Source organism: Pseudomonas sp. TE3-3-F2023 (assembly GCF_036784815.1).
Lineage (GTDB): Bacteria > Pseudomonadota > Gammaproteobacteria > Pseudomonadales > Pseudomonadaceae > Aquipseudomonas > Aquipseudomonas pudica.
In genome coordinates, this window is the sequence record NZ_CP145113.1 from 1,448,678 (window position 1) to 1,506,173 (window position 57,496).

46 protein-coding genes are annotated in these 57,496 nt (G+C 64.7%); 17 read left to right on the top strand and 29 right to left on the bottom strand.

Annotation, left to right across the window (positions count from 1 at the left end; genetic code table 11):
* Positions 1-157 precede the first annotated feature (157 nt).
* Positions 158-1,678 (bottom strand): aldehyde dehydrogenase family protein, encoded by a 1,521-nt coding sequence (locus V3314_RS06580; protein ID WP_046615983.1) that lies wholly within the window; start codon positions 1,676-1,678, stop codon positions 158-160.
* Positions 1,679-1,933: 255 nt separating this feature from the next.
* On the opposite strand from V3314_RS06580, the gene V3314_RS06585 reads away from it, so the two are divergent.
* The 4 genes from V3314_RS06585 to V3314_RS06600 all read left to right on the top strand — a co-directional run bounded on the left by V3314_RS06585 (position 1,934) and on the right by V3314_RS06600 (position 6,248).
* Positions 1,934-3,922, top strand: a complete 1,989-nt coding sequence (locus V3314_RS06585; RefSeq protein WP_196188170.1) for a sigma-54-dependent Fis family transcriptional regulator — start codon at positions 1,934-1,936, stop codon at positions 3,920-3,922.
* A 66-nt stretch (positions 3,923-3,988) separates the two neighbouring features.
* Positions 3,989-5,338 carry a UDP-N-acetylmuramate:L-alanyl-gamma-D-glutamyl-meso-diaminopimelate ligase gene (gene mpl / locus V3314_RS06590; protein ID WP_046615985.1) on the top strand — a complete coding sequence of 450 codons (1,350 nt, stop codon included), beginning with the start codon at positions 3,989-3,991 and terminating at the stop codon, positions 5,336-5,338.
* Entirely contained in the window at positions 5,335-5,964 is a 630-nt protein-coding gene (gene ubiX, locus V3314_RS06595; protein WP_013970698.1) for a flavin prenyltransferase UbiX, read from the top strand. The genes mpl and ubiX overlap by 4 nt, the downstream gene beginning before the upstream one ends.
* On the top strand, positions 5,961-6,248 hold the full coding sequence (locus V3314_RS06600; protein WP_046615986.1) for a YceK/YidQ family lipoprotein: 288 nt from the start codon (positions 5,961-5,963) through the stop codon (positions 6,246-6,248). The genes ubiX and V3314_RS06600 overlap by 4 nt, the downstream gene beginning before the upstream one ends.
* A 108-nt stretch (positions 6,249-6,356) precedes the next feature.
* On the opposite strand, the gene V3314_RS06605 is transcribed toward V3314_RS06600, so the two are convergent.
* The 7 genes from V3314_RS06605 to V3314_RS06635 form a co-directional block, all read right to left on the bottom strand.
* A complete protein-coding gene (locus V3314_RS06605) occupies positions 6,357-7,001 on the bottom strand; it encodes an oxidoreductase (RefSeq protein WP_046615987.1) in 645 nt (214 codons plus the stop codon).
* Between the two features lie 27 nt (positions 7,002-7,028).
* Complete coding sequence (locus V3314_RS06610; RefSeq protein ID WP_046616000.1) at positions 7,029-8,762, bottom strand: C13 family peptidase; 1,734 nt, start codon at positions 8,760-8,762, stop codon at positions 7,029-7,031.
* Between the two features lie 229 nt (positions 8,763-8,991).
* On the bottom strand, positions 8,992-10,056 hold the full coding sequence (locus tag V3314_RS06615) for a 2,3-butanediol dehydrogenase (protein ID WP_230384949.1): 1,065 nt from the start codon (positions 10,054-10,056) through the stop codon (positions 8,992-8,994).
* 52 nt (positions 10,057-10,108) lie between these two features.
* Entirely contained in the window at positions 10,109-11,215 is a 1,107-nt protein-coding gene (locus V3314_RS06620) for an acetoin dehydrogenase dihydrolipoyllysine-residue acetyltransferase subunit (RefSeq protein ID WP_338460043.1), read from the bottom strand.
* Positions 11,212-12,234 (bottom strand): alpha-ketoacid dehydrogenase subunit beta, encoded by a 1,023-nt coding sequence (locus V3314_RS06625; RefSeq protein ID WP_013970705.1) that lies wholly within the window; start codon positions 12,232-12,234, stop codon positions 11,212-11,214. The genes V3314_RS06620 and V3314_RS06625 overlap by 4 nt, the downstream gene beginning before the upstream one ends.
* Before the next feature lie 33 nt (positions 12,235-12,267).
* Positions 12,268-13,245, bottom strand: a complete 978-nt coding sequence (locus V3314_RS06630; protein ID WP_046616001.1) for a thiamine pyrophosphate-dependent dehydrogenase E1 component subunit alpha — start codon at positions 13,243-13,245, stop codon at positions 12,268-12,270.
* 22 nt (positions 13,246-13,267) lie between these two features.
* A complete protein-coding gene (locus V3314_RS06635) occupies positions 13,268-14,323 on the bottom strand; it encodes an NAD(+)/NADH kinase (protein ID WP_338460044.1) in 1,056 nt (351 codons plus the stop codon).
* 283 nt (positions 14,324-14,606) lie between these two features.
* Between V3314_RS06635 and V3314_RS06640 the strand changes: the two genes are divergently transcribed.
* The gene (locus V3314_RS06640; protein WP_196188174.1) at positions 14,607-16,460 is read left to right on the top strand and encodes a sigma-54-dependent Fis family transcriptional regulator; all 1,854 of its coding nucleotides are present in this window, start codon (positions 14,607-14,609) and stop codon (positions 16,458-16,460) included.
* Between the two features lie 193 nt (positions 16,461-16,653).
* Here the strand turns inward: V3314_RS06640 and accC are convergent, their stop codons facing one another.
* The 6 genes from accC to V3314_RS06670 form a co-directional block, all read right to left on the bottom strand.
* Positions 16,654-18,009 (bottom strand): acetyl-CoA carboxylase biotin carboxylase subunit, encoded by a 1,356-nt coding sequence (accC, locus tag V3314_RS06645; RefSeq protein WP_046615992.1) that lies wholly within the window; start codon positions 18,007-18,009, stop codon positions 16,654-16,656.
* A 17-nt stretch (positions 18,010-18,026) separates the two neighbouring features.
* The gene (gene accB, locus V3314_RS06650) at positions 18,027-18,488 is read right to left on the bottom strand and encodes an acetyl-CoA carboxylase biotin carboxyl carrier protein (protein ID WP_015268813.1); all 462 of its coding nucleotides are present in this window, start codon (positions 18,486-18,488) and stop codon (positions 18,027-18,029) included.
* Positions 18,489-18,588: 100 nt separating this feature from the next.
* Complete coding sequence (gene aroQ, locus V3314_RS06655; protein ID WP_003255330.1) at positions 18,589-19,044, bottom strand: type II 3-dehydroquinate dehydratase; 456 nt, start codon at positions 19,042-19,044, stop codon at positions 18,589-18,591.
* Positions 19,045-19,223: 179 nt separating this feature from the next.
* Positions 19,224-20,996: a protein-disulfide reductase DsbD gene (locus tag V3314_RS06660; protein WP_338460045.1), complete on the bottom strand. Its 1,773-nt coding sequence runs from the start codon at positions 20,994-20,996 to the stop codon at positions 19,224-19,226.
* A 219-nt stretch (positions 20,997-21,215) separates the two neighbouring features.
* Positions 21,216-23,177, bottom strand: a complete 1,962-nt coding sequence (locus V3314_RS06665; protein ID WP_338460046.1) for a methyl-accepting chemotaxis protein — start codon at positions 23,175-23,177, stop codon at positions 21,216-21,218.
* A 247-nt stretch (positions 23,178-23,424) separates the two neighbouring features.
* Positions 23,425-24,783 (bottom strand): diguanylate cyclase, encoded by a 1,359-nt coding sequence (locus V3314_RS06670; protein ID WP_046615995.1) that lies wholly within the window; start codon positions 24,781-24,783, stop codon positions 23,425-23,427.
* A 248-nt stretch (positions 24,784-25,031) separates the two neighbouring features.
* On the opposite strand from V3314_RS06670, the gene V3314_RS06675 reads away from it, so the two are divergent.
* The 5 genes from V3314_RS06675 to V3314_RS06695 all read left to right on the top strand — a co-directional run bounded on the left by V3314_RS06675 (position 25,032) and on the right by V3314_RS06695 (position 30,040).
* Positions 25,032-26,099, top strand: coding sequence for a DUF2333 family protein (locus V3314_RS06675; protein ID WP_046615996.1), 1,068 nt, complete (start codon positions 25,032-25,034; stop codon positions 26,097-26,099).
* Positions 26,100-26,101: 2 nt separating this feature from the next.
* The gene (locus V3314_RS06680) at positions 26,102-26,638 is read left to right on the top strand and encodes an NUDIX hydrolase (RefSeq protein ID WP_046615997.1); all 537 of its coding nucleotides are present in this window, start codon (positions 26,102-26,104) and stop codon (positions 26,636-26,638) included.
* 298 nt (positions 26,639-26,936) lie between these two features.
* Positions 26,937-27,308 (top strand): translation initiation factor Sui1, encoded by a 372-nt coding sequence (locus V3314_RS06685; RefSeq protein ID WP_046616836.1) that lies wholly within the window; start codon positions 26,937-26,939, stop codon positions 27,306-27,308.
* Positions 27,309-27,460: 152 nt separating this feature from the next.
* A complete protein-coding gene (speA, locus tag V3314_RS06690) occupies positions 27,461-29,374 on the top strand; it encodes an arginine decarboxylase (RefSeq protein WP_046616837.1) in 1,914 nt (637 codons plus the stop codon).
* 210 nt (positions 29,375-29,584) lie between these two features.
* A complete protein-coding gene (locus V3314_RS06695; protein ID WP_338460047.1) occupies positions 29,585-30,040 on the top strand; it encodes a transposase in 456 nt (151 codons plus the stop codon).
* Positions 30,041-30,172: 132 nt separating this feature from the next.
* On the opposite strand, the gene V3314_RS06700 is transcribed toward V3314_RS06695, so the two are convergent.
* A complete protein-coding gene (locus V3314_RS06700) occupies positions 30,173-31,510 on the bottom strand; it encodes an MATE family efflux transporter (RefSeq protein WP_338460048.1) in 1,338 nt (445 codons plus the stop codon).
* Between the two features lie 181 nt (positions 31,511-31,691).
* Here V3314_RS06700 and V3314_RS06705 point away from each other — a divergent pair, with 181 nt between their 5' ends.
* Positions 31,692-36,593: an alpha-2-macroglobulin gene (locus V3314_RS06705; RefSeq protein ID WP_338460049.1), complete on the top strand. Its 4,902-nt coding sequence runs from the start codon at positions 31,692-31,694 to the stop codon at positions 36,591-36,593.
* A gap of 164 nt (positions 36,594-36,757) precedes the next feature.
* On the opposite strand, the gene V3314_RS06710 is transcribed toward V3314_RS06705, so the two are convergent.
* Positions 36,758-37,051 (bottom strand): hypothetical protein, encoded by a 294-nt coding sequence (locus tag V3314_RS06710; RefSeq protein ID WP_046616840.1) that lies wholly within the window; start codon positions 37,049-37,051, stop codon positions 36,758-36,760.
* Between the two features lie 77 nt (positions 37,052-37,128).
* Between V3314_RS06710 and pbpC the strand changes: the two genes are divergently transcribed.
* Positions 37,129-39,483: a peptidoglycan glycosyltransferase PbpC gene (gene pbpC, locus V3314_RS06715; RefSeq protein WP_108481548.1), complete on the top strand. Its 2,355-nt coding sequence runs from the start codon at positions 37,129-37,131 to the stop codon at positions 39,481-39,483.
* A 92-nt stretch (positions 39,484-39,575) separates the two neighbouring features.
* Complete coding sequence (locus tag V3314_RS06720; protein WP_196182788.1) at positions 39,576-41,240, top strand: ShlB/FhaC/HecB family hemolysin secretion/activation protein; 1,665 nt, start codon at positions 39,576-39,578, stop codon at positions 41,238-41,240.
* 143 nt (positions 41,241-41,383) lie between these two features.
* Here the strand turns inward: V3314_RS06720 and V3314_RS06725 are convergent, their stop codons facing one another.
* The 8 genes from V3314_RS06725 to V3314_RS06760 all read right to left on the bottom strand — a co-directional run bounded on the left by V3314_RS06725 (position 41,384) and on the right by V3314_RS06760 (position 47,744).
* Entirely contained in the window at positions 41,384-42,160 is a 777-nt protein-coding gene (locus V3314_RS06725; RefSeq protein ID WP_196188178.1) for a response regulator transcription factor, read from the bottom strand.
* 120 nt (positions 42,161-42,280) lie between these two features.
* A complete protein-coding gene (locus V3314_RS06730; RefSeq protein WP_046616844.1) occupies positions 42,281-42,751 on the bottom strand; it encodes an A24 family peptidase in 471 nt (156 codons plus the stop codon).
* Positions 42,752-43,046: 295 nt separating this feature from the next.
* Complete coding sequence (locus V3314_RS06735) at positions 43,047-43,616, bottom strand: DUF4136 domain-containing protein (RefSeq protein ID WP_046616845.1); 570 nt, start codon at positions 43,614-43,616, stop codon at positions 43,047-43,049.
* Between the two features lie 19 nt (positions 43,617-43,635).
* Complete coding sequence (locus V3314_RS06740) at positions 43,636-44,274, bottom strand: DUF4136 domain-containing protein (protein ID WP_338460050.1); 639 nt, start codon at positions 44,272-44,274, stop codon at positions 43,636-43,638.
* 21 nt (positions 44,275-44,295) lie between these two features.
* A complete protein-coding gene (locus V3314_RS06745) occupies positions 44,296-45,045 on the bottom strand; it encodes a methyltransferase domain-containing protein (protein WP_085601449.1) in 750 nt (249 codons plus the stop codon).
* Entirely contained in the window at positions 45,042-45,347 is a 306-nt protein-coding gene (locus V3314_RS06750) for a MazG-like family protein (protein WP_013970728.1), read from the bottom strand. The genes V3314_RS06745 and V3314_RS06750 overlap by 4 nt, the downstream gene beginning before the upstream one ends.
* A 190-nt stretch (positions 45,348-45,537) precedes the next feature.
* Positions 45,538-46,389 (bottom strand): MaoC/PaaZ C-terminal domain-containing protein, encoded by an 852-nt coding sequence (locus tag V3314_RS06755; protein WP_085601464.1) that lies wholly within the window; start codon positions 46,387-46,389, stop codon positions 45,538-45,540.
* A 2-nt stretch (positions 46,390-46,391) separates the two neighbouring features.
* Entirely contained in the window at positions 46,392-47,744 is a 1,353-nt protein-coding gene (locus V3314_RS06760; RefSeq protein WP_046616848.1) for a 3-oxoacyl-ACP reductase, read from the bottom strand.
* 118 nt (positions 47,745-47,862) lie between these two features.
* On the opposite strand from V3314_RS06760, the gene V3314_RS06765 reads away from it, so the two are divergent.
* Complete coding sequence (locus V3314_RS06765) at positions 47,863-49,140, top strand: acetyl-CoA C-acetyltransferase (protein ID WP_338460051.1); 1,278 nt, start codon at positions 47,863-47,865, stop codon at positions 49,138-49,140.
* 39 nt (positions 49,141-49,179) lie between these two features.
* Positions 49,180-49,959, top strand: coding sequence for a helix-turn-helix transcriptional regulator (locus tag V3314_RS06770; RefSeq protein WP_046616850.1), 780 nt, complete (start codon positions 49,180-49,182; stop codon positions 49,957-49,959).
* 138 nt (positions 49,960-50,097) lie between these two features.
* Here V3314_RS06770 and V3314_RS06775 read toward each other — a convergent pair whose 3' ends face one another.
* The 4 genes from V3314_RS06775 to V3314_RS06790 form a co-directional block, all read right to left on the bottom strand.
* Positions 50,098-52,041: a methyl-accepting chemotaxis protein gene (locus V3314_RS06775; protein ID WP_046616851.1), complete on the bottom strand. Its 1,944-nt coding sequence runs from the start codon at positions 52,039-52,041 to the stop codon at positions 50,098-50,100.
* Between the two features lie 169 nt (positions 52,042-52,210).
* A complete protein-coding gene (cueR, locus tag V3314_RS06780; protein WP_046616852.1) occupies positions 52,211-52,621 on the bottom strand; it encodes a Cu(I)-responsive transcriptional regulator in 411 nt (136 codons plus the stop codon).
* Positions 52,618-55,017: a heavy metal translocating P-type ATPase gene (locus V3314_RS06785; protein ID WP_338460052.1), complete on the bottom strand. Its 2,400-nt coding sequence runs from the start codon at positions 55,015-55,017 to the stop codon at positions 52,618-52,620. Before V3314_RS06785 ends, cueR begins: the two co-directional genes overlap by 4 nt.
* A gap of 52 nt (positions 55,018-55,069) precedes the next feature.
* A complete protein-coding gene (locus V3314_RS06790) occupies positions 55,070-55,456 on the bottom strand; it encodes a hypothetical protein (RefSeq protein ID WP_046616857.1) in 387 nt (128 codons plus the stop codon).
* Between the two features lie 144 nt (positions 55,457-55,600).
* Here V3314_RS06790 and V3314_RS06795 point away from each other — a divergent pair, with 144 nt between their 5' ends.
* Positions 55,601-55,798: a cation transporter gene (locus V3314_RS06795; RefSeq protein WP_046616858.1), complete on the top strand. Its 198-nt coding sequence runs from the start codon at positions 55,601-55,603 to the stop codon at positions 55,796-55,798.
* Between the two features lie 194 nt (positions 55,799-55,992).
* The gene (locus V3314_RS06800; protein ID WP_085601454.1) at positions 55,993-57,174 is read left to right on the top strand and encodes a multidrug effflux MFS transporter; all 1,182 of its coding nucleotides are present in this window, start codon (positions 55,993-55,995) and stop codon (positions 57,172-57,174) included.
* Here V3314_RS06800 and V3314_RS06805 read toward each other — a convergent pair.
* Positions 57,125-57,322 (bottom strand): hypothetical protein, encoded by a 198-nt coding sequence (locus V3314_RS06805; RefSeq protein WP_085601455.1) that lies wholly within the window; start codon positions 57,320-57,322, stop codon positions 57,125-57,127. The genes V3314_RS06800 and V3314_RS06805 overlap by 50 nt on opposite strands.
* Positions 57,323-57,496: the final 174 nt, after the last annotated feature.

The following is a 57,496-nucleotide window of genomic DNA, read 5'->3' on the forward strand; positions in this document are numbered from 1 at the left end:
GGGCCGATGGTGATGGGTACTGCAGGAAGCGAGCCAGTGGCTTTGGGGCCGCTTTGCGGCCCATCGCGACACAAGGCCGCTCCTACAAGGGGACGCGGTTCCTGTAGGAGCGGCCTTGTGTCGCGATGGGCTGCGCAGCAGCCCCAAATGCGCCGGTTTAGAAGAAGCCCAACGGATTGATGTCGTAGCTCACCAGCAGGTTCTTGGTCTGCTGATAGTGGTCGAGCATCATCTTGTGGGTCTCACGCCCGACCCCCGACTTCTTGTAGCCACCGAACGCGGCATGCGCCGGGTAAAGGTGGTAGCAGTTGGTCCACACGCGCCCGGCCTTGATCCCACGGCCCATGCGGTAGGCACGGTTGATATCGCGGGTCCACACGCCGGCACCCAGGCCGAACTCGGTGTCGTTGGCGATTGCCAGCGCTTCGGCTTCGTCCTTGAAGGTGGTGACGCTGACCACCGGGCCGAAGATCTCCTCCTGGAACACGCGCATCTTGTTGTTGCCCTTGAGCAGGGTCGGCTGGATGTAGTAACCGGTGGCCAGCGAGCCTTCCAGTTTCTCGACCTTGCCGCCGGTCAGCAACTCGGCGCCTTCCTTCTGGGCGATGTCGAGGTACGACAGGATCTTCTCGAACTGCTGTTGCGAGGCCTGGGCGCCGACCATGGTGTCGGTGTCCAGCGGGTCGCCGCGCTTGATCTGCAGCACCTTCTTCATCACCACTTCCATGAACTGCGGGTAGATCGATTCCTGTACCAGTGCCCGTGACGGGCAGGTGCATACCTCGCCCTGGTTGAAGAACGCCAGCACCATGCCTTCGGCCGCCTTCTCGATGAAGCTTGGCTCGGCTTGCATGATGTCTTCGAAATATACGTTCGGCGATTTGCCGCCCAGTTCGACGGTGGACGGGATGATGTTCTCGGCCGCGCACTTCATGATGTGCGAGCCCACCGGAGTCGAGCCGGTGAAGGCGATCTTGGCGATGCGCTTGCTGGTGGCCAATGCTTCACCGGCTTCGCGGCCATAGCCTTGCACCACGTTGAGCACGCCTTTTGGCAGCAGGTCACCGATCACTTCCAGCAGCACGGTGATGCCCAGCGGGGTCTGCTCGGCCGGCTTGAGCACCACGCAGTTGCCGGCGGCCAGGGCTGGGGCGAGCTTCCAGGCTGCCATCAGGATCGGGAAATTCCACGGGATGATCTGCCCGACCACGCCTAGCGGCTCGTGGATGTGATAGGCCACTGTGCCTTCGTTGATTTCCGCGGCGCCGCCTTCCTGGGCGCGGATGCAGCCAGCGAAATAGCGGAAGTGGTCGACCGCCAGCGGAATGTCGGCATTGAGGGTTTCGCGGATCGGCTTGCCGTTATCCCAGGTTTCGGTAATGGCCAGCAGTTCGAGGTTCTGCTCGATACGGTCGGCGATCTTGAGCAGGACATTGGAGCGGTCCTGAACTGAGGTGCGACCCCAGGCGTCGGCCGCAGCGTGGGCGGCATCCAGGGCTTTCTCGATGTCTTCGGCAGTGGACCGGGGGAATTCAGCGATCAGCTTGCCATTCACCGGGGAGGTATTTTCGAAGTACTGCCCCTTTACCGGAGGAACGAACTCACCACCGATGTAGTTGCCGTAGCGGCTCTTGAAGGAAACCTTCGCGCCTTCGGTACCGGGATGTGCGTAACGCATGGTGTGTCTCCTGGCTATTGTGTTTGTTAGGGAGTTGGAAAGCGTAGAGCAAAGGTTGGGCCAGCGTTTCGAGCACCAGGCAAATCAATGACTTTGCTCGGTTCTTTGGGCCTGATTCACGGTAGCTGTACCAGCGCCGGTACGCGCGGGGGTGACACTTTGTGCCATTTGCGACACGTAACCGGAGGGTGCATTGCAAAGCCTTCCCGGGTGGAGGATGCTGGCGGGACTCTCTATCTGCGGAGAACTACAACAATGCAGAGCAATCATTTCAGTCGCCATGCCCAGCAAGTCCATACCGTCGCCCATGGTGGGGCCGGGGAGGGCGGCAGTGACCCGTCCATCGCCCGCTCCTGGCTGCGCTGCCTGGAGGACTACCACCTCGACCCGTCGGTGCTCGAGGCCCCGGTGGTGCTCGAGCACGGGCGCCTGCTGGAAAGCCGCGAGCGCCTGCGCCAGGTGCTGCAGATTGCCGACCATGAAATGAACAGCCTGCACCAGCAGCTTTCCGGGGCCGGCCATGCGGTGCTGCTGACCGATGCCCGTGGGGTGATCCTCAATTGCGTCAGCGCGCCGACCGAGCGGCGCAGCTTCGAGCGCGCCGGCTTGTGGCTGGGCGCTGACTGGAGCGAGGCGCGCGAGGGCACCAACGGCATCGGCACCTGCCTGGTCGAGCGCCAGGCGCTGACCATTCACCAGAACGAGCACTTCCGTGGTCGCCACACGGGGCTGACATGCTCGGCCAGCCCGGTGTTCGACCCGCATGGCGAGTTGCTGGCAGTGCTGGATGTATCTTCGGCGCGGCCCGACGTTTCCCGGCAGAGCCAGTTCCACACCATGGCCCTGGTCAACCTGTCGGCGAAGATGATCGAAAGCTGCTACTTCCTGCGTCATTTCGAACAGCAATGGCTGCTGCGTTTTCACCTGCAGGCCGAGTCGGTCGGCCTGTTCAGCGAAGGCCTGCTGGCGTTCGACGGTGACGGGCGGATCTGCGCCGCCAACCAGAGCGCGTTGAACCTGCTGGGCACGGTGCGTGGTGGTGTGCTGGGCAAGCCGCTGGAACGCTTTTTCGCTTGCAGCCACGACGAACTGTTCAGCCGCGCCACGCCCGGCGGCAGCACGGCCTGGCCGCTGCATACCCTGGACGGGCGCCAGGTGTTCGCCAGCCTGCGTGGCCAGGCGCGTGCACCGGTGTGGTCGGTGCCAGCCGCCCAGCCGCGACCCACGCGGGAAGCGGAGCCGCTTATCTGCCTGCTCGACCCGGCCTTGCAGAACGACTTCCGCCGCAGTGTGCGGGTGTTCGAGCGCGATGTGCCGCTGTTGCTGCGCGGCGAGACCGGCTGCGGCAAGGAGGCCTTCGCCCAGGCCGTGCACCAGGCCAGCGAGCGGCGCGGCAAGCCGTTCGTTGCCGTCAACTGTGCCTCTATTCCGGAGAGCCTGATCGAGAGCGAACTGTTCGGCTACCGCGGCGGCAGCTTTACCGGTGCGCGCAAGGAAGGCATGCGCGGCAAGCTGCTGCAGGCCGACGGCGGCACCTTGCTGCTGGACGAGATTGGCGACATGCCGCTGGCCCTGCAAACCCGCCTGCTGCGTGTGCTGGAGGAGCGCCAGGTGGTGCCGATCGGTGGCGAACCGCAGGCGGTCGACGTGCGCATCGTCAGCGCTACCCACCGTGACCTGCTGGAGCGGGTGGAGCAGGGCAGTTTCCGCGAGGACCTGTATTACCGGCTCAATGGCCTGGAAGTGGCATTGCCTGCGGTGCGCGAGCGCAGTGACAAGGCGCAGTTGCTGGACTTTCTGCTGCGTCAGGAGGCACGTGGAGAACCGATCGATATCGAGCCCAGGGCGCGACAGGCACTGCTCGACTTTGCCTGGCCGGGCAACGTGCGGCAGATGCGCAATGTGCTGCGTACCTTGGTGGCGCTTTGCGAAGACTCCCGCATCGTGTTCCCGGATCTCCCCGCCATTCTCCGCAACAGCACCGTCCCTGTAGGAGCGGCCTTGTGTCGCGAAAGGGTCGCAGAGCGGCCCCAGGGTCTCAGCAGCGCCGACCAATCTGCAGGGGCTGCGTCGCAGCCCGATCGCGACACAAGGCCGCTCCTACAGGATGCGGAGCGGCAAGCATTGTTGGAGACGTTAGAGGCAAAACACTGGCACCTCACCCGTGTCGCCGAGCACTTGGGCATCAGCCGCAATACCTTGTATCGAAAACTGCGCAAACACGGCATCACCCGGGCCGGCTGAGCGAAACATCTGGTGCGATTTGTCGCGCCCTGGGCTACCCTGCCTCGATGTTTTGCGAGGTCGACCATGCATATTCACATTCTCGGTATTTGCGGCACTTTCATGGGCTCGCTGGCGGTGCTGGCCAAGGAACTTGGCCACCGCGTCACCGGCTCGGACGCCAACGTCTATCCCCCGATGAGCACCCAGCTCGAAGCCCAGGGCATCGAACTGACCCAAGGCTATGACCCGGCCCAGCTGGACCCGGCGCCAGACCTGGTAGTCATCGGCAACGCCATGTCGCGTGGCAACCCGGCGGTGGAGTACGTGCTGAACAAGGGCCTGCCCTATGTCTCCGGCCCGCAGTGGCTGGCCGACCACGTGTTGCAGGGCCGCTGGGTGCTGGCCGTTGCCGGTACCCACGGCAAGACCACGACCAGCAGCATGCTGGCCTGGGTGCTGGAGCACGCCGGCATGAGCCCGGGCTTTTTGATCGGCGGTGTGCCGCAGAACTTCTCGGTGTCGGCGCGCCTGGGCGCTACGCCGTTCTTCGTGGTCGAAGCCGACGAATACGACAGCGCCTTCTTCGACAAGCGCTCGAAGTTCGTCCACTACCACCCGCGCACGGCAATCCTCAACAACCTCGAGTTCGACCATGCGGACATCTTCCCCGACCTGGCCTCGATCGAGCGACAGTTCCACCACCTGGTGCGCACCATCCCCAGCGAAGGCCTGGTCATCCACCCCACCACAGAGCAGGCGCTGGAGCGGGTGATCGGCATGGGTTGCTGGACCCCGGTGCAGACCACCGGCGAAGGTGGCCAGTGGCAAGCCCGCCTGCTCAGCCCCGACGGCTCGCGCTTCGAAGTGCTGTTCGACGGCGAAGCGCAGGGCGTGGTGGATTGGGCGCTGACTGGCCAGCACAACGTCGCCAACGCCCTGGCCACCCTGGCAGCGGCGCGCCATGTAGGGGTGGTGCCAGCCATGGGTATCGAAGGCCTGAGCGCCTTCAAGAGCGTCAAGCGGCGCATGGAAAAGGTTGCCGAAGTGCAGGGCGTTACCATCTACGATGACTTCGCTCACCACCCGACCGCCATCGCCACCACACTCGACGGCCTGCGCAAGCGCGTTGGCGAGGCCCCGGTGATCGCCGTGATCGAGCCACGCTCCAACTCGATGAAGCTCGGTGCCCACCGTGATGGCCTGCCGGAAAGCGTCAACGACGCCGACCAGGTGATCTGGTACGCTCCGGCCAACCTTGGCTGGGACCTGGCTGCAACCGCCGCGCAATGCAAAGTGCCCAGCGTGGTGGCCGACAGCCTCGAAGCGATCATCGAGCGGGTCAAGGGCCAGGCCCGCCCAGGTACCCATGTAGTGATCATGAGCAACGGCGGCTTCGGCGGCCTGCACGGCAAGCTGGCCGAGGCACTGAAGTGAGCGGGCCGGAACGCATCACCCTGGCCATGACGGGGGCCTCTGGCGCCCAGTACGGCCTGCGCCTGCTCGATTGCCTGGTGCGGGAGGACCGCGAGGTGCACTTCCTGATCTCCAAGGCCGCGCAACTGGTGATGGCCACCGAGACAGACGTGGTGCTGCCGGCCAAGCCACAGGCGATGCAGGCCTTCCTCACCGAATATACCGGCGCTGCCGACGGTCAGATCCGCGTGTATGGCAAGGAAGACTGGATGTCGCCGGTGGCCTCCGGCTCCGGTGCCCCGGCGGCAATGGTCGTGGTGCCCTGTTCCACCGGCACCTTGTCGGCGATTGCCACCGGTGCCTGCAACAACCTGATCGAACGCGCTGCCGACGTTACCCTCAAGGAGCGTCGCCAGCTGATCCTGGTGCCGCGCGAGGCGCCGTTCTCCACCATACACCTGGAGAACATGCTCAAGCTGTCCCAGATGGGCGCGGTGATCCTGCCGGCGGCGCCGGGCTTTTATCACCAGCCGCAGACCATCGACGACCTGGTCGACTTCGTGGTGGCGCGCATTCTCAACCTGCTGAACATTCCCCAGGACATGTTGCCGCGCTGGGGTGAGCACCATTTCGGGGTGGATGATTGAAGCGAGCGCTGGCAGGTTTGCTGGCGCTGGTGCTGCTCGGTGGCTGTGCCACGGTGCGCACGCTGGATGCCAACAAGCCCGGGGCACCGGTGGTGTATGCCGGTACCCGGTTGGACTTGTATGTGATCAATGGCGGGTGCTGCCCGCTGGATCGTTACGGGGCTGATGCGCCGGCGTATCCGGGGCTGGACCTGCCGGGGAGCATGTTGCTCGATACCTTGTTGCTGCCGTTGTCGCTGCTCACTGCAGCCGGTGTAGGCTTCCAGGCCACCGGCGGCCTGTAAGGGTCCTTTCGCGGGCACGCCCGCTCCTACAGGATCTGTGTAATCTTCATGTGATCACTGTACCTGTGGGAGCGGGCGTGACCGCGAAGAGGCCATCACAAGTGAAGCCTATTTCTTGCCCAACCTGCGCAATTCATCCGATTCCACAATCCGCACTCCGTCTTCCTCCTCCAGCGCCAGCCGCCACAGCGCCCGGGCCAATGTACAAGCCTCGATCCCCCGATACTTCCCGGGTATCAGCTTGGCAAACGGCGAAGCCAACTGTTCGCCGAGCCGCGGCTCGACCCGCTCGCCCAGCAGCAACGACGGCCGCACGATGGTCAGCTGCGGCCAATCCTGGGCCTTTAGTGCCTCCTCCATTTCGCCCTTGACCCGGTTGTAGAAGATCGACGATTTCGGGTCGGCGCCCAATGCACTGACCACCAGCAGATGACGCGCGCCCAACTCCCGGGCACGTTTGCTGAATGCCACCACCATGTCCAGGTCCACCGCACGGAAGGCCGATTCGGAACCGGCCTGCTTCAGCGTGGTACCCAGGCAGCAGTAGGCGATATCGACACGCCCTGCCAGCTGTGGGAGGAACACCGCCGGGTCGCCCACCGGGTTTTCCAGGTGCGGGTGCTCGGCCAGTGGCCGACGGGTAGGCGCCAGTACGCGGGTGATGGTGGGCTCGTTGAGCAGGCGGTCGAGCAGGTGTTCACCTGTCAGACCCGTGGCACCGGCAAGCAGGACATGCTGAGGCGTCAAATACATGATGTCTCTCCCTTGTTACACACAAGCTTAGTGGCTGCGGGGCGTTTGCGCCTGTTCCCCCACATTGGCCTGTGCGGCGTTACGCAATGCTTCTTCGGCCTGTTGCCGGCGCAGGTGCTGCCAGTGCTCAAGCACGCTCGGCGGCGCCCACAGCTGCGGTTCGGAGGCCTCGAAACCTTCCCTTTGTTCTCTTTCGGCAACGCTGGCGCGCGCCAGTTCAAACGCCTGTTTCAGGTCGTCGGTCTGGTTCAGCGCTTCGGCGAACAGGGCATCGCCGAAGTAGGTGAAATCGGCTTCTTCCGAGCAACCGAAGGACACGCGGTCGGCCCGGGCAGCGGTCATGATCAGCGTGCGCTCATCCTTGAGCGGGGCTATGTAGCCCCCTGAATAGCACGCGGATATGACAATGACCTTGTCGCGGTTCTTCAGCGGTGCCAGGGCGCTGGCCAGTTCGTCGGCGGACAGGTCGGCCAGCTGCAGGCGCGGCTGGTCGAACACCAGCTGGTGGTCGTGGCTGCCATGGCTGGTGAGGTAGATGAACACCAGGTCTTCGGGGCCGCTGCGCTCGGCCAGGGTGCGGGCGGCGCGGGTCAGGTTTTCACGCGTGGCCATGGGGCGGGTGGTCATGTGGTCGCGGTGGTTGACCAAGGTCACCTGGCCACGGGCACCAAAGCGCACCTTGAGCATGTTGCTGACGTAGTCGGCTTCGCGCATGAACACGCTCTGCTGGCCATCGCCGCCCACCACCAGGCTGTAAAGCTGGACTGATGGCGCCGAACGCGGTACCCGGGCCAGCGCTTCGTCCAGCAAACGGCCCTGGTTGAGCAAAGCCAGGTCCAGCGGGTCGGGCAACAGTTTGCCGTTCTGGTCGCGTACGCGCACGCCGTTGCTCCAGGTACCGCTTTCGACCTTGCCGTTGGCCAGGATCAGCCGGCCCTGGCCGTGGTAGGCATCGTTGAGGAAGCCGCCGATGTACTTGCTGCCGTCGGCCAGTTGCAGGCTGCCCTGGCCCGACAGGCGCCAGTCGGCGAAGGTACCCTTGTAGTGGCTGCCATCGCTGCCCAGCAGTTCGCCTTCGCCGACCAGTGAGCCGTCCTTGAATTCGCCGATCCACACATCACCATCGGCATTTTCGTAGCGGCCACGGCCTTCCAGGCGGTTGTCCTTGAACTCGCCGATGTACTGCTCGCCGTCGACGCTGTCATAGGTGCCGCTGCCTTCCAGTTGGCCGTTGATGAAGTGGCCGCTGAACTGGTTGCCGCTGGCATCGCTGCGCACCCCGGCACCGTTGGGCTTGCCCTTGGCGAACAGGCCCTGGTAACGGCTGCCGTCGGCCAGTTCCAGCTCGCCGGCGCCTTCGTACAGGTCGTCCTTGAATTGGCCGCGGTAAGTCTGGTCGGCTTGCTTGAGGGTGCCTTCGCCGTCGCGGCGGCCGTGGCTGAAGGTGCCGGCATAGTGGCTGCCCGGGGTGGTCAGCTCACCCAGCCCCTGGAACAGCCCTGCGGCGAACTGGCCGCGATACACCTCGCCGTTGCGGCCGTGCCATTCGCCCTGGCCGTGCCATTGACCGTCCTTGAAGGTACCGGCGTACCAGCTGCCGTTGGGATAGTCGATCCGGCCCTCGCCTTGCAGCAGGCCATCGACCACCTGCCCCCGGTACCGCCCACCGTCAGGCAGGCGCGCGTCCGGCGGGAGCAGCGATTCGCCATCGCCGCAGGCGGCAAGCAGCAGGACCAGGGTGATGGGGAGCAGTGAACGCATGGCGAGAACCGGGCAATAGGTCTGCCGAGTATGACGCAGAATGGGATCCTGAAACAGCGAACGCAGGTGCTGGCGCAGCTCGCGAGCCTGCACTGCATCCAAAAGCTGGCACGGAACCTGTGGGAGCGGGCGTGCCCGCGAACACCGGCGAAGCCGGTGCCAGGCACCGCGTCGCCTGATTCGCGGGCACGCCCGCTCCCACAGGTTCCGTGTCGCCTTTGAGGTGCAATCAGCGCACGCCCGGCGAAACGATGATTTTCACGTTCTCCTCCTTGTTGTTGACCAGCTCCTCGAAGCCCAGCTCGACAATCTGCTCCAGCCCGATCCGCCCTGTCACCAGCGGGCGAATATCCAGCCTGCCGTCAGCGATGAAGGCAATGACATCGGCAAACTCGCCGTTGTAGGCCAACGCCCCCAGCACCTGCTTTTCGGTGGACACCAGTTCGAAGAAGTTGAACTCGCTGGGTTCTTCGAAAATGCCCACCAGTACGCACTTGCCCGCCTTGCGGATGGTGTCGATGGCCAGCTTGGCCGTGTGCTTGTTGCCGATGCATTCAAAGCTCACGTCCGCCCCCAGCCCAGCAGTCAGCTTGCGGATTTCCGCCAGGGCGTCGCACTGGCCGGGGTCCAGCACCACGCTGGCGCCAACTTCCTTGGCCTTGGCCTTGCGTGCCGAGGACATCTCCAGTGCGATCACCTGCGCCGCGCCAGCCGCCTTGGCACACATGATGGTGCACAAGCCGATTGTGCCGGCGCCGACCACCACCACTGTCTGGCCAAGCAGGCTACCGGCCTTCTTTACCGCATGCATGCCCACCGCGAGCGGCTCGATCAGTGCCCCGGCCTCTGCCGGGAAACCCTGCGGCAGCCGGTACAGCAGGTTGGCGGGCACGTTGACCAGTTCGGCAAAGGCGCCGTTGTTCATCAGGCCGGTGAAGGCCAGGCGCTCGCAGATGTTGTACAGGCCGTGGGTGCAGTAGTAGCAGGTGCCGCAATGCTGGCAGGCGTCCGCAGCCACCGGGTCACCGACGGCAAAACCTTCCACGCCTTCACCCAGCTTGGCGATCTGGCCGCAGAATTCGTGGCCGAGGATGCACTGACCCTGTATGCCGGTCAGCGGGTGTGGTGCTTCCACGGGGATGAATACCGGACCGGCGACGTATTCGTGCAGGTCGGAGCCGCAGATACCGCACCAGTCCACCTTGATCTGCACCCATCCTGGCGCAGGGTCGGCCGGCAGGGGCACCTGTTCGACGCGAATATCATTGCGGCCATGCCAGACGGCAGCACGCATGTGGGTGTGGCTCAGGTCGTTCATTGCTTTTCTCCAGGCTCACGGAAAGGGCTTAGTGCTTGCGCAGGAACGCGAGCAGTTGCTGGTTGACCTGTTCGGCCGCCTCCATCTGCACCATGTGGCCGGCCTCAGGCAGCACCAGCACTTCAGCCTCCAGCCCTTCGGCATGGCTGGCCGGAATGATCGCGTCCTTGCCACCCCACACCACCAGTGCCGGGTGCTGCCCCAGCACCCCGCGCAGGTCATGGCGCTGTCGGTCGCCGTCGGCGATGGCCGATGCCAACAGGCGCAGCGCCTCGTCCACACCTTCCAGGCGCTTGAACTTGAGCATGTCCTCCAGCATCTGCCGGGTGACGAGTGCCGGGTCGGCAAACAGCTGCACCATCTGCGGTTTGAGGGCATTGCGATTGGCGGCAGCGACGAAGCCTTTCAGGTACTGCCCGTTGATTGCCTCGCCCAGCCCGGCACTGGCCACCAGGCTCAGGCTGGCAACCCGCTGCGGCGCCAGGCGCGCCACGTTCAGGCTGACCGCGCCGCCCATGGAGTGGCCGGCCAGGTGGGCCTTGGCGATGTCCAGGTGGTCGAGCAGGGCCAGCACTGTTTCGCTCAACTCGTCCAGGTCGCCCTGTTGCAGGGTCTTGGCCGACTCGCCATGGCCAGGCAGGTCGAGGGCGATCACACGTCGCTCGGCAGCCAGCGCCGGGTGGTTGAACAGCCAGTTGTTGAGATCGCCACCAAAGCCGTGCACCAAAACCAGTGGCGTGCCACCTTCGCCCAGCTCGAACCAGCGCAGCAGATGGCCCCCCACTTGCGCCTTCTGAGGGGCCGGCCCCTGAGCCTGGTCGGCGCCACCCTCGGCGACGAACTCGGCCTGGAAGCGCTGCACCACGGCATCGATTTCAGCCTCTTCGGCTTCGCCTTCCACCACTACTGCCAGCAGGGCACCGACCGGCAGGGTTTCATCAGGCCTGGCCACCTGGCGGCGCAACACACCGCTGAACGGGGCTTCGACACTGCTGCTGATCTTGTCGGTCTCGACATCCAGCACCTCGTCACCCTTGTTGATTTCGTCACCTTCCTGTTTCAGCCAGGTATCCACCCGGCCCTCGGTCATCGACAGGCCCCACTTGGGCATGGTCAGGGTATGGATCTGGCTCATGCGGCACTCCTTGCGGCTTCGATCACTTTGCGTACCGCAGCCTCGATCTTCGCCGCGTCAGGGATGTACAGGTCTTCCAAGGCATCGGAGAACGGCACAGGAGTATGCGGGGCGGTGACCATTTCTATCGGGCCCTTGAGCGCGCCGAAGGCCTTCTGTGCCACCAGCGCGCTGATGTCGGTGGCCATGGAGCAACGCGGGTTGGCTTCGTCGATAACCACCAGGCGGCCGGTCTTTTCCACGCTTTCCAGGATGCTGTCCTCGTCCAGCGGGCTGGTGGTGCGCAGGTCCAGCACCTCGCAGTCGATACCCTGGCGGGCCAGGTTGTTGGCTGCTTCCAGCGCCACATGCACCATGCGGCCATAGGTGACCAGAGTCACGTCGTCACCATCACGCAGGAAGTTGGCTTCGCCAAACGGCACGGTGTAAACCTCTTCCGGCACCTCGCCTTGCATGCTGTACAGCAGCTTGTGCTCGCAGAAGATCACCGGGTCGTTGTCGCGAATCGCCTGTATCAACAGGCCCTTGGCATCGTACGGCGAGGACGGGCAGACCACCTTCAGGCCAGGAATGTGTGTCCACAGCGAGGTGAGCATCTGCGAGTGCTGGGCCGCCGCACGCAGGCCAGCGCCGTACATGGTGCGCATCACCAACGGGGTGACCGCCTTGCCGCCGAACATGTAGCGGAACTTGGCGGCCTGGTTGAGGATCTGGTCCAGACAGCAGCCGGCGAAGTCGACGAACATCAGCTCGCACACCGGGCGCAGGCCCTGGGTGGCAGCACCAACGGCGGCGCCGACGTAGCCGATTTCCGACAGCGGAGCGTCGAGCACGCGCCCCGGGAACTGGTGATAAAGGCCCTTGGTTACGCCCAGCACGCCACCCCAGGCGTCATCCTCGCCGGGGGCACCGGCGCCGCCGGCAACGTCTTCGCCAATGATGAACACCGTGTTGTCGCGGCGCATTTCCTGGGCCAGGGCTTCGTTGATGGCCTGCTGGTAGCTGATCTTTCTTGCCATGGTGATTCTCCTGTTGTTCTTGTAATCCGCGGCTCAGGGGTAGGCGACGTAGACGTCGGTGAGCAGGTCGGCGGGCTGTGGCTTGGGATCGGACTTGGCGCGGCGCACGGCGTCTTCGATCAGGTCTTCGACGCGGGCGTCGATGGCATCCAGTTGCGCAGCCGTGAGCAGGCCGGCGCGGGTGGTCTTGTTGCGGAACTGCATCAGGCAGTCGCGGGATTCGCGCAGGTTCTTCACTTCGTCCGGGGCGCGGTAGGTTTGTGCATCGCCTTCGAAATGGCCGTAGTAGCGGCTGAGCTTGACCTCTATCAGCGATGGGCCTTGCCCGGAACGTGCTCGTTCGATGGCAGCGCCGGCGGCCTCGTATACGGCAAAGAAGTCGAAACCGTCGATGGTGACACCGGGCATGCCGAACCCGGCCGCGCGGTCGGCGATATGGTCGCAGGCAACCGACCAGGTCGAGGCGGTAGCTTCGGCGTAGCCGTTGTTCTCGGCCACGAAGATGCATGGCAGGTTCATGATCGAGGCCATGTTCATGGCCTCGAACACGGCGCCTTCGTTGGAGGCGCCATCGCCGAAGAAGGCCACCGACACATCGTCGCTGCCCTTGATCTTGGCCGCCAGCCCGGCCCCGGCCACCAGCGGTGCACCGGCACCGACGATGCCGTTGGCGCCGAGCATGCCTTTTTCCAGGTCGGCGATATGCATCGAGCCGCCCTTGCCACCGCACACGCCGGTCCTTTTGCCGTAGATCTCGGCCATCATGCCGTACACGTCCACTCCCTTGGCGATGCAGTGGCCATGACCGCGGTGGGTCGAGGCGATGCAGTCGCTGTCGCGCAGGTGGGCCATTACCCCGGCAGCGGAAGCCTCTTCGCCGGCATACAGGTGGACGAAGCCGGGGATCTCGCCGGTGGCGAACTCCACGTGCAGGCGTTCTTCGAAGGCGCGGATGGTGCGCATCACTTCATAGGCATGCAGCAATTGTTCGTTACTGAGTTGATTGGACATCTTGTTGTTCTCCAGGGTTGTCTCAACACGGGTTTGCAGGGTGCAACCGGTGGCCGCGCGGTACGGCCAGCAGGTGATGGCGGGCGGCATGCACCAGCACGGCCTCGACATCCACGCTCAACGGGCCTTGGTGATCGAGGATGATGGTGGGTGTGTCGTGTTCGGCGAATTCGATTTCGCGCTCGCCGTCCAGCGCCAGGGTGCCGCTGGCCAGGCTCAGGCGATGGGCTACGCCGGGCGTCAGCGGGCCACTGGCGGTGATGCCGCAGCCTTGCAGCAGGCCGGGTGCCAGGGGGGCGAGCAGGGCTTGTTCGGCCCTGGGGTTCAGGCGTACCCAGGCGCCGTGCGGGTCCTGGCGCGAGACCGGGCACCACAGGCCGCACAGGGCCGACAGGCCAATGGCATGGGGTTCGGCGAAACAGGCGAAGACTTCACAAAGGTCCTCGCTGCGGCTCAGTGCCCGAGCGCCGATGAAACGCTGGGGCGACACCGCCACCTCCACCAGGGCCCATTCGGCAAGCTGTTGTTCGGGCACCTTCACCAGCAGGCGCTTGTTGCGGCGCAGGCCGATGCTGGCCGGTACCCGGCCGCTGGCAAGCAGGCCACCGGCCAGGCCGGCGCTGGTGGCCTCGCGCAGTTCGGGGAAGGCATTGTTGGTGCCGGTGGACAACGTCAGCAGCGGTACGTCACCGGCCTCGGCGGCAACTGCCTTGTGGGTGCCGTCGCCGCCGAGCACGGCGATCATCGCCACACCTCGCTCGACCATGCGGCGGGTGGCCAGGCGGGTATCGGCAACGGTCTGGGTCAGCGGCAGGTCGATTATTTCGATGGCCGGCCAGTGCTGGTCACGGGCTGCCGGGCCCTGGCTGGCCTTGAGCACGGCGGCGGCAATGCCGGTCATGTCACTGGGCAGCAGCACCTGGCCGATGCCGGTGGCACCAAAGGCAGCGAGCAAGCGCTGGATCGCCGAGGCCTTGTCGGTGCTCGAATAGAGCCCGGCGTTGGCAGTCAGGCGGCGCAGGTCGCGGCCAGAGGCAGGGTTGGCAATGATCCCGACGGTCGGGGCGGGTAGCGGCATGGCGCACCTCGTATTCTTGTTTGCCATGGCAGGAGCAAGCGCGGTGCCAGCTTCTTCTGAATTGGCTGAAGTGCCCGCAATAGAGAGGTTTTCTTGCGCTTCGGCGGAGGCTGATGGTTGGGCTGGCGAGACGCCCGGTGCCAGCCTGGGGTCTACGTTGCCGAGACGCTGAGACGCTGCGTCTCAAGCCGGCCGGTAATCACGCAGTGCTTGTCGGGGCCTGCCCGGAAGCGCTTAATGGCCGGACAACGATAAAAACAGCAACGAGAACCGGAGGGCCTGAATGCTTGCCGCGAACTCCCGAGCCCATGTCGACTGCGTCAGCAGGGTGCTGAAGAATGCCGACCGCCTGCCGCAGGCGCCGGTGCCAACGCTGATCCTCGATTCATGGCGCCGCTCCATGGAGCTGTACCGCCTCGACCCCGGGTCCCAGCAGGGGCCGCGCATCCTGTCCCAAAGCCTGCTCAACGAATGCCGCGAGCGCGCCGAACTGTTCCTGCGTATCGCCAGCGATGCAGTGGCCCGCCTGCATGAGCGGGTGCGCGGTGCCGACTACTGCGTGCTGCTCACCGATGCCTTGGGGCGCACCATCGATTACCGGGTCGAGTCGGCCATCCGCAACGACTGCCGCAAGGCCGGGCTGTATCTGGGCACCTGCTGGTCGGAGGGCGAGGAGGGCACCTGCGGCGTGGCGGCAGTGTTGACCAGCAAGGCCCCGGTCACGGTGCACAAGCGCGACCACTTCCGCGCTGCGTTCATTGGCCTGACCTGTACGGCGGCTCCGGTGTTCGACCCGTTGGGCGAGTTGCTGGGCGTGGTGGATGTCTCGGCCTTGCAGTCGCCGGATGACCGCCGCAGCCAGCACCTGATCCGCCAATTGGTCGAGCAGACCGCCCGCGAGATCGAGAACGCCTTCTTCATGCACAGTGCCCAGGGCCATTGGGTGATGCGTGCCCATGGCACGCCGGGCTATGTGGAAAGCCAGCCCGACTACCTGCTGGCTTGGGATGGCGATGGCCGCCTGCAGGCGATCAACAGCCTGGCGCGCCAGCGGCTGGTGGCGCACCTGGGGCGTTTGCCCGAGCACATTGGCGAGCTGTTCGACATGGACCAGCTGCGCCGCGTGAACGCATCGTCTGCTCAACGCCTGCCGGGCCTGGGTGGGCTGTACGGCCGGGTCAGCGCACCCCGCCAGCGCCAGCGTGCGCAGCCGTTGCGCCAGGCCCAGGACGCCCGCATCGAGCAGCATCTGCGCCTGGCCACGCGGGTCAAGGACTGCAACCTGGCGGTGCTTGTGCAAGGCGAGACAGGGGCTGGCAAAGAGGTGTTCGCCCGCCAGCTGCATCAGCAAAGCCAGCGTCGCGATGGCCCGTTCGTCACCCTGAACTGCGCGGCCATTCCGGAGAGCCTGATCGAGAGCGAGCTGTTCGGTTATGTGGCCGGGGCCTTCACCGGGGCTTCCAGCAAAGGCATGCAGGGGCTGTTGCAGCAGGCCGATGGCGGCACGCTGTTCCTCGACGAAATCGGTGACATGCCGCTGAACCTGCAAACCCGGTTGCTGCGCGTGCTGGCCGAAGGTGAAGTGGCGCCGCTGGGCGCGGCGCGGCGGGAGCGGGTGGATATCCAGGTGATTTGCGCGACCCACCGCGATTTGGCAGCGATGGTGGAGGATGGGCGTTTTCGTGAGGACCTGTACTTCCGCCTGGCCAATGCCCGCTTCGAGTTGCCGCCACTGCGCGAGCGTGAGGACCGCTTGGGGTTGATTCACCAGTTGCTGGCCGAGGAGGCCGAGGCCTGCGGGGTCGAGGCGGTGTTGGCGGATGATGCGCTGCAGGCGCTGCTGGTTTACCGCTGGCCTGGGAACTTGCGCCAGCTGCGGCAGGTGCTGCGCTATGCCTGTGCGGTGAGCGAGGGCGGGCGGGTGCAGGTGCAGGACCTGCCGCAGGAAGTGCGTGGCGAGGTAGTCGCGTCGGCTGAAAGCAGCATGTCCTGTCCGGCCCGGCAGTTGCTGCTGGATGCGCTAATCCGCCATCGCTGGAAGCCGGCCGATGCGGCGCGAGCATTGGGGATATCGCGGGCGACCTTGTACCGGCGGGTTCATGAGCACCACATCGAGATGCCGCGGATGAAGGGGTAGGGCCCAGGGGGCGCGTTGCGCCCCTTTCGCGACACAAGGCCGCTCCCACAGGTACAGCGTCAACCTTGAGGCCTTGCAAAACCCTGTGGGAGCGGCCTTGTGTCGCGATGGGCCGCAAAGCGGCCCCAGGATCCCCCAGGCAATAAAAAACCCCGGAACAAGTCCGGGGTTTTCGGTACATCACACTACGCGATCACTCCTGGCTGGCCAGTTTGTGCTCGAGGTAGTGAATGTTGACGCCGCCTTTGCAGAAACCTTCATCACGCACCAGGTCGCGGTGCAGCGGGATGTTGGTCTTGATGCCGTCGACGACGATCTCGTCCAGGGCATTGCGCATGCGCGCCATGGCTTCGTCGCGGTCCTTGCCGTAGGTGATCAGCTTGCCAATCAGCGAGTCGTAGTTCGGCGGAACCGAGTAACCGCTGTACAGGTGCGAATCCACACGCACGCCGTTGCCGCCCGGGGCGTGGAAGTGCTTCACCTTGCCTGGGCTCGGGATGAACTTCTTCGGGTCTTCGGCGTTGATACGGCATTCCAGCGCATGGCCACGAATGACCACGTCTTCCTGGCGGAACGACAGCTTGTTGCCAGCGGCGATGCTCAGCATCTCCTTGACGATGTCGATACCGGTCACCATCTCCGACACCGGGTGCTCAACCTGCACGCGGGTGTTCATCTCGATGAAGTAGAAGCGGCCGTTTTCGTACAGGAACTCGAAAGTACCCGCACCACGGTAGCCGATCTCGATGCACGCATCGACGCAGCGCTTGAACACTTCCTGACGGGCTTTTTCGTCGATGCCCGGGGCTGGCGCTTCTTCCAGTACCTTCTGGTGTCGGCGCTGCAGCGAGCAGTCACGGTCACCCAGGTGGATGGCGTTGCCTTGGCCGTCGGACAGTACCTGTACTTCCACGTGGCGTGGGTTGGTCAGAAACTTCTCCAGGTAGACCATCGGGTTGCCGAAGGCTGCACCGGCTTCGGTACGGGTGAGCTTGGCCGAGGCAATCAGGTCCTCTTCCTTGTGCACCACGCGCATGCCGCGACCACCACCGCCACCGGCGGCCTTGATGATCACTGGGTAGCCGACGTCACGAGCAATCGCCAGGGCGACTTCTTCATCTTCCGGCAGCGGGCCATCGGAGCCCGGCACGGTCGGTACGCCCGACTTGATCATCGCGTCCTTGGCCGAAACCTTGTCGCCCATCAGGCGAATGGTGTCGGCTTTCGGGCCGATGAAGGCGAAACCGGATTTTTCCACCTGCTCGGCGAAATCGGCGTTTTCCGCCAGGAAGCCGTAGCCCGGGTGGATCGCGGTGGCGCCGGTCACTTCGGCGGCAGCGATGATCGCCGGGATATGCAGGTAGGAATCCTTGGACGATGCAGGGCCGATGCAGACCGACTCGTCTGCCAGGCCCAGGTGCATCAGTTCACGGTCGGCAGTGGAGTGCACTGCGACGGTCTTGATGCCCAGCTCTTTGCAGGCACGCAGGATCCGCAGGGCAATTTCCCCGCGGTTGGCGATCAGGACTTTTTCGAGCTTCCCAGACATCGTTGGCTCTCCGCGATTCAAACGACGGTGAACAGCGGCTGGTCGAACTCAACCGGCTGGCCGTCTTCTACCAGGATGGCATCGATGACACCGCCAACATCGGCTTCGATGTGGTTCATCATCTTCATGGCTTCGACGATGCACAGGGTGTCGCCTTTCTTCACGGTCTGGCCAACTTCAGCGAAGTTCGGTGAGGTCGGCGAAGGCTTGCGGTAGAAGGTACCTACCATCGGCGAGCGGATCACGGTGCCTTTCAGGGCCGGGGCAGCGGCAGCGGCTTCGGCGGCCGGAGCGGCAGCGGCGACTGGGGCAGCAACAGGGGCAGCGGCTACCGGAGCCGGTGCGAAGTACTGCTGGGCAGCTGGGGTCTTGCTGTGACGGCTGATACGGACCGACTCTTCGCCTTCCTTGATCTCCAGTTCGTCGATGCCAGACTCTTCCAGCAGCTCGATCAGTTTCTTGACTTTACGGATATCCATTAATCATCAACTCCCAAAGGTTCGGTCAGGGGGCGAAATACAAAAAAACGTATCTGAAACGTTTCTCTCGAACCCTGGCCCACCGAGGCCAGGGTTTTCATCATTTGGGCTGTGCGTTGGCAGCCAGTTGTTCCAGCGCAGACTCCAGAGCCAGGCGATAACCGCTGGCGCCCAGACCGCAAATCACCCCTACGGCAACATCGGAAAAGTAGGAGTGGTGGCGGAACGGTTCGCGTTTGTGCACGTTGGACAGGTGCACTTCGATGAATGGGATGCTCACCGCAAGCAATGCGTCACGTAATGCGACGCTTGTGTGGGTGAAAGCAGCCGGATTGATCAGGATGAAGTCCACACCCTCGTTGCGTGCGGCGTGAATGCGGTCGATCAGTTCGTATTCGGCGTTGCTCTGCAGGTACTGCAGATGGTGGCCTGCGGCGCGGGCACGTTGCTCCAGGTCCTGGTTGATCTGGGCCAGGGTCACGGCGCCGTAATGGCCAGGCTCGCGGGTACCGAGCAGGTTGAGATTGGGGCCGTGGAGCACCAGTAGCGTTGCCATCTGCGGATTCCTTGGATTTGTAGGGCAATTCGACACAGCGCGGCGAGTGTGCCGTAAAGCGACGGCAAGTGTCCAGTTCCCGGCAATAGCCAGCACGATGTCCGAGGTTCGCGCGAAGTATGTGACCGGATAATTAAATTCGGTCACTGATTTCAGGATTTTTCACAGCTCGCGGGAAGTTATAGACCGACTTTGCCGCGCACGCGTGTCAGAATTTGTGCAAATTCGCCGGCATTTATCTCGCCAATGACCCGATCAGCGGTTATTTCGCTACCGTTCGCGGCAAAGAACAACAAGGCGGGAGGGCCAAACAGCTGGTAGCGGTCCAGCAGGCTGCGTTGTTCGGCATTGCTTTCGGTGATGTCGAAACGCAGCAGCTTGAAGCCAGCCAGTTGTGCTTGCACCTGCGGGGCGGTGAGCACCTCGCGCTCGATCACCTTGCAGCTGATGCACCAGTCGGCGTACCAGTCCAGCAGTACCGGCTGGCCGGCCTCCTTGGCCTGGTCCAGTGCTGCGTCCAGTGCGGCGGGTGTAGTGATGGTCTGCCAGCTCTGCGCCTGCACCGCCGGCCCCTTGCCGGTGGCGACAAGGGTTGCCGGCGGTAGCGGGCGTAGCGGGTCGCCTTGGCCGCTGAGGGCGCCATACCAGCAGGCCAGGGCATACACCAGCAAGGCCAGGCCGAGCAGTTGGGCCAGGCGCTGGCGTGCGGTCTTGACGACAAATTCGAGAGCACCGAGGAACAGCGCCACGCCAGCGGCAAGGAAACCGACCAGCAGCAAGGTCAGCGGGCCTGGCAGCACACGGCTGAGCAAACCGATGGCCAAGCCCAGCAGCAGAACGCCGATGGCGTTCTTCACCGTGTTCAGCCAAGGGCCGCTTTTCGGTAGCCAGGTCGCGCCACCGGTGGCCACCAGCAGCAATGGTGCGCCCATGCCCAGGCCAAGGGCGAACAGCTTGAGTGCACCGCCCAGGGCATCGCCGCTGGCGCTGATGTACAGCAACGCACCGGCCAGCGGCGCCGACACACAGGGCGAAACCAGCAGGCTGGAGAGTACGCCCAGTATTGCCGCGCCCAGCAGCGAGCCGCCCCGGGTGTGGTTGGCGACATTGTTCAGGCGGTTGCTCAGGGCTTGCGGCAGTTTCAGTTCGAACAGGCCGAACATGGCCAGGGCGAACACCACGAAAAACAGCGCGAAGGGCACCAGCACCCAGGCCGACTGCAGGCGCGCCTGCAGGTTCAGGCCGGCGCCGAACAGCCCCATCAGGGCACCGAGTACAGCGAAGCTGGCTGCCATCGGCAGCACGTAGGCCAGCGACAGCGCCAGCCCGCGCAGGCCGCCGGCCTGGCCACGCAGCACCACGCCGGAAAGGATCGGCAGCATCGGCAGCACGCAGGGGGTGAACGTCAGGCCTACTCCGGCGAGGAAGAACAGCGCCAGCGACTTCCAGGTCCAGGCGTGTTCAGCGCTGGCCGGGGTGCTTGCGCCGCCTTCGCCATCGATGCTCAGGCGTGCGGTTTCCGGCGGGTAGCACAGGCCTTTGTCGGCGCAGCCCTGGTAGCCCACCAACAGGGTGAAGGCACGCGGGTCGTTGCGCGGCAGCTCGATATCGAGCACGCCGTGGTACACCTCGACATCACCGAAGAACTCATCGTGCTTGGCCTCGCCCTTGGGGATGCTTGGTGTGCCCAGGGCAATGTCGGCCGGTTCGGTGCGGAACTGGAAGCGGTGGCGGTAGAGGTAGTAGCCGTCGGTAGCGACGAAGCGCAGCTTGATCGTTTGCGCATCGGCCTGGACCAGGCTGAGCTTGAAGGCCTCGTGTACCGGCAGGAAGTCGGCATTATTGGTCAGCGAAGCTGCGCCGAGGGTGGCGCTGGGGCGGTTGTCGAGCAGGCCTGTGGCGAAGGCAGGGCTGGCCAGCAGCAGGAACAGCAGGAAAAACAGGCGGCGCATGGCGGACTCGCGAGGTGGAACGTGCTGGGCATGATAGCGGAGTTGGTGCAGGTTGGGGCCATGCTGGTGGCGGGGGCGACACATGGCCGCTGGCTGATGTGCTGCCTGTGCCGGCCTCTTCGCGGGTAAACCCGCTCCCACCTCGACCGCATAGACCTCAAGCCATAGGTTATCCCTGTGGGAGCGGTTTTACCCGCGAAGAGGCCAGTACAGGCCAACCTAGACTCTGAAGGCCCGCACCGCCCGGTTCAGTTCACCACCCAGGCTCAGCAACTGCTCGCCTTGCTCGCGCCCCTCGCCAATGCGCTGCAGGTTATCCCCACCCAGCTCATGGATCCGCTCGCTGTGGTCGCGAATCTCACTCACGGCACCACTCTGTTGCGCCGTGACATCGGCAATCCGCACCGCTGTATCCGAAATGGTGCGAATGGCACAGACAATCTCGTCCAGCGCCCCATCCGCCGCCTGGGCCTGGTTGGCCGTGGCCTCGGCATGCTCAAGCTGCGCACGCATCCCGGTCACCGAACTTCTGGCTGCCTGCTGCAAGCGGTCGATCAGTACCTGAATCTCGCCAGTCGCCCCGGTAGTGCGTTGTGCCAGCGAACGCACCTCATCGGCCACCACGGCAAAACCACGGCCCATCTCACCGGCGCGGGCCGCTTCGATCGCGGCATTGAGCGCCAGCAGGTTGGTCTGTTCGGCAATAGAGCGGATCACCGTCAGCACGCCGCCGATGGTGGCCGACTCCTCCGCCAGTTGTTCGATCATGCGAGCGTTGCCCTGCACCTCGTCGACCAACTCACGCAGGCCCGTCAGGCTCTGGCCGATCACCGCCTGACCCTGCTCCACTGCACGCCCGGCATCGCGACTGGCGTCGGCTGCGGCGCTGGCGTCGCCGGCCACTTGCTGGATGGTCGCTTCCAGTTCACCCAGGGCATCGCGGATCTGCCCGGTGTCGCCGGCCTGGCGTTCGGCGCCGTCATGCAGGGCGGCGCTCATGCCGGCCAGGGCGTGGCTGCTACCTGCCACCTGCTCGGCGTTGTGCCGGATGGTGCCGACCAGTTCCACCAGATACTGGCGCAGGCGGTTGAGCGATTCCTGGATGTCGCGCAGTTCACGGTTGGTCCTGCCCAGGGCGATGGCCTCGGCGAAGTCACCCTCGGCCCAGCGCGACAGGGCCGGGGCCAGGCCGGTCAAGGTGCGCGCCAAGCGGCGTTGCAAAGTGTCGATGAGCAAGGCGATAAGCAGGATCAGGCCGATCATCAGGCCCTGGATGATGCGCACTTCGGCGGCAATTTTCGCATGCTGGCCGCGTACCTCGGGTTCCAGCGCCGCAATGGCCTGCTGCACGGCCTCCAGGCGCTGGCCGGTGCTGGCAGCCAGGGCGACGCGGCGCTCGATCTGTTCGCGGGTGCGCTGCAGTTCGGCCGGGTAACGGCCGAGCAGGCTCTGCAGTTCTCGCTTGAGGCCGACGGCAATGTCTTCCTGCTGGGCGCTGGCCTGGGTTTCCAGGCCCATCATCGCGGCGAAGTCGTCGGCACCGGATTCGGCGCTACGGGTTACGCCCAGCAAGGGCAAGGCGTCGATCGCCTGGGCCTGGGCACGGATCAGTTGCAGCTCGCGCTCCACTTCGTCGGCCAGCTCCGGGCGGCCGCTGCTGACCAGCTTGTCCCGGGCCAGCGACAGGCGACCGAGGTGCACGGTGGCGTCGAGCAGTGGCACCAGGTAGCGGTTGGCGTCGGCGCTGCCGCTGTCGCGGGCGTAGCCGGCCAGTTGTTCGAAGTTGGCGCCCAGTTCCCGCTCGGCCTGCAGCAGCAGGGCTTGCGGGTCGCCGGCCAGCTTGCCGGCGGCCAGCAGCTCCTCGGCGGTAAAGGCCTGCAGGCTGTCCAGGCTGGGGCGCAGTTTGTCGGCCAGTTCGCTGGGCCACTCGGCCAGCGCGGCCTGCAGTTGCTGGTTGGCCTCCATCGCCGCGGCGTGGCGCAGGGCATCGCCGCTGCCCAGGTACGCCTGGATGTTGCGGGCCGCCTGGTTCTGAAACTGCTGTGACAGGCCCAGGTAACGCTCCATCAACTGGTAGGGGCGCTCAAGGGCCCGCTGCGACCACCAAAGGGTGGCGCCCAGGGCGATACACACGGTTACCAGCAACAAGGTGTTGAAATTGGTCAGCCACTTCAGGCGCATAGCCGCGAGCTTCCTGCGGGGAGGAGGGGAGGTCGGTGGCTGAAGTTATTGCGATCTTGTGACGGGGTGATGACGGCAGGGGGTTGGCGCCATAAAAAAAGTGGCACAGTGCCTGTATCTGTATTGTCTGTACTGGCCTCTTCGCGGGCTCGCCCGCTCCCACAGGATATCTACCAGACCTGAATGCAGCGTAATCCCTGTGGGAGCGGGCAAGCCCGCGAAGAGGCCGGTAAAGGCGATGAAGAACTCAGGGCTCCACACGCACCACGCAATTACGCCCGGCATGCTTGGCCCGGTACAGCGCCTCGTCCGCCGCACTGGCCATGGTCAGCGCATCCAGCCCCTCATCCATTTGCACCACCCCTGCACTGAAGGTGCACTGCAAGTCCCGCGGCTGCGCCGGGTAGAGAATCTCGGCAAAGCGCCGGCGGATTTCGTCCAGCACCTTGTGCGCTGCGTCCAGCGCGGTATTGGGCATTACAATGGCGAACTCTTCACCACCGTAACGGCCAATGAAATCGGTCTTGCGCAAGCGCTGCTTGAGAAACAGCGCCAGGCTCTTGATCACCCGGTCGCCCATGGGGTGGCCGTGGCGGTCGTTGATCTTCTTGAAGTGGTCGATGTCGAGCATGGCAAAGCTCAACGGCTGCTGCTCGCGACGGGCGCGGAAGCTGCAGTCTTCCAGCAGTTGCAGGATGTGGGTGTGGTTGTACAACCCCGTCAGGCTGTCGCGCACCATGCGCGCCTTCAGGTGCCGGGCGCGTGCGGCGCGGTTGCGTACGGTGGTGATCAGGTGGCGTGAGCGAAACGGTTTGGTCAGGAAGTCATCACCGCCTTCGCTCATGGCATCCAGCTGTTTGTCCAGGTCGTCCTCGGCAGACAGGTAGATGATCGGCACGCTCACATAACGGTCGCTGTGGCGGATCACCTTGGCCAGCTCAGGGCCGGTGCAGGCTGGCATGTACAGGTCGAGGATGATCAGGTCGGGCTGGAAGTCGGCCAGCTCGGCCATGGTGCGGATCGGGTCGGTCAGGCTGCGGGTAATCATGCCGGCGCTGGCCAGCACGCGCTCGGTATACAAGGCCTGGGTGCGCGAGTCGTCGATGATCAGCACGCGCAACGGGTCATGCTGGGTGGCATTGGTCAGCAGTTCGATCTTTTCCAGCAGGCTGGAGGCTTCCAGGGTGCCAGTGAGGAAGTCCTGACCACCCGCGCGCACTGCGGCCAGGCGGGTCGGGGTGTCGGTTTCGTGGTGGCTGAAGAACAGCAGCGGTATATGCCGGGCCAGCCCCTGCTGCACCTGGGCAGCCAGCAGCAGGCCTTGGCCGACACCGTTGAAATCGACATCCATGATGATGGCCGAGGGCGGGTATTCGCCGATCGAGGCCTGAAACGCCGCGGCAGTGGCCAGCGCCTGAACCACCAGGCCAAAGAATTCCAGTTGCTGGGCCAGCCGCTGCGCACGCTCGTGGTCCTGCAGCAGGATGTACACCGGCTTTCGCAGGGGCGGCAGCAGCACCTGATCGAGCGGGTCGTCCTTGCGCAGGCCGCTACGCGTCAGCTGTTGGGCGGGGCACAGCGGGCTCGGCTCGGCTGCTTGGCTCATGTCCTGGCTACTTGTAGGTTGGGGTGTGCAGGGGCAATGATGGCTCTATGCTAGCAGTTCTTTTCAGGTGCGTGAGTGCCCTGCATCAACAAAGCTGCCGGAACGAATATTCAGTTGCTGACCGATTGGTCGCTTATGCGTAAGGCGGTGTCTGCTTTATAGTGCTGCCACGCGGGCTTGCCGTGGCACCCTGGCGCAGGCCTGTGGTCAAAGCCCCTGAACCGTCGTGACTGATTAAGGACAAAGCCATGCTGGACTGGAAAAACCGCGAGGCCAAAGCCGAGCCCCGCGAGCGTGTCGACGGCCGTGGCGCCGCGGCCCGTAGCTACCTTGGCGGCCTCTGGAGCCGTGCCCTGGGGACTCTGATCGGGTTGTACCTGCTGGTGTGTATCGGCCTGGGCTGGTACTGGAGCCAGGAGCCGGAGCTGTTCCCGGTGCAGCAGAACGCCCAGGCCGCCGCCGAGCGTACCGGCCAGCAGATGGTGGTGGGCTACACCACCATCGAAACCCTCAAGACTGTGGCCGGCACCTTGCTGAACAAGCCCGGCGGCTACATTTCCAACGACCGCTTCCCGCCAGGGCTGTGGATGGACAACATGCCGAGCTGGGAATATGGCGTGCTGGTCCAGGTGCGCGACCTGTCCCGTGCCCTGCGCAAGGACTTCGCCCGTTCGCAGTCGCAGTCGACCGAAGACGCCGACCTGGCCAAGGCCGAACCGCGTTTCAACTTCGACAACAAGAGCTGGATCCTGCCGTCGAGCGAGTCGGAGTTCGAAGAGGGCATCAAGTCGCTGACCCGCTACCAGACCCGTCTGGCTGCCGGCGACAAGGGCGCGATCTTCTACACCCGTGCCGACAACCTGAACAACTGGCTGGGTGACGTGGCCACCCGCCTGGGTTCGCTGTCGCAGCGTCTTTCGGCCAGCGTTGGCCGAGTCAAGCTCAACACCACGCTCAAGACCGAGTCGGTGGTCGCCGGCCAGGCGCCGCAGGTGGACGAGGAGTTGGTGGAAACCCCATGGCTGCAGATCGACAACGTGTTCTACGAAGCCCGTGGCCAGGCCTGGGCGTTGTCGCACCTGCTGCGCGCCATTGAGGTGGACTTTGCCGACGTGCTGGCGAAGAAGAACGCCACGGTCAGCGTGCGCCAGATAATCCGTGAGCTGGAAGCCTCGCAGGAAGCCCTGTGGAGCCCGATGGTGCTCAACGGCAGCGGCTTCGGCATGTGGGCCAACCACTCGCTGGTCATGGCCAACTACATTTCCCGGGCCAACGCGGCGGTCATCGACCTGCGTCAGCTGCTGTCGCAAGGTTGATGATGGCTATCAGCCCGACCGAGGCCGCCCATCGGGCGGCCTCCGACCGAGAACTGGTCACCTGGGTGGACGAAGCCGACCAGGTGCTGGGGGCCTTGCCCCGCGCCGAACTGCGCGAGCGCGGCCTGATAGGGCGTTGCACGTTCATTCTGCTGTTCAACAGTGCCGGTGAGCTGTGCGTGCACCGGCGGACCCTGAGCAAGGCGCTATACCCGGGGTACTGGGATGTGGCGGCAGGCGGCATGGTGACGGCCGGAGAGGCGTACGCCGAGTCGGCGGCGCGGGAGTTGGCCGAGGAGCTGGGGATCGACGGTGTGGAGCTGCGTTTTCATGAGCGTTTCTACTTTGACCAGCCGGATAACCACTTGTGGTGTGCGGTGTATTCGGCGGTGTCGGATGCTCCGTTGCGGTTACAGCCGGAAGAGGTGATCGAGGCGCGCTTCATTGGCCTGGAGCAGGCTGAGCAAGAAAGCCTGACCAAGCCGTATTGCCCGGACTCGTTGGCGGCCTTGCAGCGCTATAAAGCAAGCCTCAAATAGATGCGTGGCCCATGCCGGCCCCTTCGCGGGTAAACCCGCTCCCACAGGGATTTCACCGGTCGTGAAATCTGCGCGGTACCTGTGGGAGCGGGTTCACCCGCGAAGGGGTCGCAAAACATTCGCAAAATGCCGCAATCCAGTACTTAGCAACAGCCGGATTTATCGTTAAACTGCGCGCCCTTTTCGGGCTGCCGCAGGTCTTGCGGTGGTAGCGCCGCCCCTGCCAGAGTGGGGCTTCGCGGTCGGGCTCAACCCCCTGGGGCCGACCAGTTTTTGTCCTCAGCACAGAGGAACAAAAGTGGCCAAGAAAGCTTCTTCCTTCGCCGCCCTTGGCGGTCTCGTTTACTCCACCGACGCCGGTCGGCACTGCCCCGACTGTGGCCAGCCGGTAGATGCCTGTACCTGCAAGCAGCAGGTCATCCCCGAAGGCGATGGTATTGCCCGTGTGCGCCGCGAAAGCAAGGGCCGCGGCGGCAAGACCGTGACCACCGTCACTGGTGTGCCGCTGCCGCTCGATCAGCTCAAGGAGCTGGCCTCTGCCCTCAAGCGCCGCTGCGGTACTGGTGGCGCCCTGAAGGATGGGGTCATCGAAATCCAGGGCGACCATGTCGAACTGCTGATCGGTGAGCTGACCAGGCAGGGCTTCAAGGCGAAAAAGTCCGGCGGCTGATACGGCCACGCGATTTTTTGCCCAGTGCTTTCTAAACTCGTTGCCGTGACCAGGGTCTACCCCAGGGCGCGGACGAATCGTCATTTTTGGCTTCTACACTGCGCCCGCCTCCTTGCGGGGCAGTGTCTTCGACTTATCTATAGGGGACTTGAATGTCCGTACGACGCACACGCAAAGACGATGGTAGCCAATGGACCGTGGCCGACAGCCGCAGTGTTTATGGCATCCGTCATTGGGGCGCTGGTTATTTTGCCATCAATGAAGCCGGGCGCGTCGAAGTACGCCCCAACGGCCCGAAAAGCGCGCCGATCGACCTGTTCGAACAGGTCGACGAACTGCGCCAGAGCGGCCTGTCGCTGCCATTGCTGGTGCGCTTCCCCGACATTCTGCAGGACCGCGTGCGCCAGCTGACCGGCGCCTTCGACGCCAACATCGCGCGCCTGGAGTACCAGAGCAAGTACACCGCGCTGTACCCGATCAAGGTCAACCAGCAGGAAGCGGTGGTGGAAAACATCATCGCCACGCAGAACGTCTCCATCGGCCTGGAAGCCGGCTCCAAGCCTGAGCTGCTGGCCGTGCTGGCGCTGGCGCCGAAGGGCGGCACCATCGTCTGCAACGGCTACAAGGACCGCGAGTTCATTCGCCTGGCGCTGATGGGCCAGAAGCTTGGCCACAACGTGTTCATCGTCATCGAGAAAGAGTCGGAAGTGGCCCTGGTGATCGACGAGGCCGCCGAGCTCAAGGTCAAGCCGCAGGTCGGCCTGCGCGTGCGCCTTTCGTCGCTGGCTTCGAGCAAGTGGGCCGACACCGGTGGCGAGAAGTCCAAGTTCGGTTTGTCCGCCGCTCAGCTGATCTCGGTGGTACAGCGCTTCCGCGATGCCGGCCTGGACCAGGGCATCCGCCTGCTGCACTTCCACATGGGTTCGCAGATCGCCAACCTGGCCGACTACCAGCACGGCTTCAAGGAAGCCATCCGTTACTACGGTGAGCTGCGTGCGCTGGGCCTGCCGGTCGACCATATCGACGTTGGCGGTGGTTTGGGTGTGGACTACGACGGCACCCACTCGCGCAATGCCAGCTCGATCAACTACGACATGGACGACTACGCCGGCGTGGTGGTGGGCATGCTCAAGGAGTTCTGCGACGCGCAGGGCCTGCCGCACCCGCACATCTTCTCCGAAAGCGGCCGTTCGCTGACCGCGCACCACGCCATGCTGGTGATCCAGGTAACCGACGTCGAGAAGCACAACGACGAGGTGCCGACCATCGAGAACAAGGAAGCCCTGCCCGAGACCGTGCAGTGGCTGGTCGACCTGCTCGGCCCGACCGATATCGAGATGGTGACCGAGACCTACTGGCGCGCCACCCACTACATGGGTGACGTGGCCGCGCAGTATGCCGATGGCAAGATCAGCCTGGCCGAGAAGGCCCTGGCCGAGCAGTGCTACTTTGCCGTGTGCCGCCGCCTGCACAACTCGCTGAAAGCCCGCCAGCGCTCGCACCGCCAGGTGCTGGACGAGCTGAACGACAAGCTGGCCGACAAGTACATCTGCAACTTCTCGGTATTCCAGAGCCTGCCGGACACCTGGGCCATCGGCCAGGTACTGCCGATCATCCCGCTTCACCGCCTGGACGAAGAGCCTATGCGTCGTGCCGTGCTGCAGGACCTTACCTGCGACTCCGACGGCAAGATCAACCAGTACGTTGACGAGCAGAGCATCGAGACCAGCATGCCGGTGCATGCGGTGAAGGAGGGCGAGGACTACCTGCTGGGTGTGTTCCTGGTCGGTGCCTATCAGGAAATCCTCGGTGACATGCACAACCTGTTCGGTGACACCGACTCGGTGAACATCTATCAGAACGCCGACGGTAGCGTGTACCACGCCGGTATCGAGACCCACGACACCATCGAAGACATGCTGCGCTATGTGCACCTGTCGCCGGAGGAGTTGATGACCCACTACCGTGACAAGGTCGCCAGCGCCAAGATCACTGCGCGGGAGCGGACCCAGTTCCTGGATGCCCTGCGCCTTGGTCTGACCCGGTCTTCGTACCTGTCGTCTTAATCCTCGGGGGCCGCTTTGCGGCCCATCGCGCCGCGAAACCACATGGGATTGCGGTTTCGCGGGAAATCGCGGCGCGATCTGTTGTAGGAGCGGCCTTGTGTCGCGAACTGAGGGCGGAGCCCTCACCGCGTCATACTCGGTAATGATCCATCGGCGTTGCATTTCATCGCCACGCCTATCCTGTGAATGCAACGTTCAAGGGAAGTCGACATGGATCGTCACGGCAACCATCGCTTGCGCCAAGGGCGCTTTTCAGAGCCAGGCCGGCTCTACCTGCTAACCACCATCACACGCCATCGCCTCCCGTTATTCGAGAACCTCTGGTTTGCGCGTTCGGCCATTCAGCAATTGCGGCTGAGTGATCGAGAGGGGAGTTGCCGTTCGCTGGCCTGGGTCTTGATGCCGGACCATTTGCATTGGCTGATCGAGCTCGGCCCGACCAGCCTGAGCAAACTCATGTGTGCCTTCAAGTCGCGAAGCAGTTGCGCGCTCTACCGTACAGGTGCCGAGCGACATCACATCTGGCAACCCGGCTTTTACGACCGGGCGCTGCGCAAGGAGGAGGATGTAAAGGCCGCTGCCCGCTATATCATCGCCAATCCCATTCGGGCTGGCCTGGTGCGGCTGGCTGGTGATTATCCACATTGGGATTGTGTGTGGCTGTGAATCCGCAGGTGAGGGCTTCGCCCTCAGATCGCGACACAAGGCCGCTCCTACAGTTGAACGTGATACCAGGCCGTCCCGCAATCCATGTAGTAGCGGCCTTGTGTCGCGATGGGCCGCAAAGTGGCCCCGGCGTCACCGAACCCAAAGCCCTTTTTCCTGCAACCGCCACCCCACCCACCCCAAACTTACCGCCCGCAAGCCCATGAACCCGAGAAACGCCAACCACAACCCATGGTTGCCGAACCCGCTCATGGCCACAGCCATCGGCAGCGCAATCAACACCGATAGCAACATCGCATTACGCATCTCCCGCGCCCGGGTCGCGCCAATGAACAAGCCATCCAGCAAATAGCTCCACACCGCAATCAACGGCAGCAATGCCAGGTACGGCAGGTACGGATAGGCCGCTGCCCGCACACTCTCGATGTCGGTCTGCAAATCGATGAACAGGTACCCACCCAGCAGGAACAACCCGGCAAACCCCAGGCTGGTGATCAGCGACCAGCCACCGGCCACCACCAGCGAGCGGCGCAGGGTGTCGCGGTCGCGAGCACCAATGGCATGGCCGCACAGGGCCTCTACCGCATGCGCCAACCCGTCGAGCGCATAGGCAGTCAACAGCAGGCCGTTGAGCAGCAGGGCATTGGCCGCCACGGTGGCCTCGCCCAGGCGTGCGCCTTGCACGGTTATCAGCAGGAACACCAGTTGCAGCGCCAGGCTGCGCAGGAAGATGTCGCGGTTCACCGCCAGCAGCGGCCGCCAGGCCTGCCAGCGCTTGAGCGCCGCCCACACGATCTGCCCCGGGTAAGCGCGCAGGGCCGGGCGGGTCAGGGCCAGGCCGAGCAGGGCGGCGCTCCATTCTGCAATCACCGACGCCCGCGCCGAACCCAGTACGCCCCAACCCAGGCCAAGCACGAACCACAGGTTCAAGGCGATGTTGAGCAGGTTCGTGGTCAGCAGGATGGCCAGCGGTGCCCGGGCGTTCTGGGTGCCGAGGAACCAGCCGACCAGGGCGTAGCTGGCCAGTGCCGCGGGCAGGCCGAGCAGGCGGGTATGGAAGAAGTCTTCGGTGGCTTGCTGCAGGGCCGCGCTGGGTTGCATCGCATGCAGCGCCAGCTGGCTGAAGGGCAGGGCCAGCAAGCCGATCATCAGGGCGAAGCCGACCGCCAGCAGCAGCCCTTGTACCAGCACCTGGCGCAGCGCTGCACCGTCGCCACGGCCGGCGGCCTGTGCGGCGAAGCCGGTGGAGCCCATGCGCAGGAAGCCCATCAGGCCGACCATGAAGGTGAACAGCGTGGCGCCCACGGCTACGGCACCCAACTGGTGGGCGTGGGGAAGGTGGCCGATGACCGTGCTGTCGACCAGAGCTACCAGCGGCACGGAGATGTTGGACAGGATCATCGGCGCGGCCAGGGCCCAGACCTTGTGGTGGGTTGGGCGGTGCTGCCAGTCGGTAGTCAGTTGCGACATTGGAATCCTTGACCTATCAGGAGCCGCTTTGCGGCCCCATTCAACGAATGGCCACAGTGTAACGGCCGGGCCAGCAATTCGCGCGACCACAGTCACACCTGACGCGTAACCCCGGGTACTGCACTCGCCATTGCGCTATAGTTGCTGCCCTCACGTACACGCTGCCTAAGAGTTCTACTCCATGTTCAACAAAGGATTGTTGCTGGCCTGCGCGCTGGCTTTGCTCAGTGCCTGTGACTCTTCGACGCCGGACAAGCCGGCGCCATCCGAAAAGCCGGCGGCCACAGCGCCCGCCGCCGCCCCTGCCCCCCAACGCGAAGACCCGGCTGTACTCGCCAAACGCTACGAGGGCCGCGAGCTGAGGGTGCTGGATGTTTCCGAAGTGCAGCTCGATGGCGCTGCAACGCTGTCGATCAGTTTTTCCGCACCGCTGGATGCCAAGCAGGAGTTCGCCAGCAAAGTGCACTTGGTCGACACCGTCAAAGGCAAGCTCGATGGCGCCTGGGAACTCTCCGACAACCAGATGGAGCTGCGCCTGCGCCACCTGGAGCCGCAGCGCAAGCTGGTACTGACCGTCGACAAGGGCCTACTGGCCGTCAACGGCAAGCAGCTGGAAGAGGAATCGATCACCCGCCTGGAAACCCGCGACATGCAGCCGACCATCGGCTTCGCCAGCCGCGGTTCGCTGCTGCCCACGCGCCTGGCCGAGGGCCTGCCGGTGATCGCGCTCAACGTCGACAAGGTCGATGTCGAGTTCTTCCGCGTGAAGCCGGACATGCTCTCGACCTTCCTGGTCAACTGGGGGCGCAACAGCAGCCTGTACTACTACCAGTCCAAGGAAACCCTGGACATGGCCGATCTGGTCTACAGCGGCCGCTTCGACCTCAACCCCGCACGCAACACCCGCGAGACCGTGCTGCTGCCGATTGCTGGCATCAAGCCGCTGCAGGAGCCAGGCGTGTACCTGGCAGTGATGCGTGCCTCGGGCACCTACGACTACTCGCAACCCGCGACGCTGTTCACCCTCAGCGACATCGGCGTGTCTGCGCACCGCTACCGCGACCGCCTCGATGTGTTCGCCCAGGCCCTGGAAGGTGGCAAGGCGATGAACGGCGTGAACCTGGAAATCCATGACGACAAGGGCAAGCTGCTGGCCCAGGCCAGCACCGATAGCGATGGCCACGCCCAACTGCCGATCACGCCCAAGGCCGACACCCTGATCGCCACCCAGGGTGTGCACACCACGCTGTTGCGCCTGAGCAGCGCGGCGCTGGACCTGGCCGAGTTCGACATCACTGGCCCACAGGCAAACCCGCTGCAGTTCTTCATCTTCGGCCCACGTGACCTGTATCGCCCCGGTGAAACGGTGTTGCTCAACGGCCTGCTGCGCGACCAGGACGGCAAGCCGGTCAAGGCTCAGCCTGTAAGCGTGGAAGTGCGTCGCCCGGATGAGCAGGTCAGCCGCAAATTCGTCTGGGAAGCCGACGGCAATGGCCTGTACCAGTACCAACTGCAGTTGGCCAGCGAGGCCCCGACCGGCCGCTGGCAACTGCTGCTCGACCTGGGCGGCGGGCGCAAGCAGATGTACGAATTCCTCGTCGAAGACTTCCTGCCCGAGCGCCTGGCGCTGGAACTCAAAGGCAGCAGCAAACCGTTGTCTCCGGATCAGGATGCACGTATCCAGGTCAATGGCCGCTACCTCTACGGCGCCCCGGCTGCCGGCAACCGCCTGAGCGGCCAGGCCTATGTTCGCCCGCTGCGCGAGGCGGTACCGGCGCTGCCTGGCTACCAATTCGGCTCGGTCACCGAAACCGAGCTGAACCAGGACCTGGAGCTGGACGAAGTCACCCTCGACCAGGCCGGCAAGGCCGTGGTCGACATCGAAAGCCGCTGGGCCGAAGCCCGCTCGCCGCTGCAACTGACCGTGCAGGCCAGCTTGCAGGAGTCCGGTGGCCGGCCGATCACCCGGCGCCTGGAGCAACCCATCTGGCCGGCCGAGCGCCTGCCAGGCCTGCGTGGCCTGTTCGACGGCGAGGAAACCGACAGTGACGGGCCGGTGGAGTTCGAGTTCCTGGTGGCCGACCGCAACGGCAAGAAGCTGGCGGCCAACGACCTCAAGGTGCGGCTGGTACGAGAGCGCCGCGACTACTACTGGAACTACTCGCAGAGTGATGGCTGGAGCTACGCCTACAACGAGAAATTCCTCACCCAGAGCGAAGAGACCGTCAGCGTCAAGGCCGGCTCCACCGCCAAGCTGAGCTTCCAGGTGGAATGGGGCCCGTACCGTGTCGAGGTGGAAGACCCGCAGACCGGGCTGGTGTCCAGCGCGCGCTTCTGGGCCGGCTACCGCGCCCAGGACAACGCCGAAGGCGGCGCGGTGCGGCCGGACCAGGTCAAGCTGGCGCTGGACAAACCGGCCTACGCCGACGGCGCTACCGCCAAGGTCACCGTAACCCCGCCCGCAGCCGGCAGTGGCTACCTGATGATCGAGTCCAGTGATGGCCCGCTGTGGTGGCAGGAGATCGACGTGCCCGCCGAGGGCAAGACGTTCGATGTGCAGCTGGACAAACAGTGGGCTCGCCATGACCTGTACATCAGCGCGCTGGTCATCCGCCCGGGTGAACGCAAGGCCAACGCTACGCCGAAACGCGCGGTAGGTGTGCTGCACCTGCCGCTGAACCGGGCCGATCGCAAGCTGGCGGTGAGCCTGCAGGCGCCGGAGAAAATGCGCCCGAAACAGCCGCTGACCGTAAAGGTCAAGGCTGCAAATGCCGATGGCAGCGTGCCCAGGCAGGTGCATGTGCTGTTGTCGGCGGTGGACGTGGGCATTCTCAACATCACCGACTTCAAGACCCCCGACCCCTTCGCCAGCCTGTTCGGGCGCAAGGCCTACGGTGCTGACCAGCTGGATATCTACGGCCAGTTGATCGAAGCGGGCCAGGGCCGCCTGGCCAGCCTGGCGTTCGGTGGTGACGCGGCGATGGCCAAGGGTGGCAAGCGCCCCAACACCACGGTGACCATCGTCGCCCAACAGAGCCTGCCGGTGACCCTGGACGACAAGGGCGAGGGCCAGGCCACGGTCGATATCCCCGACTTCAATGGCGAACTGCGGCTGATGGCCCAGGCCTGGACCGAGGAACACTTCGGCATGGCCGAAGGCAAGACCGTGGTCGCCGCGCCGCTGATTGCCGAGCTTTCCGCGCCGCGCTTCCTTGCCGGTGGCGACCGCACCAGCCTTGCGCTGGACCTGGCCAACCTGTCGGGCCGTGCCCAGCAGTTGAACGTCGAAGTCAGCACCGAAGGGCAGCTGAGCCTGGCGGGCAACGCCGTGCAGAGCGTAGCCCTGGCTGAAGGCCAGCGCTCGACGCTGATGGTGCCGGTACAGGCCCAAGGTGGCCTGGGGCAGGGCAAGGTGCATGTGCGGGTTACAGGCCTGCAGCTGCCGAACGAGCCGACCGGTGCGTTCGAGCGCGAGTGGACGCTGGGCGTGCGCCCGGCCTACCCGGCGATGCTCAAGCACTACCGCGTGGCCTTGAAGGACCAGCCATGGACCCTGCCTGAAGCAGACCTGGCCGCCTTCGAACCCGCCGGGCTTGAAGCCAGCCTGGCCTTGTCGAGCCGGCCGCCGCTGAACCTGGCCGAGCAGATCCGTGCGCTCGAAGCCTACCCCTACGGTTGCCTGGAGCAGACCACCAGCGGCCTCTACCCATCGCTGTATGCCGATGCCGACAGCCTCAGGCGCCTTGGCATCAAGGGTGAGCCTGCCGATGTGCGCAAGCGCAAGATCGAGATGGGTATCGAGCACCTGCTGGGCATGCAGCGCTACAACGGCAGCTTCGGCCTGTGGAGCTCGGACAGCGAAGAAGAGTACTGGCTGACCGCCTATGTCACCGACTTCCTGCTGCGCGCCCGTGACCAAGGCTATGGTGTGCCGGCCGAAGCGCTGAAGAAGGCCAGCGAGCGCCTGCTGCGTTACCTGCAGGAGCGCAACCTGATCGAAGTCGACTACAGCGAGAACGCCGAACACACCCGATTTGCCGTGCAGGCCTATGCGGCATTGGTGCTGTCGCGCAGCCAGCAGGCGCCGCTGGGTGCCCTGCGTGGCCTGTTCGAACGCCGCGCCGATGCCCGCTCTGGCCTGCCGCTGGTGCAACTGGCGGTGGCGCTGGACAAGATGGGCGACAAGCCGCGTGCCGAGCAGGCGCTGCAGGCAGGGCTGGGCATCAGCCGCGGTAAAGGCTGGATGGCCGACTATGGTAGCGCCCTGCGCGACCAGGCACTGATCGTGGCGCTGCTGCAGGAAAGCAACCTGGCCAGCCGCCAAGTCGACCAGCGCCTGTTCGCCCTGTCGGATGAGCTGGCGGCCAACCGCTGGCTGTCGACCCAGGAGCGCAATGCGCTGTTCCTGGCCGGCCGTGGCCTGCTGGGCAAACCGGAAGGCCAGTGGCAGGCGCGCCTGGACAGCGCGGGCGAAGTGCGCGAGTTCAACAATGCCGAGTCGGGCATGAAGCTCGAAGGCCCGTTGCTGGCTTCGCCATTTAGTGTGCAGAACCAAGGCAGCGAAACGCTGTACCAGCAACTGACCTTGTCGGGTTACCCACGCCAGGCGCCTGCGGCCGGTGGCAACGGCATGCAGATCCGCCGTGAGTACCTTGGCATGAATGGCCAACCGTTGGATTTGCACAACCTGCGCAGCGGTGACCTGGTGCTGGTGCACCTGGCGCTCAAGGCTGAAGACCGGGTGCCGGATGCGCTGGTGGTGGACTTGTTGCCGGCAGGCCTGGAGCTGGAAAACCAGAACCTGGCGCAGAGTGCCGCCAGCCTGGACAACGCCAGCAGTGCGGTGAAGGAATGGCGCGAGTCTATGCAGAACGCCAGCGTGGTGCACCAGGAGTATCGCGATGACCGCTACGTCGCCGCGCTCAAGCTGGACAGCTACGGCACCACCCACCTGCTGTACCTGGCACGGGCAGTGACCCCGGGTACCTACCGAGTACCGCCGCCGCAGGTCGAATCGATGTACCGGCCAAACCTGCAGGCCGTGGGGGATGGGCAAGGGGAGATGACCGTAAAAGCCCGCTAAGGCGACGCGGTCTGTTGTAGGAGCGGCCTTGTGTCGCGATTGGGCCGCAAAGCGGCCCCAAAGCCTGAGCACGCGGAGCAAAAGGTCGATCGCGTCGCCAGGTTTTGCGGCCGCTGCGCGCCCGATCGCGACACAAGGCCGCTCCTACAGGAACGGTGCCGTACTTAGTGAATCACCCAGCTCATCACCCACAACCCCAGCAGCAGCCAGATGATCCCGAGGATGATCGAGGCGCGCATGAACGCGCGGATTGCCGAGTACAGCAGCACCAGCCCGATGATCAGGGCGAGGATGCCGAGCAGCGAGGCCTCCATGCCCAAGGTGCGCGCCAGGCCATCGATGAAATTGCCACCGGCACTGGCCAGCAGGTTGAACAGCCCGCTCAATGCATCGACGATGAAGCGGATCAACGACCCCAGCGCCTGGCCCAGCCACTCGAAAAAACCTTCTACATGCATAGTTGCTTCCTGATGAACGAATCGGCGATGTTGCCGTTCCCAAGCCTTTGGCCATTACCTGGCCAGGTCGGTTCCCGATGCCAAGCTTAACGCGGCCGCGTACCCGTGCGGGCAGGCTGTTGCGCGCCACGGTGATCGGCCTGCTGGTGCTGTTCGGCCTGTTGTGGCTGGCCGACCGCCTCTGGCCGCTGCCCCTGCCCGGCGACGACCTGGCCCGGGTGGTGCTGGCCGAGGACGGCACGCCGCTGTGGCGCTTTGCCGATGCCGACGGCGTGTGGCGCTACCCGGTCAGCCCCGACGAGGTTTCGCCGCTGTATCTGCAGGCGTTGCTGACCTACGAAGACCGCTGGTTCTACAGCCACCCCGGGGTCAACCCATTGGCCCTGGCCCGTGCTGCCTGGCTGAACCTGCGCGGCGGGCGAGTGGTGTCGGGCGGCAGCACGCTGTCGATGCAGGTGGCGCGCCTGCTCGACCCGCACGAGCGCACCCTGGCCGGCAAACTGCGCCAGCTGTGGCGTACGGCGCAGCTGGAATGGCATTTGTCCAAGCGCGAAATCCTGCAGATCTACCTGGACCGTGCGCCCTTCGGCGGCACCCTGCAGGGCGTGGCGGCCGCCAGTTGGGCATACCTGGGCAAGTCGCCCATGCACCTGACCCCGGCCGAAGCGGCGCTGCTTGCCGTGCTGCCCCAGGCGCCCAGCCGCCTGCGCCCGGACCGCCACCCCGAACGTGCCCAGCGCGCCCGGGACAAGGTGCTGCAACGCCTGGCCGAATATCAGGTGTGGCCGGCCCAGCAAATCCGTGAGGCAGGCGAAGAGCCGCTGGTACTGGCGCCACGTCAGGAGCCGGCCCTGGCGCCGCTGCTGGCCAGGCGCCTGAACAGCGCCAACAGCCCTCCGCTGATCCGCACCACGCTCGACGCCGCGCTGCAGCGGCGCCTCGAGGACCTGCTGCTGGGCTGGCGCGCACGGCTACCGGAGCGCACCTCCGCCGCCATCCTGGTGGTCGAGGCTCAGACCATGGCGGTGCGTGCCTACCTGGGCTCGATAGACCTGGCCGACGAGCGCCGCTTCGGGCATGTCGATATGGTGCGTTCGTTGCGTTCGCCGGGTTCCACGCTCAAGCCGTTCCTCTACGGCATGGCACTGGATGACGGCCTGATCCATTCCGAGTCGTTGCTGCAGGATGTGCCGCGACGCTATGGCGACTATCGCCCCGGCAACTTCTCGATGGGTTTCAGCGGGCCGGTGTCGGCCAGTTCGGCGCTGGCGCTTTCGCTCAACCTGCCGGCGGTACAGCTACTGGAGGCCTATGGTCCGAAACGCTTTGCCGCGCAGCTGCGCATGGCGGGCATGCCGCTGGTACTGCCACCCCTGGCCGAGCCCAACCTGTCGTTGATCCTGGGTGGCGCGGGAAGCCGCCTGGAGGACCTGGTGGGTGGCTACGCTGCGTTGGCGCGGGGTGGCAACAGTGCGCGGGTGCGCCTGCAACCACAGGATCCCTTGCTGGAACGGCGCCTGCTGTCACCTGGGGCTGCGTGGATCATTCGGCGCATCCTCAGCGGCCAGGCACGCCCCGACCGCGACCCGCATGCCGAGCTGGTGCAACGCCCGCAACTGGCCTGGAAAACCGGCACCAGCTATGGCTTTCGCGATGCCTGGTCGATCGGCGTGGGCCCCCGCTACCTGATCGGCGTATGGATCGGCCGCCCCGATGGCACGCCGGTACCCGGGCAATTCGGGCTGGCTTCGGCAGCACCGCTGATGCTGCAGGTGCACGACCTGCTGAGCAACCGTGACAGCCAGCGTGGCATCAGCGTGCCGGTGGAGCGGGTGCCGGCCAATGTCGGCGTTGCGGCGATCTGTTGGCCGCTGGGCCAGCCGATGAACAGAAAGGACCCAAACTGCCGGCGTCAGCGTTTCGCCTGGACCCTGGACGGTACTACGCCGCCAACCCTGCAGGCCGCCGACCAGCCACTAGGCCTGGGCCTGCGCGAAAGCGTATGGGTCAACGACCAGGGGCTGCGAGTTGATGGCAGTTGCCCGGGCGCCAGGACACGCGACATCGCCTTATGGCCCGCCCCGCTGGAGCCTTGGCTGCCACGCGTGGAGCGGCGTGCGGCGCGCCTGCCGGCCATCGACCCGGCCTGCCCGCCGCAGGTGCCGGCCAGCGCGCCACCGCTTTCGATCGTGGGCGTTCGCGCGGGCGACAACCTGCGCCGCCCGGCCACCAGCAGCGAACCGTTGCAATTGTATGTGTCGGCCCTGGGCGGTGGCGGTCGGCGCTGGTGGTTCCTCAACGGCCAGCCATTGGGCGAAACCCAAGGTCAGGACAGTTTGCTGGTGCGTTTCCAGCAGGTAGGCCAGGCTGAAATCAGCGCGCTGGATGAAAGCGGCGAGACGGCGCGCGTGGCGTTCCAGGTCAGCGAGTAGCTGTTCGACGAGGGCCGAGGCAGCACCTACGCTTGCAGGTAACGGGTGTGACCGGCTGGCGCCCCGCAACCCAAGGGAACATGGAGCGCCCTATGCGTCCTATGGCCGTGCCCCTGTTGTTGCTGCCTTGGGCGCTTGCGGCCCATGCCGAGCCTTTGCCGGGTTTTCTCGACAGCCATGAGTACGAACGTCGCCTGCCCGGCGCCCACCTGCCGATAGACGCCTACCGCCCGGTCAGCGCTCACCTGCAGCTGGCCGCGGCGGATGGCGACAGCCTCGCGTGGGCGCCCGCGAATACCCCGCTGGTGCTGCATAAAGTGCGCTTCCAAGGCGGCACTGTGTTCCCCTTGAGCGACCTGCGCGAACACTACCAACCGCTGATCGGGCACCAGACCACGTTGGGCGAGCTGCAGCAGTACACCGCGCGCCTGACCCAGCGCTATCGGCAGGAAGGCTACCTGTTGTCGTACGCTTACCTGCCGCCGCAGGAGTTGGCCGATGGCCGGGTCAACGTGGTGTTGGTCGAAGGTTATATCCGTGATTACCGCGTAGACGGCGATATCGGCCCGGCCGGCGCCTATCTGCACCAGCTGCTGGGGCGGCTTGCCACCGAGCGCCCGCTGACCCGAGAAACGCTGGAGCGCTACATGGGCCTGGCCGAGCGCCTGCCGGGGGTAACGATAGAGCCGCAACTGGCCGTGGCGCAAACCACTGCTGGTGCCGCTCGGTTGACCGTGCGTGCGCGGCGCAAGCCATTCAGCGCTGCTGTTACCGTGGCTGATGGCAACCGCGACGATGCGCAGGCGCTGCTGACGGCAACCAGCCACGCCCAGACCCGCTTTGCCGAACAGATCGAGGCCAGCCTGGCGCTGCCGCCGGGGAATGACCAGGTGCATTACCAGCGCCTGGCCTACAGCCAGTACCTGGACGCGGGCGGCAGCCAGCTGCTGCTGTCAGCTTCGCGCTACCGAAGTGAGCCCGGCACGCGGATTCGTCTGGACGATGGCCGTGACATCACCCGCAAGATCGACAGCGATCGCTATGCGATCGGCCTGCGCCAGCCAGTGATCGTCAGGCCGGATGAATGGATGGTGGTTCAGGGGCAGGTGTATTCGGTCAGTGAGCACCTCGAGGACCGGTTGGATGGGTTGCCATCGGCACGGAACTACGACACCTACGTGCGTGCTGTGTCATTCGAGGGCGACTGGCGCAAGGTGGAAGAGGGCCGTTTGCGTATCGTCAGCGCCGGGGTCTACCAGGGCCTGGATTACCTCGGGGCGCGCAGCGATGCCGACTACGATCTGGATTTTCTGCGGTTGCGGCTTTCCGGTTTGCAGAGCGACACGTTGCTCGGTAGCTGGCAGGGTGTGGTGTCCGGGGCGTTGTACTGGAGTGATGACCGCTTGCCCGACAGCGAGCGTGCGGGGTTTGGCGGGCAGAGTTTCGGCCGTGGCTACCCGCGCGACCAGGCAGACGGGGACAAGGGCTGGGGTGTGGCTTACGAGTTGAACTACAGCATGCACGCCAACTGGCTGGCGTTGGTGCAGCCCTATGTGGTGTTGGATACCGCGCAGGCCTGGCATAACCGGGGGCCTGTGGAGGATGCCCACCTGGCTTCGGCGGCGCTTGGTGTACGGTTGGGCGATGGGCGCTTGTTCAATGTGGCGCTGGAGCTGGCCAAGCCTTTGGCGGATGTGGCATTGGACAGCCTGGGCCGCGGGCCTCGGCTGACTTTGACGCTTGGCGTTCAAATGTAAGGGGGCGCTGTGGGAGCGGGCGCGCCCGTGAAGAATCCAACGCGGTGCATGGTACCGGCTGCGCCGGTGTTCGCGGGCGCGCCCGCTCCCACAGGTGTCGCGATGGGCTGCAACGCAGCCGCCAAAATCTTGAAGTTACCTGTTTAGTGGGTAGTAAACCGCTGATGCACCGGCGACGAACTGGGTGTCAGTGCCAGTGCCAGCTGGGTGCGGTTGTGCATGTGGGTCAGGCGCAGCACCTGCGACACATACAGCTTCACGGTGTTCTCGGTAATGCCCAGTTCGCAGGCGATCTGGTAGTTGGTCTTGCCCTTGCTCACCAGGCGGGCCACCTCCAGCTGGCGTGGCGACAGCTTCTCGAACGCCGCTGGCAGCTCGCTTTCACTTTCTTCCACATCCGTGGCACGTCGATGAGTACCTTGGCCCCGGGCTTTTTCCAAATCCTGGTAGAGCTCGTCAATCGATTCGGCCAGATCCTGCAGTCGCTGATTCAACCCGCCGAGGTCGTGGACGTTGCGCCGGCGTTCCAGCAACGCCTCTTCCTGTCGACGTACGCCTTCGAGCAGTTCATCGAGCTCCACCGGCTTCTGGTAGTAGTCGGCAAAGCCTTCGCGTAGCGCGCGGATAACATCCTGTTTCTCGGCACGTCCGGTCAACATGATGGCTTCGAACATGCGATGGCTGCCGTTGACCTCCTTCAAGGTGCGCATCAGTTCGATGCCATCCCTTTCCGGCATGTGCAGATCACAGATGAGCAGACTGATGGCTGGGTCTGCCATATAACGCTCGATGGCTTCGTCAGCAGAATGGGCCGGTACGCAGACATAGCCCTTGGTTTCGAGGAATTCACAGAGTTGTTCGACAATGACCGGTTGGTCATCCACCACTAAAACCTTCAATGCACTCACTTGTCTGGACACGATCCACTCCCTGTTCGTATACGGCCCTGCTCCCGGGGCCAGACGCTCTGGCAGTATAAAAATAGTCGCACCCAGTGAATATGTACAAGTTTTGTACAAGGCGACGGAGCACAGGCTGGCTCATTGGACCCATACCGCTGTCAGAAGAAAGCCGGCCAGCACATAGGGGACGAACGCCTGCTTGTCACCCATTTCCTCGGTCAGGGCCTGCAGTCGCTTTTTCACCTTTGGGTTGAGCAAGGTCCATAGGCGCCGGCGGGTGAGCAGCCAAAGCAGCACGCTGACACCGGCGCCTATGAAGGTGCCAAGTACGTATTGCGGGCTGGTGGCCAGGGCCAGTGCGCCCATCAGCTTGACGTCATCGGCACCGAAACGGCCAAGCATGTAGCCGGGCAGGGTCAGCAGCATGACGATGGCCAGTGCCCAGCCGGCATCGCTGGCATCGGCGCCGATCCAGCTGCGACCGGTGGCGAAAAGCCAGGCCAGGGCGCAGGCAGCCACGCCAAGGGTGAGCATGTTGGATATCTGGCGTTGACGCACATCCTGTTCGGAGCACAAGGCAAGCCACAGCAGGAGAACAATGCTTTGCATTGGCAGGTCGCCCTTCCCAAATGTTGAACACATCTACCCGGTCAGTCAGGTTTCCTTAAGTGAAGATAGACGGGAACCTGCGTGGGAGTGGGGCGGGCAAGGGAAAAAGGCGTGGCCGGGATGGATTTTGTCGTAGCTGGCACAGGTACTTGCCGTTGAAAATCTTGCGCGACCCCTGTGGGAGCGGGCGAGCCCGCGAACACGGGCGAAGCCCGTGCCATCCACCGCGGTGCCTGCTTCGCGGGCATGCCCGCTCCCACAGGTCCGGGGCGCCCATGGAGTTTGTGTTTGAGCGTTACTTCTTGCTCCCCGGCGGGTAGTTGGCCAGCACCTTGGTCACGGTGTTCTGGATCGCGCTGTTGCGTTCCTCGGGGCTTGGCGGGTAATTGTTCATGATCTGCTCGGCACTGCCGCGCCACACAAGCTTGCTGTCACGCCCATCGAACAGGTCGATCTGGATGGTGGCGACCTTGTAATCGACGCTGCGGGTTTCGTTGTACATCGGGCCACCCCAGTAGCCGCCCCAATAGCCCCCCCAGCCACCGCCGTAGTTGGTGGTGATCTGTTGCTGGCGCTGCTCGACGATCAGGTAAGCGCGCACTGTCAGGTCGGGCCGTGCGCCACCTTGTACCGGGCGCAGGCCTCGCTGGTCGAGCTGGTCGGCGACCGCCTGGCGAATGCGCTGCTCGGTCAGGTCACTCTTGATTCGTGGGTCGTCCGGGCGGTACTGCAGGCCCGGTTCCTGCCAGGCCCAGCTGCGGTAGGCGGCAAAGTCACGGCTGGCATCGAAATCCTGCTGGACGTTATTGCTGGAGCAGGCGGCGAGCAATAACGCGAATGACAGTAGAACGAGACGGCGCAACATGATGGTTCTCCGTTGGATATCAACTGGGAGGATAGCCGTTGAGCGCCTTGTGCACAGAATCGCGCAGGGCGCTTTCGCGTTCACGCGGCGAGTCCTTGTCGCTGCCGCTTTCGGCGCTGGCACTCCATACCGGCTGGCCGCTGCGGGCGTCGTACAGGTCGATACGCACCACCATCACCTGCACCTCGTAGGTGCGCACGATGGGCACGCTGGCATAGCCACCATAACCATGGCGGTAGCCGCCATAACCGACTCCACCGTAGGGGTACGGGCCGTAGTAAGGGTCGTAGGCATCGTAGTCACGTACCTGACGCAAGCGCTTTTCCAGGCGTATGTCGGCGCTGACCAGCAAGTCGCCGGGGCCGCCGCCCCGGGCGGGACGCAGGCCATGCTGGTCCAGCGTGCCGCTGACGGCATCTGCCAGTTGCCCCGGGTCGGTATCGACCGAGCCACTGGGCAACTGGCCGTTGCGCCAACTCCAGCTACGGTAGTGCCCGTAATCACGGGCTGGTGTCGGGTAGGCACTGGCATCGAAGGTGCTGGCCGCCTGGGCAGGCGCCGGTGGTAACGGGCGGCTGCTGGCCACATAGGGGTTGGTGCCCTGGCAGCCAGCCAGGGCAAGCGGCAGCACGGCCAGGCACAACAGACGGTACGGCATGTATTCCTCCCGGCGGGCAGGTCAGCGGGGGCGGCAGACCCAGTGCAGGTAGCGGCCGAGCCCGGCGAAGCTGGGGTGTCGACGGTAGGCCAGTTCCATTTCCAGCAAGTCCAGCAGCTCGGCCTTGCCTTGGAATTCCTTGGGCATGTAGTCGTGGAACACCCGCACGCCACTTTCGCTTTCAACCTGCCACATAGGTTCAAGTTGCGCCCTGAGCTCGCGTGGATCAAGCGGTTTTTGCGGGGTCAGGCTCTGCTTTTCACCTTCCAGCCGGTTGCTGCGCAACTTTCGGAAATGGCCTTTGAGCAGGTTGCGATAGACCAGGGCGTCGCGGTTGTAGAACGCCAGCGACAGCCACCCGGAGGGGGCCGTGAGCTGATGCAGCACCGGCAGGATGCTTTCGGGCTCGGCCAGCCATTCGAGTACTGCGTGGCATAACACCAGGTCATAGGGTTCGGTCAGCTGGCCGAGCAGGTCTTGCCAGGGGGCCTGGATGAAGGTGGCCGGTTGGCCGGCTTCGGCAAAGCGCGCCCGTGCGCCGTCTAGCATGGGCGCGGCGGGTTCGGCCAGGGTCAGCTGATGGCCGCGCTGGGCCAGCCACAAGGCCATGTGACCCAACCCGGCTCCGATGTCGAGGATGCGCAGCGGGCGGTCGGGCAATACTTCGGCCAGGTCGGCTTGCAGCACGGCCAGGCGGATGGCGCCTTTGGCGCCGCCGTAGATTTTTTCGGCAAAGCGGGTGGCCAGCTCATCGAAGTGACGGTCGTTCATCGGGCGAAGCGCCTCTCGCTGTCGGCAAGCTTGGCGCGCACCACCTGGTCCATGTCCAGGCCCAGTTCGCTGCACAGCAGCAACAGGTAGAGCACAACATCGCCGATTTCCTGGCCTGCGTGGGCTAGCTTGTCGGCGGGCAGCTGGCGTGATTGGTCTTCGCTCAGCCACTGGAAGATTTCCACCAGTTCGGCCATTTCGACGCTGGCGGCCATGGCCAGGTTCTTCGGGCTGTGGAAGCCACGCCAGTCGTTGTTGTCGCGGATCTGGTGCAGGCGTTGGGTGAGTTCTTGCAGGTTCATCGGGGATCTCCTAATGCTGCATAGCTTCTGCGCAGGCCCGATGCAAAGCAAGCGTATACCGCCAGGAGAGGCATGGTTCCTGTAGGAGCGGCCTTGTGTCGCGATGGGGCGCGAAGCGGCCCCAAATTATCAGCTGCGCCGCTGGCATCGCCGGGGCTGCTTTGCGGCCCATCGCGACACAAGGTCGCTCCTACAGAGGGGCCCAGCGCCCGACCATATGCAGCACCCCTCCATGCCCATCCAGCCGCAGCTCTCCCATGGTCCCCGCCTCACTGGCACCCAACACCACCTCCGATGGCAATCGCACCGGTTTGCGGAAATCCACCTCGAAGGCATAGCCACTGTGCGGCAGGTGCCCGCGCAGTGCCGCCAGGGCCATGGCCTTGCTCCACATGCCATGGGCAATGGCCGTGGGGAAGCCGAACAGCCGCGCACTGGCTGCGCTGAGGTGGATCGGGTTGTAGTCCCCGCAGACCTTGGCATAACGCCGGCCAATATCGCTGTCGGCGTACCAGCGGGTCGCCTCCGGCAGCGCTTGCGGTTCGTCCTTGGCAGGCTCACCTGCCTCGCTTTCAAGCTTCAGCCCGCGCACCAGCATGCGGCTGGTCTCGCGCCAGAGCAGGCCGATGCCGTCTTCGGCTTCGGTGACCAGATCGAAGGTGCCGCCCTTGGCATGCGCTTGCAGATTGCCTGCATGCACCGCAAAGCGCAGCCCTTCGACACCGCCCAGTGGGCGAAGCACTTCGATGCGGTTGTGCAGGTGCACCAGGCCGAGCAGCGGGAAGGGGAAGTTGGGCGCGGTCATCAACTGCAACTGCAGCGCGAACGCCATGACATGTGGATAAGTACCCGGCAGGCGGCCATCGTCGGTGAAGTGGCACAGCCGTCGATAGGCGGCCAGGTTGCCCGGCTGGACGCGGATGAAACAGCGCAGGCCGTCATCCGGCAACTGGTCGCCGCTGATGGTGCGCTTGCTGGCCGCGCGCAGGTAAAGGCTGGCGCGCGAAGCCGGGCTGTGCAGATCGTGCCAGTGTCGGCTCATGTTCAGGCCCCCATCAAGGCCTGGCCGCATACCCGCAGCACCTGGCCGTTGACTGCACCGGAGCCCGGCTGGCTGAGCCAGGCGATGGCTTCGGCGACATCCTGCGGGCGGCCGCCCTGGCCAAGCGAACTCAAGCGTCGCCCTGCTTCGCGCAGGCCCATCGGCATGGCGGCGGTCATGTGGGTTTCGATGAAACCGGGAGCCACGGCATTGATGCTGCCGCCGCGCTCGGCGAGCCGGGGCGCCCATGCCTGTGCCAGGCCGATCAACCCAGCCTTGCTTGCGGCATAGTTGGCCTGCCCACGGTTGCCGGCGATGCCGCTGACCGAGGCCAGCAGGGTGATACGCGCGTTTTCACCCAGGGCGCCGTTGTCGTACAGCGCCTGGGTCAGCACCTGCGGTGCCTTGAGATTGACCGCCAGCACCGCGTCCCAGTATTCCGGGGTCATGTTGGCCAGGGTCTTGTCGCGGGTGATACCGGCGTTGTGCACCACGATGTCGATGCCGTCGGGCAGGGCCGCAAGCAGTTGCGTTGCCGCGTCGCCGGCGCAGATGTCCAGGGGCAGCGCCTTGCCACCCAGGCGCGCGGCCAGGGCGTCGAGGTCCTGGCTGGCTTGCGGCACATCCAGCAGCAGTACGTCGGCACCGTCCCGGGCCAGGGTTTCGGCAATGGCGGCGCCGATGCCGCGCGCGGCACCAGTCACCAGGGCGCGGCGCCCAGCCAGCGGCCGAGTCCAGTCCTCGACCTGGCTGGTGCAGGCATGCAGGCGCAGCACCTGGCCGGAGATGAAGGCGCTTTTGGGCGAGAGGAAGAAGCGCAGGGCGCCTTCCAACTGGTTTTCCGCGCCGGGGCCGACATACAGCAACTGCGCGGTCGCACCGTTGCGCAATTCCTTGGCCAGCGAGCGGCTGAAGCCTTCCAGGGCCCGTTGGGCAATGCTGGCCAACGGGTCGTCGAGGCCTTCTGGTGCGCGGCCCAGCAGCACTACATGGGCGCACGGTGCCAGGCTGCGCAGCAGAGGCTGAAAAAATTCGCGCAACTGCTTCAACGCATCGCTGTCGGACAGGTGGCTGGCATCGAATACCACGGCCTTGATCTTCGGCCCCAGGCCTGCCACCCACGCCTCGGCCCGGAGGTTGTCGGTATTGAAGCTGTAAAGCGTGTCGGTCAGCCGCGGGGCAATGGCTTCGACCTGGCTAGCCAGTGGCCCGCCACCCAGTACCAGGGCACCTTCGACCGGGCGCAGGCGGCCGGCCTGCCAGCGCTCCAGCGGCGCCGGGCGTGGCAGGCCAAGGGCATCCACAAGACGGCGGCCGAGGTTGGAGTTGGCAAAGCCGAGGTAGCGATCGCTCATGAGTGGGTCTCCCGGAAGGCAAGCTTGAAAGTGTGGACCAACTTTGTGGCAAGGTCGTTCGAATGCGGTAAAAACACCTAGGCTGTACGGATCAAATTGTTTCAGGAGGAACAAGCGCATGCGTTCATTTCGCCGGGTCGCGATCCTGGGCGGCAACCGAATTCCCTTCGCCCGCTCCAATGGCGCCTACGCCACGGTCAGCAACCAGGCGATGCTCACCGTCGCCCTCGAAGGGCTGATCGAACGCTACCGCCTGCATGGGTTGTGCATTGGGGAAGTGGTTGCCGGTGCGGTGCTCAAGCACTCGCGTGACATGAACCTGACCCGTGAGTGCGTGCTGGGCTCGCGGCTGTCGCCGCAGACGCCGGCCTACGATATCCAGCAAGCCTGCGGCACCGGGCTGGAGGCGGCGTTGCTGGTGGCCAACAAGATTGCCCTGGGGCAGATCGACTGCGGCATTGCCGGCGGCGTGGACACAACCTCCGATGCGCCGATTGCAGTCAACGAAGGCCTGCGCCATATCCTGCTGCAGGCCAACCGTGGCAAAAACCTGGGCGAGCGGCTCAAGCCAATCCTCAAGCTGCGCCCTCACCACCTGAAACCTGAATTGCCGCGCAACGGTGAGCCGCGCACCGGGTTGTCTATGGGCGAGCATTGCGAACGCATGGCCCAGGCCTGGCGCATTGGCCGTGCCGAGCAGGACGAACTGGCGCTGTTGAGCCACCGGGCGCTGGCTGCCGCGTACGCTGAAGGGTGGGAGGATGACCTGCTGACGCCGTTTCTGTCTTTGACCCGTGATAACAACCTGCGCCCCGACCTGACCCTGGAACAATTGTCCAAGCTCAAGCCAGCCTTCGACCGCAGCGGGCAGGGCACGCTGACGGCCGGCAACTCCACACCGCTGACCGACGGCGCTTCGCTGGTGTTGCTGGGCAGCGAGGAATGGGCCGAGCAGCAGGGGCTGCCGGTGCTGGCCTATCTGGTCGATGGTGAAACCGCTGCGGTGGATTTCGTTACTGGTCGCGAAGGGCTGTTGATGGCGCCGGTGTATGCGGTGCCGCGGCTGCTGGCGCGCAATGGCCTGACGCTGCAGGACTTTGACTATTACGAGATTCACGAAGCCTTTGCTGCCCAGGTGCTGTGCACGCTCAAGGCCTGGGAAGATGCCGATTATTGCCGTGAGCGGTTGGGGCTGGATGCGCCGCTCGGGGCGATTGACCGCAGCAAGCTCAACGTCAAGGGCAGTTCGCTGGCGGCCGGGCACCCGTTTGCCGCGACCGGGGGGCGGATATTGGCCAACCTGGCCAAGTTGCTGGCGAGGGTGGGGAAGGGGAGGGGGTTGATTTCGATCTGTGCAGCGGGTGGGCAGGGGGTGACCGTCATCGTCGAGCGCTGAGCTGTTAGGCTTGTCTGGTCAGAACTACAAGAAACCGCCATGCCCATCATCGGACACCCCCGCCCCATTCCGGCGCTGGATCACCTGCCCAGACCGCTCTATGCACGAGCCGAAAGCCTTGGCGCCGGCTCCTGGACCACCCGCCACCAGCACGACTGGGTGCAGTTTTCCTACGCCATCAGCGGCGTCCTCGGGGTGTATACCCACGAAGGCAGCTACTTCGCCCCGCCCCAGTGGGGCGTGTGGATCCCAGCCGATGCCGAACACGAAGTGGTCACCTCTATGCAGGCCGAAATGCGCAGCCTTTACGTGCGCCGGGATGCCTGCCCGTGGGCGCCGGAGCAATGCCGAGTACTGGAAGTGACCCCGCTGGCGCGCGAACTGATCAAGCAGTTCTGCCTGTTCCCGGCAGACTACCCGGAGGGGGACAGTGCCGAGTCGCGGCTGGTGGCGGTGCTGCTCGACCAGTTGCGCATGCTGCCCGAAGTCGGTTTTTCGTTGCCGCTACCACGGCACCCGGGATTGCTGGCGCTGTGCAATGGTCTGATCGCTGCCCCGGATCAGTCGCAGACCTTGCAGCAGTGGGCGCGAGAGTTGGGGTGCTCGGAGAAGACGCTGATGCGGCTGTTCCAGCGGGAGACGGGCTTGAGTTTTCGCAACTGGCGGCAGCGTATGCGGCTGTTGTCGTCGCTGGCGTTGCTGGAGTCGGGGGAGAGTGTGACCGAGGCGGCGTTGGGGTGTGGGTATGACTCCACCTCGGCATACATTGCGGCGTTCAAGCAATTGTTCGGCGCGACGCCGGGGGAGTTGAAGCTTTAGGCAATCAGGCATTGTTTGCCTGCACCGGCCCTATCGCCGGCAAGCCAGCTCCCACAGGATCCCACTGCACTCAGGGCCTGTGCAGTACCCGTGGGAGCTGGCTTGCCGGCGATAGGGCCGGTACAGGTAATGTATCAATCAGGTACGGAACCTGCGCACCAGCGCATCCAGCTCATTGGACAACCCGGCCAGGCTCTCCGAATCCATCCGCGCTGCCTGGGCCAGTTCCGCCACCAACTGCGCATCGCCATGAATCTGGCTGATATGACGGTTGATGTCCTCGGCCACCTGGTGCTGCTCTTCGGCCGCCGTGGCGATCTGGGTGTTCATGTCACGGATCACATCCACCGACTCGCGGATCTGCCCGAAGCTGTCACGGGCCAGGCCGATGCGGCTCACCGACTGCTGCGAAACCTCCAGGCTGGCGTGCATCTGTGCGGCTACTTCGGCAGTGCGGCTGGCCAGGTTGCCAAGCAGGCCGTCGATCTCGGCCGTGGAGTCGGCAGTACGTTTGGCCAGCGCCCGCACCTCGTCGGCGACCACGGCAAAGCCACGCCCCTGCTCGCCGGCACGGGCCGCTTCGATGGCGGCGTTGAGCGCCAGCAGGTTGGTCTGTTCGGCAATCGACCGAATGGTGCCGAGGATCGACTGGATGGCGTTGCTGTCACGCTCCAGCTGCTGGATCGACTGCGCCGATTGCTCGATCTCCTGGCTCAGGCGGTCGACGCTATGTACCGCGGCATCGATCTGCTGCTGGCCTTCGCGGGCCTGTTGCTGGCCGCTGTCGGCCGACTGCGCCGCCTGGCTGCAGGAACGTGCCACTTCGTTGGCGGTGGCGACCATTTCGTGGAAGGCGGTGGAGACCATGTCCACCGCTTCGCGCTGGCGGCCTGCGGCTTCGGCCATATCGCTGGAAACGCGGGTCGAGCTGCTGGAAGTGCTGAGGATCTTGCTGGCGGCAGCACTGATGTGCTGGATCAGGCTGCGAATGGCACCGAGGAACTGGTTGAACCAGCTGGCCAGTTGCGCGGTTTCGTCGCGACCACGGATTTCCAGGTTGCGGGTCAGGTCGCCCTCGCCCTGGGCGATATCTTCCAGGCCGCTGGTTACGCTATTGATCGGGCGCACGATCAGCTTGGCGAAGGTGGCACCGACCACAGCGAACAACGCAGCCAGTACCAGGGCCACCACGCCGATCAACCAGGTCAGGCGGGTGGTGGTCTGCATCACTTCGCTTTGTTCGATCAGGCCGATCAGGGTCCAGCCCAGCTGTTCGTCCGGGTAGATGTTGGCCATGTAGCGTACGCCATTCAGCTCCACTTCGGCCAGCCCCTTGCCGTGCTTGGCCAGCTCGGCGTACCCCTCGCCAAAGCTCGCCAGTTGCTTGAAGTTATGCTTGGCGTCACGAGGGTCGACCAGTACGTTGCCGTTGTTTTCCACCAGTAGCACGTAGCCGCTTTCGCCCAGCTTGATCTGCTGGACGATTTCGGTGAGGCCTTTGAGCGAGACGTCGACGTTGACTACACCGCCGGGGTTGCCCAATTGGTTGGCGACGGTGCGCACGGTGCTGACCAGCACGGCGTCGTCGGCAGCCCAGTAGTAGGCGCCGGTACGCAAGGTCTTGCCAGGGTTGGCCATGGCCAGCTGGTACCAGGGGCGGGTGCGTGGGTCGTAATTGACGAATTTTTGCCCGGCCGGCCAGCCAACGTAACCGCCGTCACTCACCCCATAGGACATGTACGCATAGCTGGGATGCGCATTGGCCAGGCGGGTCATGAAGTCGAGCAGCTTGCTGGCGTGGTCACCCAGTTCGTAGGACGGGGTAGCGCTCATGTATTTGTTCAGCTCGCTGCCCGTGGCGGCGACCAGCGGTTGCGCAGCCATGTACTCGACGTTCTGGTTGATGCCCTGGAAGAAGATGTTCATCGCGTTGCTGACCTGGCGGATTTCCCGGCTGCTGCCTTCGAGGAATCCCTCGCGGGCTTCGCCGCGCAGGTTGAGGACCACCAGCGTGGCCACGAGGACGATGGGCAAGCCGGCGATGACCGCGAATGCCCAGGTCAGTTTCTGTTTGATGTTCATCGACGCTCCCGGATTTTTTAATTATCGACACACGAGGCAGGTAGCTATTGCATCGGCATGATCCGGGTTTTATGTAGGAAAAAAGCCCGTAATTACTAGGTAAAGTCGTCTTTGGTGACTATTCGGTCGTGTTTGGACGTATATGGCATACCAAAGGGCTGCGGGCAGGTCAGTGGCAGCAGCCATCCGCAGCACCGTTGGCCAGGTCCTTGAGGATCGGGCAGTCCGGGCGGTCGTCTCCCTGACAGTGGGAAACCAGCTCACCGAGGGTGTCACGAAGGCTGACCAACTCTTCGATGCGTCGGTTCAGCTCATCGATGTGTTGCATGGCCAGCGCTTTCACATCGGCGCTGGCACGCTGGCGGTCCTGCCAAAGGGTCAGCAACTTGCCGACCTCCTCGAGGGAAAAGCCAAGGTCGCGGGAGCGCTTGATGAAGGCCAGGCTGTGCAGGTCTTCCGCCTGGTACAGGCGGTAGCCGCTGTCGCTACGCGTGGCGGGCTTGAGCAAGCCGATGGACTCGTAGTAACGGATCATCTTGGTGCTGAGCCCGCTGCGGCGGGCGGCTTGGCCGATGTTCATGGAGCCTCCTGGGTGTTGCTGGTGGGTTTCCACGCCTTGAGCCAAAGCGCGTTGCTCACCACGCTGACGCTGGACAGGGCCATGGCAGCGCCGGCCAGCACCGGGTTGAGATAACCCAGTGCGGCCAGCGGGATGCCGATCAGGTTATAGATGAACGCCCAGAACAGGTTTTGGCGGATTTTCGCATAGGTCTTGCGGCTGATCTCCAGGGCGGCCGGTACCAGGCGTGGGTCGCCGCGCATAAGGGTGATGCCGGCGGCCTGCATGGCCACATCGGTACCGCCACCCATGGCAATGCCGATATCGGCGGCCGCCAGCGCCGGCGCATCATTGATGCCATCACCGACCATGGCGACCACGCCATCCTGCTTGAGTGCTGCCACGGTCGCGGCCTTGTCGGCCGGCAGCACTTCGGCATGCACGTCGTCGATGCCCAGGGCATCGGCCACCACTTTGGCGCTGCCGCGGTTGTCGCCGGTCAGCAGGTGGCTGCTGATGTGTTGCGCGTGCAGGGTATCGATCGCCTGCGCGGCGCCGGGCTTGAGGCTGTCACCAAAGGCGAACAGGCCCAGCACCCGCGGCTGTGCGCCACGTTCGATCAGCCATGACAGGGTGCGCCCCTCGGCTTCCCAGGCCTGGGCCTTGGCGGCCAGGTCGCCGGGTGGCAGGGCGCTTTCGTCGAGCAGGCGGCGGTTGCCCAAGGCCAGCTCGCGGCCTTCCACGCGCCCGGCGATACCACGCCCGGTCAGCGACTGGCTGTCGACAACGCCAGGCACGTCCAAGCCCTGCTCGGCGCAAGCATCCAGTACCGCCTTGGCCAGCGGGTGTTCGCTGCCGCGCTGCAGGGCACCGGCAAGTCGGTGCAGGTCGGCGTTGCTGCCCACCTGCGCCTGGCTGTGGACAACGCGCGGGCTGCCGGAAGTGAGGGTGCCGGTCTTGTCGAACACTACGCGGTTGACCGCATGGGCGCGCTCCAGGGCTTCGGCGTCCTTGATCAGGATGCCATGGCGGGCGGCGACCCCGGTGCCAGCCATGATCGCTGCAGGTGTGGCCAGTCCGAGGGCGCAGGGGCAGGCGATGACCAGTACGGCGACGGCATTGATCAGCGCGGTTTCCAGTGGCGCGCCGGCCAGCCACCAACCGACCAGGGTGATCAGCGCCAGTACCAGCACGGCCGGGACGAATACCTGGCTGACCCGGTCGACCAGCTTCTGGATCGGTGCCTTGGCCGCCTGCGCGTCTTCTACCAGGCGGATGATGCGTGCCAGCACGGTTTCGGTGCCCAGTGCCTGGGTGCGTACCTGCAGCCGGCCTTCGCCGTTGATGGCGCCACCGGTGACGCTGTCGCCGGGCTGCTTGGGCACCGGCAGGCTCTCGCCGCTGATCAGGGCTTCATCGGCATGGCTGCTGCCCTCTTCCACCACACCATCGACCGGGAAGCGCTCACCGGGTTTGACCAGTACCAGATCGCCGAGGCGCAGCTGGGCAATGGCCACGTCTTCTTCCCGGCCATCGACCAGACGCACGGCCCGCTCCGGGCGCAGGGCTTCGAGGGCACGGATGGCGCTGGCGGTCTGGCGTTTGGCACGGCTTTCCAGGTACTTGCCCAGCAGCACCAGGGCAATCACCACGGCCGAGGCTTCGAAGTACAGGTGAGGGGCCATGCCGGCGGGGGCCTGCGCCCACTGGTACAGGCTCAGGCCATAGCCGGCGCTGGTGCCCAGGGCTACCAGCAGGTCCATGTTGCCGGTACCGGCGCGCACGGCCTTCCAGGCAGCCACGTAGAACCGCGCGCCAAGAATGAACTGCACCGGTGTGGCCAGCAGGAACTGCACCCACGCTGGCAACATCCAGTGCACGCCAAACGGCTGCACCAGCATGGGCACCACCAATGGCAGGGCTAGCAGCAAGGCTGCGCCGACCGCCAGGCGTTCGTTACGCAGGCGGCGTTGTGCAGCGTTCTGGTCGTCCCTTGCGGTTTGCGGCAGGCTGGCGCTGTAGCCGGCCTTTTGCACGGCGTCGATCAGCAGGTTGTCGGCGAGGGCCGCCAGCACTTCGAGGTGCGCGCGTTCGCTGGCCAGGTTGACGCTGACCTGTTCAACACCCGGCAGCTTGCCGAGGGCGCGCTCTACACGCCCGACGCAACTGGCGCAGGTCATGCCGCCAATCTGCAGTTCGACGGTGCGGGTAGGCACGCCATAGCCGGCTTCGTGTACGGCGTCGACCAGGGCGGGCAAGCTATTGGCCGGGGCCTGGACCCGGGCCTGTTCGGTGGCGAGGTTGACGCTGACCTGTTCAGCGCCGGTGACTTTGCGCAGGGCGCGCTCGACCCGGCCGGCACAGCTGGCGCAGGTCATGCCGGAGATCGGCAGGTCGTATGTGGTGGATGCGGGCATGGCTCTCCTCCTTGGACAGGCCTCCAGCATCAACCTTGCCACGCAGGTAAGGTCAATAGCCCAGGCCGGCTCGCTTCAACTCCAGCCCATATTGCCCCATGGCGATGCGGTATTTGTTGATCTGGCCCGCCTGCAGGTTCAGTCGTGTGCTGCGTTGGTCCTCGACGCCCGCAGCGCAGCCGGGCATTTGCCCGGGCAGCAGGCGCAGACGCACGTCCACCGGGCCGGGCGGCAGGTTGAACGAGGTGGATTGCTCCTGGAACACGCGCCCGGAGAGCTGGTCGTTGAGGTAAATGCCGATTTCGCAACTGGTGGCCACTTCCAGGCGCTCCCGGGAAATGATCAGCACGCTGTAGTCCGAGTTGCCCTCGGCACTGGCCGGTGGCACTGCAGCCAGCGTGCTCAATAGCCCGACGACGCCCAATGCTGCCCTGAACATGAAAAATCTCCTGCTTGCGTGATCATCAAAGGCGCAGCTTGGCCGACGCGCGCGCGGATTTCCACCCCGGCTATTGTCGACAGGTCTTGACCTTGCCCCGATGGCAAGCTTGAGACTCGTGCAAAACCTGAAGGAGGTAACCCCATGCAAGTGTTCAATGTACAAGGCATGACCTGCGGCCATTGCGTGAAAGCCGTGACCCGGGCGGTGCAGGAGCAGGATGCCGCGGCCAAGGTGGAGGTCGACCTGGCGGCCAGGCAGGTACGGGTGCAGAGCGAGTTGGCTCAGGAGCAGATCCTCACGGCCATTCGCGATGAAGGTTATCAGGCCGAAGTAGCCTGAACACTTGCCTGTGGGAGCGGGCGTGCCCGCGAACACCGGCACCGCCGGTGCCATCCGCCGCGCTGCCTGATTCGCGGGCACGCCCGCTCCCACAGAGACCGCGGCAGCCCTTGAAGTTGTTGCAAATGTTTTCATGTCGATAGGGCCCACAGCAGGTAGAATCGAGCACTTGCTTAGCCTGCTATGGATTCCTGATGAACCTGCGAATGGTGCTCATCCTGGGCGCACTCAGTGCGTTCGGGCCCTTGGCGATCGACTTTTACCTGCCCGCCTTCCCGGCCATGGCACAGGCGTTCGCCACCGATGAAAAACACGTTCAGGCCACCTTGGCCGCCTACTTTCTCGGCCTGTCCATCGGGCAACTGGCCTACGGGCCGGTGGCTGACCGCTTTGGCCGGCGCAAGCCGCTGATGTTCGGGGTGACCCTGTTCACCCTTGCGTCACTGGCATGTGCCTATGCTCCCAACCTCGACACCTTGGTGCTGGCGCGTTTCGTCCAGGCATTGGGCGGTTGCGCCGGGATGGTGTTGTCGCGGGCCATCGTCAGTGACAAGTGCGACCCGGTGGCCTCGGCCAAGGTGTTCTCGCAGTTGATGCTGGTCATGGGCCTGGCGCCAATCCTGGCACCAATGCTGGGTGGGGTGCTGGTGAACGTGGCCGGCTGGCAATCCATCTTCCTCGCCCTGAGCCTGTTCAGTGCCGGCTGCCTGCTGGCGGTCAGCCTGGGCCTGCCGGAAAGCTTGCCCGAGCACATACCGCGGCAACCGCTGTCTGGCGCCTTGCGCCAGTACCTGCGCCTCTTCGCTGACCGGGTATTCGTCGGCCATGCCCTGACCGGTGGTATCGCCATCGCCGGCATGTTTGCCTACATCGCCGGCTCACCTTTCGTGTTCATCAAGCTCTACGGCGTGCCAGCCGAGCATTACGGCTGGTTGTTCGGTACCAATGCCGCCGGCTTTATCCTGGTGGCACAGGTTAATGCACGCTTGCTGGCCAAGCGCGGGCCAGCGTTCCTGCTGGCGCGTGCTGTGTGGCTTTACCTGGCTGCGGGCCTGGCGTTGCTGGGTGTGGCGGCAATGCGGCCAACTCAGCTGTGGCCATTGTTGGTTCCGCTGTTCGTCTGCATTTCCAGCCTCGGCTGTATCATCCCCAATGCCGCTGCCTGTGCCATGAGCGGGCAGGGCGCACGGGCCGGTAGTGCCTCGGCGCTGATGGGCTGCCTGCAGTTCAGCGTCGCTGCCGGTGCCGCAGCGCTGGTCGGGCTGCTGCATGATGGCAGTGCGGTGCCGATGGCGCTGGTGATCAGCCTGTGTGGGGCGCTGGTGGTCAGTGTCGCGCTGCTGACCCGACGGTTGCCGGCCAAGGCTCCCGCATAAGCGGGTGAGGTGCCTGCAACCGGGTTTCCAGCGTGGCGACGAAGGCGCGCGCTTCGGCCTCGCTGCGGAAACTGACCACGTGTTGATCGAGCTGGACCTGCCAGGGGCAGGCGGGGTTTCGGCTCGACGCACTGACGACAATTTTCATCGCGGCATACCTCCAAAGGGGGGAGAGCGGATGAAGTGTAGCGCTGCACCTTCGGCCTGCCATGACCTGAATCAGTGTCCTGACTGACGGTCGCCAAGAACGTTTTCTACCTGTTTTTCCTGCTCGGGGCGCAATGCCCGCAAGCAGGTGGAACCTTCGCTTTGGCTTGCGTTA

What these genes read in the sequence shown, in the direction of transcription:
- V3314_RS06640 (WP_196188174.1), top strand. Translation starts at nt 14,607, where the DNA reads ATGCTTGCCGCGAACTCCCGAGCCCATGTCGACTGCGTCAGCAGGGTG.
- speA (WP_046616837.1), top strand. Translation starts at nt 27,461, where the DNA reads ATGTCCGTACGACGCACACGCAAAGACGATGGTAGCCAATGGACCGTG.
- V3314_RS06625 (WP_013970705.1), bottom strand. Translation starts at nt 12,234, where the DNA reads ATGGCAAGAAAGATCAGCTACCAGCAGGCCATCAACGAAGCCCTGGCC.
- V3314_RS06695 (WP_338460047.1), top strand. Translation starts at nt 29,585, where the DNA reads ATGGATCGTCACGGCAACCATCGCTTGCGCCAAGGGCGCTTTTCAGAG.
- V3314_RS06615 (WP_230384949.1), bottom strand. Translation starts at nt 10,056, where the DNA reads ATGCGTGCTGCCGTCTGGCATGGCCGCAATGATATTCGCGTCGAACAG.
- V3314_RS06775 (WP_046616851.1), bottom strand. Translation starts at nt 52,041, where the DNA reads ATGAACATCAAACAGAAACTGACCTGGGCATTCGCGGTCATCGCCGGC.
- V3314_RS06720 (WP_196182788.1), top strand. Translation starts at nt 39,576, where the DNA reads ATGCGTCCTATGGCCGTGCCCCTGTTGTTGCTGCCTTGGGCGCTTGCG.
- V3314_RS06800 (WP_085601454.1), top strand. Translation starts at nt 55,993, where the DNA reads ATGAACCTGCGAATGGTGCTCATCCTGGGCGCACTCAGTGCGTTCGGG.
- V3314_RS06710 (WP_046616840.1), bottom strand. Translation starts at nt 37,051, where the DNA reads ATGCATGTAGAAGGTTTTTTCGAGTGGCTGGGCCAGGCGCTGGGGTCG.
- V3314_RS06605 (WP_046615987.1), bottom strand. Translation starts at nt 7,001, where the DNA reads ATGTATTTGACGCCTCAGCATGTCCTGCTTGCCGGTGCCACGGGTCTG.
- V3314_RS06795 (WP_046616858.1), top strand. Translation starts at nt 55,601, where the DNA reads ATGCAAGTGTTCAATGTACAAGGCATGACCTGCGGCCATTGCGTGAAA.
- V3314_RS06735 (WP_046616845.1), bottom strand. Translation starts at nt 43,616, where the DNA reads ATGTTGCGCCGTCTCGTTCTACTGTCATTCGCGTTATTGCTCGCCGCC.
- V3314_RS06765 (WP_338460051.1), top strand. Translation starts at nt 47,863, where the DNA reads ATGCGTTCATTTCGCCGGGTCGCGATCCTGGGCGGCAACCGAATTCCC.
- V3314_RS06630 (WP_046616001.1), bottom strand. Translation starts at nt 13,245, where the DNA reads ATGTCCAATCAACTCAGTAACGAACAATTGCTGCATGCCTATGAAGTG.
- V3314_RS06750 (WP_013970728.1), bottom strand. Translation starts at nt 45,347, where the DNA reads ATGAACCTGCAAGAACTCACCCAACGCCTGCACCAGATCCGCGACAAC.
- V3314_RS06805 (WP_085601455.1), bottom strand. Translation starts at nt 57,322, where the DNA reads ATGAAAATTGTCGTCAGTGCGTCGAGCCGAAACCCCGCCTGCCCCTGG.
- pbpC (WP_108481548.1), top strand. Translation starts at nt 37,129, where the DNA reads ATGCCAAGCTTAACGCGGCCGCGTACCCGTGCGGGCAGGCTGTTGCGC.
- accB (WP_015268813.1), bottom strand. Translation starts at nt 18,488, where the DNA reads ATGGATATCCGTAAAGTCAAGAAACTGATCGAGCTGCTGGAAGAGTCT.
- V3314_RS06635 (WP_338460044.1), bottom strand. Translation starts at nt 14,323, where the DNA reads ATGCCGCTACCCGCCCCGACCGTCGGGATCATTGCCAACCCTGCCTCT.
- accC (WP_046615992.1), bottom strand. Translation starts at nt 18,009, where the DNA reads ATGTCTGGGAAGCTCGAAAAAGTCCTGATCGCCAACCGCGGGGAAATT.
- V3314_RS06670 (WP_046615995.1), bottom strand. Translation starts at nt 24,783, where the DNA reads ATGAGCCAAGCAGCCGAGCCGAGCCCGCTGTGCCCCGCCCAACAGCTG.
- V3314_RS06620 (WP_338460043.1), bottom strand. Translation starts at nt 11,215, where the DNA reads ATGAGCCAGATCCATACCCTGACCATGCCCAAGTGGGGCCTGTCGATG.
- V3314_RS06740 (WP_338460050.1), bottom strand. Translation starts at nt 44,274, where the DNA reads ATGCCGTACCGTCTGTTGTGCCTGGCCGTGCTGCCGCTTGCCCTGGCT.
- V3314_RS06675 (WP_046615996.1), top strand. Translation starts at nt 25,032, where the DNA reads ATGCTGGACTGGAAAAACCGCGAGGCCAAAGCCGAGCCCCGCGAGCGT.
- V3314_RS06770 (WP_046616850.1), top strand. Translation starts at nt 49,180, where the DNA reads ATGCCCATCATCGGACACCCCCGCCCCATTCCGGCGCTGGATCACCTG.
- V3314_RS06610 (WP_046616000.1), bottom strand. Translation starts at nt 8,762, where the DNA reads ATGCGTTCACTGCTCCCCATCACCCTGGTCCTGCTGCTTGCCGCCTGC.
- V3314_RS06580 (WP_046615983.1), bottom strand. Translation starts at nt 1,678, where the DNA reads ATGCGTTACGCACATCCCGGTACCGAAGGCGCGAAGGTTTCCTTCAAG.
- mpl (WP_046615985.1), top strand. Translation starts at nt 3,989, where the DNA reads ATGCATATTCACATTCTCGGTATTTGCGGCACTTTCATGGGCTCGCTG.
- V3314_RS06585 (WP_196188170.1), top strand. Translation starts at nt 1,934, where the DNA reads ATGCAGAGCAATCATTTCAGTCGCCATGCCCAGCAAGTCCATACCGTC.
- V3314_RS06665 (WP_338460046.1), bottom strand. Translation starts at nt 23,177, where the DNA reads ATGCGCCTGAAGTGGCTGACCAATTTCAACACCTTGTTGCTGGTAACC.
- aroQ (WP_003255330.1), bottom strand. Translation starts at nt 19,044, where the DNA reads ATGGCAACGCTACTGGTGCTCCACGGCCCCAATCTCAACCTGCTCGGT.
- V3314_RS06755 (WP_085601464.1), bottom strand. Translation starts at nt 46,389, where the DNA reads ATGAGCCGACACTGGCACGATCTGCACAGCCCGGCTTCGCGCGCCAGC.
- V3314_RS06730 (WP_046616844.1), bottom strand. Translation starts at nt 42,751, where the DNA reads ATGCAAAGCATTGTTCTCCTGCTGTGGCTTGCCTTGTGCTCCGAACAG.
- V3314_RS06660 (WP_338460045.1), bottom strand. Translation starts at nt 20,996, where the DNA reads ATGCGCCGCCTGTTTTTCCTGCTGTTCCTGCTGCTGGCCAGCCCTGCC.
- V3314_RS06745 (WP_085601449.1), bottom strand. Translation starts at nt 45,045, where the DNA reads ATGAACGACCGTCACTTCGATGAGCTGGCCACCCGCTTTGCCGAAAAA.
- V3314_RS06790 (WP_046616857.1), bottom strand. Translation starts at nt 55,456, where the DNA reads ATGTTCAGGGCAGCATTGGGCGTCGTCGGGCTATTGAGCACGCTGGCT.
- V3314_RS06680 (WP_046615997.1), top strand. Translation starts at nt 26,102, where the DNA reads ATGGCTATCAGCCCGACCGAGGCCGCCCATCGGGCGGCCTCCGACCGA.
- V3314_RS06705 (WP_338460049.1), top strand. Translation starts at nt 31,692, where the DNA reads ATGTTCAACAAAGGATTGTTGCTGGCCTGCGCGCTGGCTTTGCTCAGT.
- V3314_RS06700 (WP_338460048.1), bottom strand. Translation starts at nt 31,510, where the DNA reads ATGTCGCAACTGACTACCGACTGGCAGCACCGCCCAACCCACCACAAG.
- V3314_RS06785 (WP_338460052.1), bottom strand. Translation starts at nt 55,017, where the DNA reads ATGCCCGCATCCACCACATACGACCTGCCGATCTCCGGCATGACCTGC.
- V3314_RS06760 (WP_046616848.1), bottom strand. Translation starts at nt 47,744, where the DNA reads ATGAGCGATCGCTACCTCGGCTTTGCCAACTCCAACCTCGGCCGCCGT.
- cueR (WP_046616852.1), bottom strand. Translation starts at nt 52,621, where the DNA reads ATGAACATCGGCCAAGCCGCCCGCCGCAGCGGGCTCAGCACCAAGATG.